The following is a 42,761-nucleotide window of genomic DNA, read 5'->3' as shown; positions in this document are numbered from 1 at the left end:
CCAAACACATCCACCCAGCCGGGCACCACCCACCAAAACCCGGGCTTTGCAGGAAACAGGCACGACCAAACACATCCACCCAGCCGGGCACCCCCGCAAAAAACCCGGGCAAGACCCCACCCCAAAAGACCTGACCGCTCGACCCGCCCACCCGAGCCCGCTTTGTCGAACCGTGACGAGGAACCCACCACACCGCGGTCGCACCGGCGCACAACCCCGAAGAACGCCGACACAAACAGGATTCCGGCTTGTGCCCCCCATGCGGACTTCGCGCGGCCCCCACTGTCCCGAGCTGACTGTCCCTTTGGGCGCCCCCGGCTTCCTTAAGCGCTTCCGCCGGACATGCGGACCGGCCGGCGGACATCCCCCCGGAGTCGCCGGCCGGCCTGCGGCGGCGTTCCCCCAATGCTCGCCGCCCAGGGGCGCCGTCGACAGCGAGGTCGGCGCCCGACGACAACACTGCCAGTGATCACCGCGTCACGGCTAACCGTTCGCTAAACGGCGGGGAGCGTGTCGAGTCTTTCTTGGACGGTGGCGACGAGCGGGGACTGGGCGACCCGGTAGAGGTCGGCCGCCTTCTCCAGCTCCACTCTGGTCCCGAGCAGGTCGCCCTCCTCGCACAGGACGCGGGCGAGGACTTCGCGGCCGAACGCCTCGGTGAGTTCCAGGCCGTTGGCGGCGGCGAGGGTGATGGCCTCGGTGGCGTGGGCCCTGGCCGGGGCGAGGTGGCCGAGTTCGTGCTCCAGCTCGGCGAGGTTGGCCAGGGCGAGGCCGACGAAGCCGAGGTCGCCGACCTCGCGGAACATGTCCACCGCCCGGGTCTGCGGGGCGACCGCCTCCGCCGGGTCGCCCAGGTCGCGGTGGACCTGGGCGATGTTGTTGTGGATGTTGGCCTCGCCGAGGCGGTAGTCCGCCCGGACCGCCAGGTCGAGGGCGCGGTGGTAGTGGGCGAGGGCGTCGTGGTGGCGCTTCTGGCCGTAGAGGGCGCTGGCGAGCGCGTTGTGGCCCATCACCATCAGCCTGGGGTCGCGCAGCTCGGTGGCGACGGCGACCGCCCGCTCGCCGTCGGCCAGGATCTCCGACTCGCCGCCGAAGCGGGTGAGCAGCACGCAGCGGCTCAGCCGGATCAGCACCTCGCCCCGGCGGTCCCCGGCGGCGCGGGCGGACTCCAGGCCCAGGTCGAGGACCCAGGCCCAGTCGTCGCGGCGGGGGCGGGTGCGGCGGAACTCCCCGGCCAGCCTGGCCAGGCGCCACACCTGGTCGTGCAGGCCCGCGGCGGCGCCCTCGGCGGCGGCGGCGAGGAGGTTGGGCCACTCGGTCTCGAACCAGTCCAGGGCGGCGTCGCGGTCCGGGATCGGCGGCAGCGGCAGGTCGGCGGACTCGTCGAGGTCGTCGGCGGCGGCGCGCAGGTGGCGGCGGCTGTGGTCGGCGACCGCCAGGTAGTAGCGCAGGACCTCGGGGAGGCGGGTCGCGCGGTCGGCGGCCAGGTCGCGGGCGTAGGCGCGGACCAGGGCGTGCGCGTCGAACACGTCGCGGGCGGTCTCGGTGACCAGGAACAGGGCGGCCAGGGCGCGCAGGCGGTCGCGGGCGGTCTCGACGTCGACCCCGGCGAGGGCGGCGAGCAGGTGCGGGCCGGTGGTGGCGCCGGGGACGGTGCCGACCAGGCGCAGCGCCTCGACGCGGTCCGGGGTGAGGGCGCCGACGGTGACGTCCAGGGCGGCGCGGACCCCGGTCTCGGTGTCCTCCACCCGCAGCGCCCCCAGCCGGGTGCGCTCGTCGGTGAGGCGCTCGACCAGCTCCCCCACCGACCACTGCGGACTGGAGGCGAGCCGGGCGCCGATGATCCGCAGGGCCAGCGGCAGGCACCCGCACAGCCGCGCCAGCCGGTCCAGGTCCGGGGCGGCGGCGGTGGTGCCCGCCGCGTGCGCGATGACCGCGGCGGCGGCGTCCGGGGCGAGGGGTTGCACGACCCGCAGCCGGGCGCCCAGGGCGACCAGGCCGTCGAGCCTGCGCCTGCTGGTGACCAGGGCGACCGAGGAGCTGCCCCCGGGCAGCAGCGGCAGGACCTGGTCGGAGTCGCGGGCGTCGTCCAGCACGACCAGCACCCGGCGCTCGGCGAGCAGGGTGCGGTAGAGCGCGACCCGGTCGGCCTGCTCGGTGGGCACGTCGTCCTGGGTGACGCCGAGGGAGATCAGGAAGCGGCCCAGCACGGCCGCCGGGTCGGCGGGCGGGTGCGCCGGGTCGAAGCCGGACAGGGCGGCGAACAGGGTGCCGTCGGGGAAGGCCGCGGCGGCGCCCGCGCCCCAGACCACGGCGAGCGCGGACTTGCCGATCCCGGCCGGTCCGGCCAGCACGCCGACGGCGGTCGCGGCGGGGTCGCCCCCGGCGCGCAGCCGGTCGAGCCAGGCCAGGTCGGCGTCGCGGCCGGTGAAGCCGGACGGGGTGGGGGGCAGCTCGGCCGGGACGAGGACGCCGAGCCTGGGGGTGATCACCCGGGTGGGCCGCGGCTCCAGCAGCGTGGTGTCGTCGCGCAGGACCCGGCTGTGCAGCTCGCGCAGGCCGGGTCCGGGGTCGAGGCCCAGCTCACCCGCGGCCCGGTGGGCGAAGCGCTGGTAGAACTCCAGCGCCGCCGCGCGCCTGCCGCTGCGGTAGAGGGCCAGGACCAGTTGCCCGACCAGGTGCTCGCGGAACGGGTGCGTGTCGACCAGGGCGACCAGCTCGCCGATGACCTCGTCGTGCCTGCCCAGCTCCAGGTCGGCGTCGAGCCGGGCCTCGATCACCGTCAACCGCAGCTCGGCCAGTTCCGGCGCGCGCACCCGGCCCGCGATGTCGGACAGCTCCGGTCCGCGCCACAGCGACTGCGCCCGGGAGAGCAGTTCGGCCCGGACGTCGGCGGGCTTGCCCCGGGATTCGGCCAGCAGCCGCCTGGCCAGCGCGACGTCGATCCGCGCCTCCTCGACCGCGAGCCGGTAGCCCGCGCCGCTGGTCTGAATCCTGGTGGTGCCCCCCGGGTCCACCGTGGACAGCCACTTGCGCAGCCGGGAGATGTAGCCCTGCACGATGGTGCGCGCGGTGGCGGGCGGTTCGTGGTCCCAGAGGACGTCGACGATGCGTTCAACCGGCACCACCTGGTTGGGTTCGAGCAGCAGCATCGCCAGCAGACCGCCGATGCCGGGCCCGCCCGGCACCGCGGCGCGGTCCCCCACGACCGCGCCGACCGGTCCCAGGACGCAGAACCTCGGTCCCTGCGCCTCTTCGCGCGTGAACCACTCGTGCGCCATCCGCCACCCCCGCGTTCGACTCGCACCTGCGCCAAACCTAGAGCCTGCCTCGTGTTCGGTCAGCGGAAGCGGCGCGAGTCAACCGGACGGCCTAACCCGGAACGGGTACGGCCCCGTGGCCGCCGATCCCGATATCGGCGGCCGCGGGGCCGGACTCCACGCGGTCGACCGGGACACGAGCAGGTCCCACCCCGAGCGGGAACACCGCGAGGCGTTCCGGTCCAGCGCCGGTGGAGCACGCGGGCACGCGTGGTGTCCGCGTTATCAAGATAACAGTGCGCACTCGTCGGGAAACAGACGGGTCACCTGGTCAGCGCAGTGGTTCCCCGCTGTTTTGTCGCGCCGCGATGAATTCCGGCCGGGGTGACGGGGCAGCGAACGGTTCCACCACCGCGTTCTCCACGCTGTTGAACACCACGAAGATGTTCGAACGCGGGAAGGGGGTGATGTTGTTGCCGGACCCGTGCATGAGGTTCGAGTCGAACAGCAGCGCGGACCCGGCCGGGCCGGTGAACTGGTCGATGCCGTGCGCGTCGGCCAGCGCGGTGATCGCGGTGTGACTCGGGACACCGATCTCCTGCTCGGTCAGCGACGCCCGGTAGTGCTCGTCGGGGGTCTCCCCCGCGCACGGCACGAAGGTGCGCTGCGAGCCGGGCATGACCATCAGGCCACCGTTGAACGGGTGGTTGTCGGTGAGCGCGATCGACATGCTGACCGCGCGCGGGGTGGGCATCCCGTCCTCGGCGTGCCAGGTCTCGAAGTCGGAGTGCCAGTAGAAGCCGCGGCCGGTGAACCCGGGCATGAAGTTCACCCGGCTCTGGTGCACGTACACCTCGGAGCCGAGGACCTGCCTGGCCCGGTCCAGGACCCGGGGGTCGCGCACCAGCTCGGCGATGAGCGGGCTGATCCGGTGCACCTCGAAGATCGACCGCACCTGGTCGGTCGAGCGCTCGACGACGGTGCGCTCGTCCGCGCGCAACTCCGGGTCGGCCACCAGCCTGCCCAGCTCCTGCCGGTAGGTATGCACCTCGGCAGGACTGAGCAGGTCAGGGTGGGTCGAGTACCCGTCCCGGTCGTGCGCGGCCATGGTGGGGTCGGCGATCGGGCCTTCGACGCCCGGCCAGACAGTGGGTTCCACGCGGTCGACCGGGTCGAGCGCGCGGGCGGTGCGGGTGCGGTAGCGGTCCTCGGTCCTGGTGCCCAGAGCGGTCACGGGTACTCCTCGGTGCTCTCGTTCAGCGGTCGGTGGTCGGCTCGACGAGCAGCGGGTAGACGCCGTCCTCGTCGTGGATCTCGCGGCCGGTCACCGGCGGGTTGAACACGCAGACGGTGCGCATCTCGGTCGTGGGCCGCAACTGGTGGTGCTCGTGGCCGTCGAGCAGGTACAGCGAACCCGGCGCGAGCCGGTGGGTCTCACCGGTCTCCTTGTCGAGCAATTCGCCCTCGCCCGCGGTGACGAACACGGCCTCGATGTGGTTGGCGTACCAGAAGTCGTTCACCGAGCCCGCTTCCAGCACGGTCTCGTGCACCGAGAAACCGACCCCGTCCCCGGCCAGCACGATGCGCTTGCTGCGCCAGTTCGGGGTGACCACGTCGCGGTCGGTGCCGGTGATCTCGTCCAGGGTGCGGACGATCATGCTTTCCTCCTCCTGCCGGGGTGACTGTCGGTGGGCGGGGCGGTCAGAGCACGGCGGCGACCGAGTCGACCAGGACGCCCAGGCCGCGCTCGAGCTCCTCGTCGGTGGTGGTCAGTGGCGGCATGACCTTGGCGACCTCGCCGTCCGGGCCCGCGGTCTCCATCAGCAGGCCGCGCTCGAAGGCCGCCGCGCACACCGCCGAAGCGGTGCCGCCGTCGGCGAACCGCAGCCCGCGCGCCAGCCCGCGCCCCCTGGGCAGCAGGTCGGCGGTGGGGTGCGCCTCGGCCAGCCCGGTCAGCACCCGGCCGACCTGCTCGCCCTTGGCCAGGGTGCCCTTCTCCAGGGTGTCGTCGGTCCAGTACTCGCGCAGGGCCGCGGTGGAGGCGACGAACGCGGGGTTGATGCCGCGGAAGGTCCCGTTGTGCTCGCCGGGCTCCCACACGTCGAGGTCGGGGCGCAGCAGGGTCAGCGCGAGCGGGAACCCGTAGCCGCCGATGGACTTCGACAGGCAGATGATGTCCGGGGTGATGCCCGCGGCCTCGAAGCTGAAGAACGGGCCGGTGCGCCCGCAGCCCATCTGCACGTCGTCGACGATGAGCAGCATGTCGTGGCGCCTGCACAGGTCTTGCAGCGCGCGCAGCCACTCGGCGCGGGCGACGTTGATGCCGCCCTCGCCCTGCACGGTCTCGACGATGACCGCGGCGGGGTCGTTGAGCCCGCTGCCGCTGTCGGCGAGCAGCCGCTCGAACCACAGGAAGTCGGGGACCTGCCCGTCGAGGTAGTTGTCGAACGGCATCGGAGTGGCGTGCACCAGGGGGATGCCCGCGCCGCCGCGCTTGAGGGAGTTCCCGGTGACACTGAGCGCGCCGAGGGTCATGCCGTGGAAGGCGTTGGTGAAGTTGATGATCGACTGGCGGCCGGTGACCTTGCGGGCCAGCTTCAGCGCGGCCTCCACCGCGTTGGCGCCCGCGGGGCCGGGGAACATGACCTTGTGGTCCAGCTCGCGCGGCTTGAGCACCACGTTCTCGAAGGTCTCCAGGAAGTCGCGCTTGGCCACGGTGTTCATGTCCAGCGAGTGCGTGACGCCGTCGCGCTCGATGTAGTCGAGGACGGCCCGTTTGAGCACCGGGTTGTTGTGGCCGTAGTTCAGCGCCCCGGCCCCGGCGAAGAAGTCGAGGTACGGGGTGCCGTCCTCGGCGTGCAGCACGCTGCCGACACCGCGGTCGAACACGACCGGCCAACCGCGGGAGTAGCTGCGGACCTCGGATTCGAGGTTGGTGAACACGCTCATGGCAGATCTCCGTTCCCAGGAGGACTTTCAGGCGGACGCGGGCACGCGGGTGTCCAGTGGACCGATGCGGTACAGGTCCTCGGCCTCGTGCTCGTCCGGGAAGTGGTCGGCGCCGAACAGCTCGGCGCGGTCGATGTCGGTGCGGTGGCGGCGGGCGAAGGCGGTGAACAGGGCGATCGAGGCGGCGTTGTCCGGGCTGATGGTGGTCTCGACGGTGCGCACCCCGCGCGGGGCGAGTGCGGCGGCCAACTCGTCGAGCAGCGCGGCGGCCAGCCCCTGCCCGCGCTGGTCGGCGTCGACCGCGATCTGCCACACCACAACGGTTCCCGGTTCGGTGGGGCGGGTGAAGCCGATGACGAACCCGACCACCCGGCCGTCCACCCTGGCCACCAGCGAGGTGCCCGCGAAGTCCCGGCACCACAGCAGGTAGGCGTAGGACGAGTTCAGGTCCAGCACCCGCGAGTCGCGGGCGATCCGCCACAGCTCACAGCCGTCCTTTGTGGACGGCTGCTCGATCACGCGGTCTTTCGACATGCCCGACATACCGGGGAAACGTAACAGGAAATTTTCGGGCGGTCAGGGGGCGCGGTCCGCGGAACCCGCCACCCACCTGCGGGAAAGCGAAAACCCCGGTGAGGAGGACAACAGTACGGTTGTCCTCCTCACCGGAGCCGTGTTAACCCCGACTCACCGGGTGAACGCCGTCATGCCCTACCCGGCGTTGCGGGACGACGCCCACAGGTCGATCCCGGAATCCACGGCGAACTCGTCGACGGCGGCCAGTTCGGCGTCGGTGAACGGCGGCGCGTCCAGCGCGGCCAGGCTGTCCTCCAACTGCGCCACCGAACTCGCGCCGATGAGCGCGGAGGTGACCCGCCGGTCGCGCAGCACCCACGAGATGGCGAGCTGCGCCAGGCTCTGCCCGCGCTCCCGCGCGATCCCGTTGAGCCCGCGCACCCGCGCCAGGTTCTCCGCCGACAGCAGGTCCGTGCTCAGCGACGAGTCCCGGCTCGCCCGCGACCCCTCCGGCACGCCGTCGAGGTACTTGTCGGTCAGCATCCCCTGGCCCAGCGGCGAGAACGCGATGCAGCCGGCGCCCAGCTCGCCCAGGGTGTCGAGCAGTTCGGCCTCGATCCACCGGTTGAGCAGCGAGTACGACGGCTGGTGGATCAGCAGCGGCACCCCGGCGCCGCGCAGGATCTCCGCGGCCTGCCGGGTGGTGCTCGGCGAGTACGAGGAGATGCCGACGTAGAGCGCCTTGCCCTGCTGCACGGCCGACACCAGCGCCCCGACGGTCTCCTCCAGCGGGGTCTCCGGGTCGAACCGGTGCGAGTAGAAGATGTCGACGTAGTCCAGGCCCATGCGGGTCAATGACTGGTCCAAAGAGGACAGCAGGTACTTGCGCGACCCGTGGTCCCCGTACGGGCCGGGCCACATGTCGTAGCCCGCCTTGGTGGAGATGACCAGCTCGTCGCGGTAGGGGCGCAGGTCGTCGCGCAGCGCCCGGCCGAAGTTGGCCTCCGCGGTGCCGTAGGGCGGGCCGTAGTTGTTGGCCAGGTCGAAGTGGGTGACGCCGAGGTCGAAGGCCCGGCGCAGGATCGCCCGGCCGGTCTCGTAGGGCCGGTCGTCGCCGAAGTTGTGCCACAGCCCCAGGCTGATGGCGGGCAGCTTCAACCCGCTGCGCCCGGTGCGCCGGTAGGGCATCCGGTCGTAGCGGCTGTCCTCGGCCAGGTACGGCATGGTTCTCCTCTGCTGGTGGAACGCGCGGCGCCCGTTCCTCGGGGCGGTCCGCCTGGGCCGATTGTCACACGGTGACAAGGTTCCGGCCGCAGGGCGGACCGCGCCCCCCGGCAGCGGCTACAGCCCGGCCATCAGGTCGGTCTCGGTGATGCCCGGGCCCTGGCCCTCGCGGATGAACCACTCGGTCCCGAAGGCGTGGGCGAAGCCCTCGTCCGGCATCGCCAGGAAGAACGAGTCCTCCGCGATCTGGCTGGCGTGCGCGCGCATGGCCTTGCGCTTGACGTCGAGGTAGGCGGTGACGTCCACCGCGGCGGTGATCACCGACGCGGGCTTGCCCATGTCGAAGTCCTCGTCGGGGACGTCGAAGGTCAGGTCCCCGGCGGCCTTGGCCGCGGCCATCCCGGCCCGCATGTGGTCGGCGTTCATGGTGGCCTGGAACACCCGGGCGGTCCCGGCCAGCTCGGCGGCGCGCTGCCCCACCCGGTGCACCTGGATGTGGTCGGGGTGCCCGTAGCCGCCGTTGTCGTCGTAGATCGTGAGGACGTCGGCGGACTCCTCGCGCAGGATCACCGCCAGCCGCTCGGCCGCTTCCTCCACCGACGCGGTCCAGAACGTGCCGGGGGCGTCGTTGGTCGGCTCCCCCATCATCCCGGAGTCCACGTAGCCCAGGAACTCCACCCGCGCGGCCCCCAGCACCTCGGCCGCGGCGTGCGTCTCCCGGACCCGGCGCTCCCACAGCTCCTCACCGGAGCCCAGGAACCCGTCGGGGACCTCGCCGACCTCGCCGCGGGTGGCCACGACCAGCACCACCCGGTGCCCCTCGTCCGCGGCCTTGCGCATCACCCCGCCGCAGGAGATGCACTCGTCGTCGGGATGCGCGTGGAACGTCACCAGGGTCGCCATGCGCCGAACGTTAGCGGCACCGCCCGACAAGAAGGGGAACAGGAGGCGTCAGGCGGACAGCAGCCGCGACCAGGCGCGCACGGTCGGGTTCTCCGCCAGGTCCGCGAACGGCGCCTCGACCCCCAGCGCCTGCCAGCGGACCGACAGCATCATCATCCGCATCGAGTCCAGCCCCAGCTCGAACAGCCCGGTGTCCGCGCCGACCTCCTCGACCGGCACCCCCAGCACCTCGGCCACCGAGGCCCGCAGGCCCTCCACCGAGAACGCGTCCGACGACACGCCCGCTCCCCTCTCCGGTGCCAGCGCCGCCTCGACGACGGCGGGCAGGTGGTCGTACAGGTAGAAGTGGCCGCCCGGGTGGACGTGCCGGGTGAACGGCCCGGTGGTGGCCGCGGCCCACGAGTCCACCGTCTCCGCCGCCATCGACGGGTCGGCGTCCCCGGTGATCGCCACGACCTCCAGGTCCAGCACCGCGCCGCCCGGCCGGTACCGCTCGATCAGCGCGAAGTCGTTGCGGATCACCGGCAGCAGCATCGCGGCGAGCTGCGGGTCGGCGAACGCCTCGGCCGCGGTGCCGCCGAGGGTGGTCAGCTCCGCGGTGACGCCCGCGTCGTCGCGCAGGTGCACGAACTCCTCGCGCGGCTTCTGGTCCGCGGGCCCCGGCCGACCGGACACCACGAGCCGCCGCACCAGGCCGGGCCGCCGCTCGGCCAGCCGCAGCACCACCTCGTGCGCCACGGAGGCGCCCATGCTGTGCCCGAACACGACCACCGGCCGGTCCAGGGCGGGTTCCACGGCCGCGATGACCGCGTCCACCAGGGCGTCCATGCCGTCGACCATGGGGTGCGCGATCCGGTCCTCGCGGCCCGGGTACTGCACCACCCACTGCTCGACGTCCGCGGGCAGGTGCGCGGTCCAGCCGCGGTAGGAGCTGGCCGCCCCGCCCGCGTGCGGGAAGCACAGCAGGGTGCGCGCGGCCCCCGGTCGCTGCGCGAAGCAGCGCACCCACGGCGTCGGAATCCGGTCGGCCATGTCCAGTCCCCTCCTCGGCGGAACGCCAACGGTAGCCGGGGTCACGGGGTCAGCTCCGCGGCCACCTCGTCGTCGCTGAGGGACATGACCTCCTGGTACAGCTCGGCGACGCGGCGGAGCCTGCCCGGTTCCGCCTCGGCGGCCAGCAGCGCCTCGGCCATGCCCGCGACGGTGCCGGTGCCGAACAGCGCCATCAGCGGCAGGTCCGGGGTGTCGAGGGCTTCGCGCAGTTCGGCGAGGACCCGGGTGGCCAGCAGCGAGTCGCCGCCGAGGGCGAAGAAGTCGGCGGTGGCGCTGACCCGGTCGAGGCCGAGGACGTCGGCCCAGGTGTCGGCGATCGTCGTGGCCAGGGCGCCCTCGGGTTCGACGTGCTCGGCGGCGGCCGGGACGGCGGCGGTGAGCGCCGCGCGGTCGACCTTGCCGTTGCCGGTCAGCGGCAGCTCGGGCAGCACGGCGACGGTCGCGGGCACCATGTGCTCGGGCAGCGCCGACCGCGCCGCGGCCCGCACCGCCTCGGGGTCGACGGCGCCGGTGACGTACCCGGCGAGGGCGCGGTGGCCGGGGCCGGACTCGTTCGGCACCCCGACGACGACCGCGGACCGCACCCCGGGCACGGCGGCGAGCACGGACTCGACCTCGCCGGGTTCGATCCGCATCCCGCGCACCTTCAACTGCGCGTCGGCCCGGCCCACGAACTCCAGCACCCCGTCGGCGCGCAGCCTGCCCAGGTCGCCGGTGCGGTACCACCGCTCGCCGTCGACCTCGACGAAGGAGCGGGCGGTCCGCTCCGGGTCGCCCCAGTACCCGTGGGCCACCCCGGGTCCTGCGCAGTGCAGCTCACCGGCGACGCCCACCGGCCGGTCGAACCCGCGCTCGTCGAGCACCCGGTACGCCGTGTTCGCGATCGGCCGCCCGTACGGGATGGTCGGGCAGGCGAGGTCGGCGGCGCTCACCCGGTGCCAGATGTTCCACAGCGTGGTCTCGGTGGGGCCGCCGACGGAGACCACGGTGGCCTCGCCCAGCCGGGCTACCACGCGCGGGGGGACCCAGTCGCCGCCGAGGAACACCAGCCGCAGCCGCGGGGTGGTGACCTCCAGCAGCATCTCCGCCATGGCCGGGACGGAGTTCCACACGGTCACGCCGTGCTCGCGCACCAGGCCCGCCCAGTGCTCGGCGTCGCGGTCGGCGGTCGGCACGACCAGGGTGCCGCCCGCGCCGAGCACGCCGAACAGGTCGAAGGTGGACATGTCGTGGTGCAGCGCGGTGACGGCCAGGGCCACGTCGTCCGGGCCGACGCCGAACTCCTCGACGGTGGCGCCCAAGGCGTTCACCATGCCGCGGTGGCCGATCATGGCGCCCTTGGGGGTGCCGGTGGAGCCGGAGGTGAACAGCACGTAGGCGAGGTCGTCGGGGGTCTGCCGGGAGGCGGGGAAGTCCACCACGTCCTCGGCGAACGCGACGGCCACGGCGGCCCGGTCGAGCACCACGGACACGCCCGCCTGCGCGGTGATCGCCGCGGTGCGGGCCTGGGGCGCGGCGGCGTCGATCGGCAGGTAGGGCGACCCGGCGAGCAGCACCCCGTACGCGGCGGCGACCTGCTCCCAGCCCTTGTCGAGCACGATCGCCACCGGCCCGTCGACGTCGCGCACCCGCAGCCAGGACGCGATCCGCCGCGCCTTCTCGTGCAGCTCGGCGTAGGTCAGCGCGGTCTCGCCGCAGCGGACGGCGACCTTGTCCGGGTGCTCGGCGACCCGGCGCAGGAACGCGTCCTGCACCAGCTCCTCCGGGATGTCGCGCACCGGCCCGTCGACCCGGCTCGGCCCGGCCAACCCGAAGTCCACGGTGGACCAGGCGGCGGGGTCGACCAGCCGGGCGAGCACCGCGCCGAAGGCGGCGAACAGCTCGCCGACCAGTCCGCCCGGGAACACCCCGTCGACGGAGTCGAAGTTGTAGACGAGCCCGGCGGGTGTTTCCTCGATCTGCACGTCCAGGTACACCTGCGGGGTCTGCGAGATGGCGAACACCCGTGGCAGCCGCTCACCGAGCAGCGGGTTCTCCCCCGCCGTGAACCCGATCGTCGAGGTCAGCACCACCGGCATCACCGCGCCGCGAGTCCCACCACCGGCCTTCACCAGCTCGCGCAACACCCGCACCCCGGAGAACTCCTGGTGCGACAGGTCCGCCCAGAACGACTTCTGCAACGCCTTCGCCCGCTCGACGAACGGCGCCGGTTCGCGGTTGTCCACCGCCAGCAGGGAGAACGAGGCGAACTCACCCAGCAGCCCGTTGACGTCGGGGTGCAGCGGGAACCGGTTCATCCTCGGCACGTTGACCGAGAACCGCGCGGACTCGCTCCACGCGGTCAACACCTCGGTGAACACGGCCAGGCACAGCACGGTCGGGGTCAGCCCGGCCTTCGCCGCGGTGAGCTTCACCGCCGCCCAGTCGTCGGCGGGCAGGGTGTCCAGGCGGCTGGACCAGCGCGGGTGCCGGACCGTCGCGGGGTCGACGGCGGTGGGCAGGCGGGGCGCGGGCGGCAGCTCGGGGATGCGCGCCCGCCAGTAGTCCGCCGCCCGGCGGTAGCGGTCGGTGCCCGCGAGTTCGGCCTCGGCCAGCACGTACTCGCGGAAGCCGATGCCCGGCGGCGGCACGTCGAGGTCGGGGTCGGCGTAGAAGCGGGTGAGGTCGGCGATGAGTAGCTGCCAGCTCAGGTAGTCCAGCACCAGGGCGTCGAAGCTGACGTGCACGCGGCAGAATTCCTCGCGCGCGCGTTCCATCCCCAGCCCCCACCCTCCCGAGGGGATTGCCGTCCCTGAGGCCATTCTACCTGCGGGAACGGGGTTCGTGGGCGGTGTGGATCTTGCCTGTGGACAACTCGGGGCGTCCGGGATCGCTGAGTCGGGTGAAGTCTGGGCGGTGGGGGCGTCGAGGAGGGAGATCTCCACCGCGTAGAGGGGCCACTGGTCGGCGGGGCGGACCTCGTGGGAGAGGCGGTCGCGGATCTCGGTGAGGGTGGGCTGCGGGTCGGTGCCGCGCAGGTCGCGCAGGACCGGGGTGAACTCGCCCGGGTCCGCGAGGACCTGTTGCTGGTTGGTGTCGGGGAGCATGACCGTGCGCAGGACGTCGTGGCGGGCGATGGCGCGGCGCCAGGCGGCGGTGAACCGCGCCGGGTCGAGGTGGCCCTCGTACTCGTAGTACGCGTGCGTGGAGACGTTGCCCAATTCGAACACGCCGGTGCGGCCGAGCAGGTACGCCTGCTGCTGGTCGTTGAGCGGGAACGGGCTGTGGCGGTTGGCCGGGTCGGGGGTGGCGGCCGGGTGGGGCGGGATCAACTCGGCTCCTCGGGCACGTCGTCCATGTCGTCGGCGACTCGGTCGCGCTGCCAGTAGCCGAAGGCGGTGACGTCGCCCCGGGCGAGGCCCAGTTCGCGGCGCAGCACCCGGCGCAGTCCCACGGCGACACCGCTCTCCGCCGCGACCCAGGCGCGGGTGCGGCCCGGCGGCAGCGCCACGGCGCGGACCGCGTCGGCCAGCGATTGACCGCCGCCGCGGTGCAGCCAGGTGACCGACAGCGAGCCCCGGGAGGTCAGGGCCAGTTCGTCGGCGGCGTCGTCGACCTCCAGCAGGAACACCGCGCGCCCGCCCTCGGGGAGCGCTTCGGCGATGCCCGCGGCGGCCGGGATGGCGGTCTCGTCGCCCACCACCAGCAGCAGCTCCGGGGCGGACTCGGCCAAGTCGTCGGGGAAGTCGCGGCGGGGGCCCAGGAAGGTGACCGGGTCGCCGACCGCCGCTGAGCGCGCCCAGCTCGTGCCGGGGCCGTGGCCGTGCAGCACGGCGTCGACGTCGAGCAGGCCCGCGGCGAACCGGCGCACGGTGTAGGTGCGCAGCTCGAACTCCGCCGCCGGGTCGGCCAGGGTGAGCCCGTCGGCACCCCAGGAGGCGACCGGTGGGGCGCCGACGCCGCCGGGCGGCAGCAGGAGCTTGATCGCGTCCGCCGGGTGGTCGCCCGCGAAGCCGTCGAGGCCCGGGCCGCCCAGGGTGATGCGGCGCATCCTCGGGGTCAGGTCGGCGACGGACACCACCTCCGCCGAGGTGATCGCCAGCGGCGGGCGCAGGATCGCGGTCACAGCGCGACCTCCACCAGGAGGGGTTCGGCGACCCGCTCCTCGGCCGGGCGCAGCAGCGACGCCAGGATCTCGCCCGCGCGGACCGCCGTGTTCGACAGCAGCGTCACCGTGATGCCGTGCGCGTGCTCGGAACCGCCCTGCACGTAGATGCCCGCGGTGACGCCGGGCGCGGTCTCCAGCCGGTAGTCGCGGCCCAGCACGGCCTTGCCCTCCGGGGTGCGGGTGCACACCGTCGAGGCGCGGCCGAGCAGGTCGAACACGTCACCGGGGAGGAAGCCGGTGGCGTAGACGACGGCGTCGCACTCCAGGACCTCGGTCTCGCCGGTGGGGAGGAATTCCACCGTGGCGTACACGGCGTCGTCGGTTTCGCGGGCGTAGGTGACGCGGGAGGCGTTGCGGATGTCGAGGCGCTTCTTGCCGCTGACCCGTTCGCGGTACTCCCGCCGGTACAGCTCCTCGATGAGGTCCATGTCGACGACGGAGTAGTTGGTGTTGCGCGAGTAGTCGAGCAGCATCCGCTTGACGTCGTCGGAGGCGGTGTAGAAGTGGTCGACCGCCTCCGGGTCGAAGATGCGGTTGGCGAAGGGGCTGTCGTCGGCGGGGGCGTAGCCGTAGCGGGCGAAGACGGCCGTGACGGTCGTGCCCGGCAGCGTGGAGTGCAGTTCCGCCACCGTTTCCGCCGCGCTCTGGCCCGCGCCGACGACCAGGACCCGCTTGGGCGCGGACTCGGCGAGCGCGGTGGCCCGGTGCATCAGCTCGATGTTGTGCCACACCCGCTCGGACGGGATGGCGTCCACGGGCAGCCGCGGGCGCAGCCCGGTGGCGACGACGATGTCGCGCGCCCGGTAGGTGACGGCGTTGTCGCCGTCGCGGGCCACCACGTCGAAGTACGCGACCTCGCCGTCGACCTCGACCGGGCGGACCGAGACGACCTCGCGGCCGTAGGCGACCTGGTCGGCGACGCGGGCGGCGCACCACTCGAAGTAGTCGTGGAACTCGGTGCGCAGCGGGAACATCGTCTTGTGGTTGATGAAGTCCACCAGCCGCCCGCGGTCGCGCAGGTAGCACAGGAAGCTGAAGTCGCTGGCCGGGTCGCGCATGGTGACCAGGTCCTTGAGGAACGACACCTGCATGGTGGCGTCGCCGATCAGCATCCCCCGGTGCCAGCCGAAGTCGGCCTGCTTCTCCAGGAACACCGTGCGCAGCGCCTCCCCCGGGTTGCACCGGTTGTGCTCGTCGACAGCGATCGCCAGGGCCAGGTTCGACGGCCCGAACCCGATTCCCACCAGGTCGTACACCTCGCTGCTCACAACCGTTCCCTTCTGGCCGACGCTGCCCAACGTAGGCGAGGCTAACCTAAACAGTTGCCCAGGGGGAGTCCCCCGCGATCACCGGTCTGTGGTCTGGCGCACCAGGCTCGCCGGGCGCAGGTCGGTCCAGTGCTCCTCCACGTAGGCCAGGCACCCGGCGCGGGTGTCGCTGTCGTGCGCGACGGTCCACCCGGCGGGCACGTCGGCGAACGCGGGCCACAGCGAGTGCTGGTTCTCCGCGTTGACCAGCACCAGGTACGTGCCGTCGTTGTCCTCGAACGGGTTCGTCATGGTCAGCTCCTCAGGGCCGGGGTGTCGTGCGTGGACGCGGCCGCGATGCGCTCGGCGAGCGCGGCCGGGGTCGGTGAGGTGAACAGGTCGGCGACGGCGACCCGGTGCCCGGTGGCGGCCTCGATCCGGTCGCGCAACCGGACCAGCAGCAGCGAGTGCCCGCCACCGGCGAAGAAGTCGGCGTCGGCGCCGACGCGGGGTTTGCCCAGCGCTTCGGCGAACACCGCGCAGAGGACTTCCTCCAGCGGGGTGGCCGGTTCGCGGGTGCCGGTCGGCGGGGCCGGGTCGGGGGCGGGCAGGGCTCGCCGGTCGAGCTTGCCGTGCGCGGTCAGCGGCAGGGCCGCCAGTTCCACGAAAGCCGAGGGCACCATGTAGTCCGGCAGGGCGGCGGACAGGTGCGCGCGCAACGCGGGCAGGTCGAGGGTCGTGCGCGGAACCACGTACCCGACGATCCGCTTGTCCCCCGGGGTGTCCTCGCGGACGTCGACCACGGCCTGGGCCACCGAGTCGTGCCGCGACAGGGCCGCCGCGATCTCGCCCGGTTCGATGCGGAAGCCGCGCACCTTGACCTGGTCGTCGGCCCGGCCGACGTAGTCCAACGACCCGTCCGGCAGGTACCGCACCAGGTCGCCGGTGCGGTACATCCGCGCCCCGGCGGGGCCGTACGGGTCGGCGGTGAACCGCTCGGCGGTCAGCCCGGCCCGGTCGAGGTAGCCGCGGGCGAGCCCGGCGCCCGCGACGTACAGCTCACCGAGCACGCCGGGCGGCACCGGCCGCAGCGCGCGGTCGAGCACGTAGGCCCGGGTGTTCGCGGTCGGGCGGCCGACGACCGGCCGCGGGTTCGCGCCGATCCGCGCCGCCAGCGCGTCCACAGTGGACTCGGTCGGGCCGTACAGGTTGTACCCCTCGGTGCCCTCCAGCTCGCGGATGTCGCGCCACAGCGTGGACGGCACCGCCTCACCGCCGACGCCGAGCACCAGCAGCGGGCAGCGGCCGTCGCGGAACAGGCCCGCGGCGGCGAGCTGCACCGCGTGCGAAGGGGTGACCTCGATGAAGTCGATCCGGTCCCGCTCGATCAACCCGACCAGCAGGTCCGGGTCGCGCTGGACGTCCTCGGTGACCACGTGCAGCGCGTGCCCGTCGAACATCCAGAGCTGCGGCTGCCAGGACGCGTCGAAGGCGAACGACCAACTGTGCGCGACCCGCAGCCGCCGCCCGCCCGCGCGGTCCACGGTGGGCCGGTAGAGCGTCTCGCGGTGCGAGGCGAACAGGTTGACCACGCTGCGGTGCTCGACCACGACGCCCTTGGGCACCCCGGTCGACCCGGAGGTGTAGATCACGTACGCCGGGTGCTCGGGCCGCAGACCGGTCTCCGGGGCGGTCGCCGGGTGCGCGCCCAGATCCGCCACCATGTCCTCAGGCCGCAGCACCAGCACCGGATCGGCGTCGGAGAGCAGGAACTCCAGTCGGTCGGCCGGGTACGCCGGGTCGATCGGCAGGTACGCGGCGCCGGACTTGAGCACCGCCAGGATCGCCACGACGGTCTCGGCCGTGCGCGGCAGCAACAGGGCAACGACCTTCTCCGGCCCGGCCCCGCGCGCGATCAGCTCGTGCGCCAACCGGTTCGCGGCGGCGTCCAGCTCGGCGAAGGTGTAGTGGGTGTCCTCGCAGACCAGCGCGGTCGCGTCCGGGGTGGCCGCGGCCTGGTGGGCGAACAGCTCCGGCAGCGTGCCCGGCCCGTCGTAGGGCAGGGCGGTGTCGTTCCAGTCGTGCAGGACGCGGTCGCGCTCGGCCGGGGTCAACATGTCGACCTGGCCGATGGGCCGCTTCGGGTCGGTGGCCACGGCGTCGAGGAAGCGGACGAACCGCTCGGCCACGTTGGCGGCGGTGGCCGCGTCGAACAGGTCGACCCGGTACTCCAGCACCCCGCTGAGCCCGTCGGCGCCCTCGACCTCCAGCAGGTCGAACGACAGGTCGAACTTCGCCCCGCCCGGCCCGGTGGACGCCGGTTCCACCGCCAGGTCGCCGAAGGTCAGCGCGTCGGCGGGCATCGTCTGGAAGGCCAGCATCACCTGGAACAGCGCGTGCCTGGCCAGCGACCGGGCCGGGTTGAGCACCTCGACCAGCCGCTCGAACGGGATGTCCTGGTGGGCGTAGGCGGCCAGGTCGAACTCCCGGACCCGGCCCAGCAGCTCGGTGAACGCCGGGTCGCCGGAGGTGTCGGTGCGCAGGACCAGGGTGTTGACGAAGAAGCCCACCAGGTCGTCGAGCGCGTCGTCGGTGCGGCCCGCGATCGGGGCGCCGATGGGGATGTCGGTGCCCGCGCCGAGCCGGGTCAGCAGGGCGGCGAGGCCCGCCTGCAACACCATGAACAGGCTGGTGTCGGTGGCCTTCGCCAGCTCGCGCAGCGCCCGGTGGGTCGCGGCGGGCAACTCGAACTCCACGTCACCGGCGACCCGGCCCGCCACCGCCGGGCGGGGCCGGTCGGTGGGCAGCGACAGCTCCTCGGGCAGCCCGGCAAGCGCTTGCGACCAGAACTCGACCTGCTGCGGCAGCACGTCGCCGTCGTCGGCGAGCAGTTCGCGCTGCCAGACCGCGTAGTCGGCGTACTGCACCGGCAGCTCACGCCAAGCAGGTGCTCGGCCGTGGGCGCGGGCGGCATAGGCGGTGTTGAGGTCGTCGAGCAGCGGGAGCGCGGAGGCGCCGTCGGCGGCGATGTGGTGCACCAGCAGGAGCAGCACGTGCTCGGTGTCGGACACGGCGAACGCCGTGGCCCGGAACGGGGTCTCCTCGTCGAGCCGGAACGCGTGCGCGGCGGCGTCGGCCAGCTTCGACGGCAGCGAGCCGTCGGCGGCGGGCACCACGTCCAGGGTCGGGGTGGCGGCGAGGACGTGCTGGTGCGGGATGCCGTCGACCTCGGGGTACACCGTGCGCAGGCTCTCGTGCCGTCCGACCACATCGGACAGTGCGGCGGCGAGCGCTCGCCGGTCCAGCGGGCCGGTCAGCTTGATGGCGAACGGGATGTTGTAGGTGGGCGTCGGACCGTCGAGCCGGTACAGGAACCACATCCGCTGCTGGGCGAACGACAGCGGCAGTGTGGCCCCACGGGCGACCTTGACCAGCGGCACCTGCCTGCGCGCCCCGTCGAGCCGGGCGGCGAGCGCGGCCACCGTGGGTGCTTCGAACACCGCACGCAGCGGCAGGTCCGCGCCCAGCACCGCCCGGATGCGCCCGGTCAGCCGGGGCACCAGCAGCGAGTGCCCGCCGAGGCCGAAGAAGTCGTCGTCGATCCCCACCGGTACGCCCAGCACCTCGGCGAACGCCGCGCACAGCAGTTCCTCGCGCGGGTCGCGCGGGCGCCGCCCGGCGGGCTGCGCGGCGGCGTCCGGGGCGGGCAGCGCCTTGCGGTCGAGCTTGCCGCTGGGCAGCACCGGCAACCGGTCCAGCACCACGAACGCCGACGGCACGAACGCCGACGGCAACTCCGCGGCGAGGGCTTTGCGCAGCTCAGCCGGGTCGGCGGTGCTCCCGGCGGTGGGCACGAGGTAGGCGACGAGCGAGCGCTGACCCGGCCCGTCCTGCCGGACCACGACCACCGCGGCCGACACCTCCGGCCGCCGCAGCAGCGCCGCCGCGATCTCCCCCGGCTCCACCCGGAACCCGCGGATCTTCACCTGGTCGTCGGCCCGGCCGACGAACTCCAGCGCCCCCTCGGCGTTCCACCGCACCAGGTCGCCCGTGCGGTACATCCGGGTGCCGGGCTCGCCGAACGGGTCGGCGACGAACCGCTCGGCGGTCAGGTCGAACCGGTTGAGGTACCCGCGGGCCAGGCCGTCACCCGCCAAGTACAGCTCCCCCACCACGCCCACCGGCACGGGCGAGAGCCCGGAGTCGAGCACGTGGGCGCGCGTCCCGGGGTCGGGCGGGCCGATCGGGACCGGCGCGGACATGCCGGGGCGGCACCGGCCCAGCGTGGAGTTGACGCTGACCTCGGTCGGCCCGTAGGCGTTGAACATCAACCGGTTCGGCGAGTACCGGTCCACCAGCTTCGGCGTCACCTCCTCGGTGCCCGCGAGCAGGGTGATGCCCTCGGGCAGCGCGGCCTCCTCCGGGAGCGCGGCCAGCAGCGCGGGCGGCAGGATCGCGTGCGTGACCCGCTGCTCGCGCAGGTAGTCGGTGAGCGCGGGCCCGGCGACGCGGCGCTCGGCGGGGACGACCACCAGGGTGCCGCCGGTGCACATGACCTGCACCAGGTCCCACCAGGCCACGTCGAACCCGGGCGAGGCGAACTGGGCGACCCGGCTGTCCGGGGTGACCAGCAGCTTCTCGGTGTGCGTGGCGATGAGCTTGCCGATGCCCGCGTGCGGGACCACCACGCCCTTGGGCCTGCCGGTGGAACCGGAGGTGTAGATGACGTAGGCGGGGTGTTCAGGCAGCAGGTCGGGGGCGGTGAAGCCGGGAGCGGCGGCGGTGGGGTCGACGACCGGAACGCCGGGGAGGCGGCCCGCGAGGTCGGGGGTGGCGATGGCGGCGGTGGGCCGCGCGTCGTCGACCATCAGGGCGAGGCGGTCGTCCGGGTAGTCAGGGTCCAGCGCCAGGTAGGCGCCGCCCGCCTTGAGCACGGCCAGCAGCGAGACGACCAGGTCCACCCCGCGCGGCACGGCGACGGCCACGACCTGCTCCGGTCCGACGCCGTGCCCCTGGAGCACAGCGGCGAGAGCATCGGTGCGCTCGTCCAGCTCCGCATACGTCAGGCTCTCGCCTTCGCAGACGAGCGCTTCGGCGTTCGGCTTCGCCCGGACGTTCTTGGCGAACTCGGCGGGCAGGGTCGTGCGCGGGTGGGTGCCGGTGGCGTTCCACTCCCCGGGCACCCCGGCGGTGAGGCCGAGGGTGCCCACCGGCCGGTCGGGGTTCGCCACGACCTGCGCGAACAGGTGCGCCACGGCGTCGGCGAGGCGTTCGACGTGCGCGCGGTCGAACACGTCCGGGCGGAAGTCCAGGTGCAGCGCCAGTTCCCGGCCGGGCAGGGCGGTCAGGCCGAGCGGGTAGTGCGCGGCGTCGCTGTCGGAGACCGGCGACAGGGTCAGCCCGGCGACGGGTTCCCGCGCCTTCTCCTGGTCGAACGGGTAGTTCTCGAACACGGCCATGGTGTCGAACAGGTCGCCGCCGCCGACGAGCCGCTGGATGTCCGACAGGCCCAGGTGCTGGTGGGCCAGCAGCGCCGCCTGCTCGTCGCGCACGCGGGTGAGCGCTTCCGCGACCGTCTCCTGTGGACGCAGGGTGATCCGGACCGGCACGGTGTTGATGAACAGCCCCACCATGTCCTCGACGCCGGGCAGCTCCGCCGGGCGCCCGGAGACGGTGGTGCCGAAGGCGACGTCGTGCCTGCCCAGGACGCGGGCCAGCAGCGTGCCCCACACCAGTTGCACGACCGTCGCCACGGTGACCCCGCGCGCCCGGGCCAGCGCGTCCAGGCCGCTGCTCAGCGCCGGGTCGAGGGTGCGCTCCACCCGCTCCGGGGCCAGCGGCGCCCGGGTGCCCTCGCTCGGGGCGACCATGCTCGGCTCGGCGAACCCGGCCAGCGCCCGCGTCCACGCCGACTCGGCGGCCGGGCGGTCCTGCCTGGCCAGCCAGGACAGGTAGTCCTTGTACGGCGGCGCGGGCTTGAGCGACGCCGGGTCGTCGTAGAGGGCGAACAGGTCGGCCACGAGCAGCGGCGTCGACCAGCCGTCGAGCAGCACGTGGTGGTTGGTGATCACCAGCCGGTGCCGGGTGTCGTGCTCGCGGACGAGCGCGAACCGGATCAGCGGTGGCTTGGCGGGCACGAACCGGCGTTCCCGCTCGGCCAGGGCCACGTCGTGCTCCGGCCGGTCCAGGTACTGCCAGGGCAGCTCGACGCGGCTGGGGATGAGCGCGACGGCGGTGCCGTTCTTGCGGCGGCGGAACCCCGCCCGCAGGTTCGGGTGCCGCACCAGCAGCGCCTCGGCGGCCCGGCGCAGCCGCTCGGGGTCGAGCGGGCCGTCGACGCCGAGCACGAGCTGCACCGTGTAGACGTCCGGGCCGGTGCTGTCCAGTTCGGACCGGAACAGCAGCCCCTCGGCCAGCGGCGAGAGCGGCAGGATGTCGTCGAGCCCCTTGGGCCTACTCACTGGTGCTCCATTCGGCTTCGAACTCGTCGATCTCGTCCTGGCTCAGGTCGACCAGGTCCAGGTCGGAGGGGGTGTGCCCGCCCGCCTCGGCGCGGGTGATGGCGATCAGCCCGGCGAACCACCCGTCGGCCAGCGCGGTCACCGCCGCCTCGTCCAGCACCCCGTCGGGCCAGGACCAGGTGACGGTCAGCTCGGGCCCGGTCGGCAGGTCCCAGGTGGCGGCGGTGATGTCCAGGGCGTGCGGGACCGGCATGTCCGCGTCGGCACCCAGCGGCACGGCGGTGGACTCGTCGGCCACCGACCACAGCGCGTCGCAGCCGCCGCTGAACCGGCCCAGGTAGTTGAAGCTCACCAGCGGCTTGACGTGCGCCAACTCCGCCCGGGTCGACGGGTTGAGGTGGCGCAGCAGGCCGAAGCCGATGCCGTCGCGCGGCAGGGCGCGCAACTGCTCCTTCACCGTCTTGACCGCCTTCTCCGCGTCGGAGGCGGGGGCGAGGTGCACCGGGTAGGCGGAGGTGAACCAGCCGACGGTTGTCGACAGGTCGGCCCGCAACCCGGCCGCCTCCGCGACCTCGGTCTCCCGTCCGTGGCCCTCCAGCTCCACCAGCAGCCCGTCCTTCGCCGCGAGCGCCAGCCCGGCCAGGAGCACGTCGTCGACCCCGCCGTGGAAGCGGGCCGGGACCGTGCTCAGCAGCGGCTCGGTGTGCTCGGCGGGCAGCGTGCGGGTGAGCGAGCGCAGGGTGGCGGTGGTGTCGGTGGCCGGGTCGAGGGCGCGGCGCAGCGCCAGGCCGGGTTCGTGCGACCCGACCTCCCGCCACACGGCCAACTCGGCCAGCGCGGCGGGCCGGGTCGCCTGCTCACCCAGCAGCCGCGCCCACCCGCGCAGCGACGTGCCGGGGACCGTGGTCGCGGCCCCGGTCTCCCACGCCGCCCGCAGGTCGTCGGTGATCACCCGCCACGACACCCCGTCGACCACCAGGTGGTGCACCACGAGCAGCAGCAACCCCGGTTCGGCGCCCGCGTCGAACCACACCGCCCGCACCATGCGCCCGGCGTCGGGGTCGAGCCCGGCCTGCGCCTGCTCGGCCTCGGCGGCCACCTCGGCGCCGTCCAGCGGGACCCGCCGCAAGCAGGTCACCGCCGCCACCGACCCGACCGGCCCGACCTCCAACGACCAGGTGTCCCCCCGGTGCAACCGGGCGCGCAGCGCGTCGTGCCGGTCGAGGACGGTTTGCAGCGCCTGCGCGTACCGCTGCGCACTGCCCGGCGGAACGCGCAGCACCATCGACTGGCTGAACCGCCCGATCGGCCCACCCACCTCCCGAAGCCACGCCACGATCGGCGTCTCCGGCACCAATCCGAGCGCGGCGCCCTCCGGTTCGCTGACCCCCTCCTCGGTCCCCACCGGCACCGCGACGGCGGCGAGCGCGGCCGGGGTGTGGTGGCGGAACACGTCCTTGGCGGTCACCAGCAACCCGGCCGCCCGGGCCCGGCTGACGAGCTGGATCGACACGATGCTGTCGCCACCCAGCTCGAAGAACCCCTCCTCGGGCCCCACCCGGTCCAGGCCGAGGACGTCGGCGAACACGGCGCAGAGGACGTCCTCGGTCGCGGTCCGCGGCCGGTCCTCGCGCTGCCCGCGCTCGGGCGCCGGGAGGGCCGCCTTGTCGACCTTCCCGTTGCCGGTCAACGGGATGCCGTCGACCGGCACGAAGTGCGCGGGCACCATGTAGTCCGGCAACCGCTCGGCGAGCCGGGACCGCAACCCCTCCACCGCCCCGACGACGTAGGCGACGAGCGCGTTGTCCCGCGCCACCACCACGGCCTCGGTCACCCCGGGCAGGTCCAGCAGCGCGGCCGCGACCTCCCCCGGCTCGATCCGGTACCCCCGGATCTTCACCTGCTCATCCGCCCGGCCGACGAACTCCAACACCCCGTCCGGGCGCCGCCGCACCAGGTCACCGGTCCGGTAGAGCCTGCTGCCCGCCGCCCCGAACGGGTTCGCCACGAACCGCTCGGCGGTCCTCCCCGGCTGCCGCACGTACCCCCGCGCCACCTGCGCCCCGCCGAGGTACAACTCCCCGACCACCCCGGCGGGCACCAGCCGCAAAGCAGCGTCGAGCACGTACGCCCCGGTGTTCGCCACCGGCACACCCACGTTCGGCGTGCCGTCGACAGCCGCCCGCAAGGCGTCCACAGTGCACTCGGTCGGCCCGTACAGGTTGTACCCGCGCGTCCCGCTGCGCGCCACGGCCTCCCACAGCACCGGGTCGACCGCCTCCCCACCCAGGACGAGAACCCCCGGCCACCCACCCATCCGCCCGGCGAACGACGGCGTCACGTCCAGCACGTCGACCTGCTCCAGCCGCGCGTAGTACTCGACCGCCCGCGGATCAGCCCGGGTCGCGTCGTCGAGCACGTGCACCTCGTGCCCGGCCACCAGCCACAGCAACGCGTCCCACGCCGCGTCGAAGGAGAACGAAGCGGTCAGCGCCACCCGCGCCTTCCGCCCGAGGCGCGCCTCCTCCGGCCCGAACAGGTTCACCCGGTGCTCGGCGAACAGGTTCCCCAGCGCCCGGTGCTCGACCACCACCCCCTTGGCCCGCCCGGTGGACCCGGACGTGTAGACGACGTACGCCGCGTCCCCACCCCGAACCCCGGCCCCCCAACCACCGCTCACCCCACCGGCGGCTTCCCCTCCGCCGCTGGCAGCTCCCCGGGCACCATCGGCGACTTCCCCAGGCCAGCGACCATTTTCGCCAGCCTCGACAACGCTTTCCCCAGCCCCGATCCGAGCCGAATCCATGATCAACTCGCCAAGGGGACCCCTGATTTCAACGCTACCCGAGGGCACCGACAGTTCGAGGTCGGCGAGGTCCGCCCCTGTGGACAACCTCAGCACCGGCCGGACCTCCGCGAGGATCTGCCCGACCCGCTCCGCCGGGTGCTCCGGGTCGACCGGGACGTACACCCCGCCCGCCGCCAGCACGCCGAACAGCGCCACCACCGCGTCCGCCGAGCGCGGCAGCGACACCGCCACCGGCGCCTCGGCCACCACACCCCGCGCCCGCAGCCCGGCCGCGACCCGCGACACCCGCGCCGCCAGTTCGCCGAAGGTCACCCGCCGCTCCCCGGAGACCAGCGCGACCGCGTCCGGCGTGGCCCCGGCCTGCGCGGCCAGCAGCGGGACGACCGACTCGAGCGCCTCCAGCGCGACAGCCCCACCCGACCGCAGCGACCGCCGCTCCTCGGCCGACAGCACCGACACGGCCGACACCGGGGCGTCCACATCGGACACGAACCCGGCGAGCACCCGCACCAGCCGCTCGGCCACGCCCGCGGCGGTCGCCGCGTCGAACAGGTCGGCGCTGTACTCGACGAACCCGGTCATCGCCGCGCCCGGCTCGTCGACCACGGTGAAGGTCAGGTCGAACGAGGAGACCCCGGTGTCGACGACCTGGTCGGACACCTCCAGCCCCGGCAGCTCCAGCCGCACCGGCGCGTTGTTCTGGTAGGCGAGCATCACCTGGAACAGCGGGTGCCTGGCCGCCGACCGCACCGGGTTCAGGAGCTCCACCAGCCGCTCGAACGGCAGGTCCTGGTGCTCGAAGGCGCCCAGCGCGACCTGCCGCACCCGCCCCAGCAGCTCCCGCACGGTCGGGTCGCCGGACATGTCCGTCCGCAGCACCAGCGTGTTCACGAACGACCCGACGACGTCGTCCAGCGCCGAGTCCAGCCGCCCGGCGACCGGGGTGCCCAGCGGGATGTCGGTGCCCGCGCCGAGCCGTTGCAGCACCACGGCCAGCGCCGCCTGGAACACCATGAACGGGCTGACCCCGACCGCCCCCGCGACCGCGCGCACCTGCCGCGCCAGCCCGTCCGGGATCGCGAACTCCACCAGCCCGCCGCGGTAGGACGACTCGGCGGGTCGCGGCCGGTCGGTCGGCAGGACCAGCTCGTCCGGGATGCCCGCCAGCGCCGCGCGCCAGTACTGCGCCTGCCGCTCGGCCTCGGCACCGTCAAGCAGCTCCCGCTGCCACGCGGAGAAGTCCGAGTACTGAACCGGCAACGGAGTCCACTCAGGACTTTCACCCGCGATCCTCGCCCGGTAGGCGGTGGCGAGGTCCCTGGTCAGCGGGGTGAACGACCACCCGTCACCGGCGATGTGGTGCAGCGTGAACAGCAGCACGTGCTCGTCCGGCGCGGCGCGGAACAGCGTCACCCGCAGCGGCGTCTGCACCGCGAGCGCGAACTCGTACTGGGCTGCCGAGGTGAGGTCCACGCCGTCGACGACCACGAGCCCGGTGTCCGCCCGGTCCCGCACGACCTGCCGGGCGACCCCGTCGACCACGGGGAACACCGTCCGCAGCGCCTCGTGCCGCGCCACCACGTCGTCCACCGCCGCCGTCAGCGCCGCCACGTCCAGCGCGCCGCGCAGCCGCAGCGCCGCCGCGATGTTGTAGGTCGGGCTCGGCCCCTCCAGTTGGTGCAGGAACCACAGCCGCTGCTGCGCGAACGACAGCGGCGCCACCTCCGGCCGCTCCCGGGCGACCAGCGGCGGACGCGCCGCACCACCGTCGCGCACCGCCAGCGCCACCCCGGCCGGGGTCGGCGAGTCGAACAGCGCCCGCACCGGCAGCTCCACCGACAGCACCGACCGGATGCGGCTCACCAGCCGACTGGCCAGCAGCGAATGTCCGCCGAGCTGGAAGAAGTCGTCGTCGACACCGACCGCCGGAACCCCGAGCACGTCGGCGAACAGCCCGCACACGATCTGCTCGCGCGGGTCGCGCGGCGCCCGGTAAGCCGTCCCCGCGGCGGGCGCGGGCAGCGCCACCCGGTCCAGCTTCCCGTTGGGCGTCAGCGGCAGCTCGGCCAGCGCCACGAACGCGGCGGGCACCAGGTGCGCGGGCAGCACGTCGGACAGGTGCGCCCGCAACTCCTCGGCCACCCCGCCCACGACGTAGGCGACCAACCGCTCGTCGCGCACCACCACGGCCGCCGCCGACACCGACGGGTGCCGCAGCAGCGCGGCCTCTACCTCACCCGGTTCCACCCGGAACCCGCGGATCTTCACCTGGTCGTCGGCCCGACCCACGTAGACGAGCACCCCGTGGTCGTCGAACCGCGCCAGATCACCCGTCCGGTACAACCGCGACCCGTTCGGGCCCGCGACGAACCGCTCCGCCGTCAACCCCGGCCGGTTGAGGTAACCGCGCGCGACACCGGGGCCGCCGACGTACAGCTCCCCCACCGCACCCGGCAGCACCGGCCGCAGGAAACCGTCCAGGATGGACAGCCGGGCGCCCGCGACGGCGGCGCCGCCGGTGCGGTCCCACCGGTAGGCGTCGACCGTGGTCTCAGTCGGGCCGTAGAGGTTGTGCGGGGTGCTGCCCGGCACGTCGAGCAGCCGCTCCCACAGGCTCGCGGGCACCGCTTCCCCGCCGACGACCAGCAGCTCCGGCCGGTGCCCGCCGTCGTCGAGCAGCCCGTGCTCCACGACGGCCGCGAGGTGCGCGGGGGTCAGGTCCAGGTAGTCGATCCGCCGGTCGGCGACGTAGGCGGCCAGCGCCTCCGCGTCGCGCAGGGTGGTGTCGTCGACGACGTCGAGGAGGTGACCGGCGACCAGCCACAACACCGGGTCCCAGGCGGAGTCGAAGGAGAAGGAGGCGGTGTGCGCGACCCGCAGCGTGCGCCCGCCCGCCTGGCGGAAGAGGGTGTCGCGGTGGCCGGTGAACAGGGTGGCGAGGTTGCCGTGGTCGACCACGACGCCCTTGGGCAGCCCGGTCGAGCCGGAGGTGTAGATGGTGTAGGCCGCGTTCGCGGTGGTCGCCGCCACCGGCTCGACCTCGGCCTCCGGGAGGTCGTCGAGCCGGATGACGCACGGGTGGTCCATGTCCTGTGTGGACAGGACAACCCGGGGCGCGGCGTCGTCGAGCATGTGCCGAATCCGGTCGGCCGGGTACGCCAGGTCGATCGGCACGGCCACCCCGCCCGCCTTCAACGCGGCCAGCAACCCGACCACCATCTCCCCGCGCGGCAGGGCGAGCCCGACGGCCACCTCCGGCCCGACCCCGTGCGCGGCGAGCACCCGCGCCACCCGATCGGTGTGGGCGTCCAGCTCCGCGAAGGTCCGGTCCCGCGCCGCCCCGGTCAGCGCGGGGGCGTCCGGCGTGCTCCTGACCTGCTCCCGGAAGAACTCCGGCAGGGTCCGGGTCGCCTGTGGATGGATCGACGCGGCTTTGTCGGTGGTCAGGTCTAATGTCCCCACACGGACATCGGAATCCAGTTCCAGCAGGGAAAGGAGGTGATCCAACATCCGCTGAGCCGCCGTCTTGGAAACGGCAGGCCCCCGGTGGTCAATGGCGAGCGTGAGCCGGTCGCCCACCGGGAGCACCGTCAACCCGAGCGGGTAGTGCGTGGCGTCGTGCCCGCGCACCCCGACGACCGCCACCCCGGGCCCGGGGTCCGGCAGGTCAGCCGGGCTGAGCGGGTAGTTCTCGAACACCACCAGGCTGTCGAACAGCCGGTCGCGCCCGGCGGCCCGCTGGATGTCGGCCAACCCCAGGTGCTGGTGGTCGAGCAGGGCGGCCTGCTCGCGCTGCACCCTGCCCAACAGCTCACCCACGGTTTCCCGCGGATCGAGGGTGACCCGGACCGGCACGGTGTTGACGAACAACCCCACCATCCGCTCGACGTCAACCAGTTCCCCGGGCCGCCCCGCCACGGCGGTCCCGAACACCACATCAGTGCGCCCCGTGCTCGCACTGAGCAACAACGCCCAAGCCCCCTGCACAACGGTGTTGACCGTGACACCCAACCGCCGCGCCCGCTCAGCGATCCCCGCGGCGGCGATGTCCCGACTCAACTGCCGAGGCGCCCCCGTGGCCACCGCAGGAGGCGGGGTGTCGACACCGGCCAGCGCGCGCCGCCACGCGTGCACGGCAGCATCGGTGTCCCGACCAGCAAGCCAGGCAAGGTAATCCCGATAAGGAGGCGCAGGCTTGAGCGGCGCGTGGTCACCCCCCGTGCCGTACAACTCGAACAACTCCCGCAGCACGACCGCGAGAGACCACCCGTCCATCAGGAGGTGATGACAGGTCAGCACGAGCTGCCCGCCACGCGCATACGAAAACCGAACAAGCGGCCCGTTGACGACGTCGAACGGCTTCTCCCGCTCGGCCCGCTCATCGACCACCTCGGCAACGGTGAACTCAGCCACGGCGTCCTTGGCGATCACGGCGAACGCCCGCCCATCGGGCGCGGTCCGAAACCGCGACCGCAACACAGGATGCCGCCGCACGACCGAGTTCGCGGCACGCCGGAGCACAGTCGGGTCAACGTCCCCACGCAACTCGACACTGAGCTGCACGGTGTAGGGGTCCGCTCCCACACCACCGCCGCCCGGTTCCGCGCCGCCGAGGTCCGGCCCCGCACCGCTGGGGCCCACCCCCTCGGCACCGCCGTGGCCGTCCCGCACGCGCTGGTCCGCAGCAGGCCGGTCGGCGCTCGCACCGGACGGGGAACCGTCCGCGCCCGGCGGAAGGCCGTTCGCACCCCGCGCGCGGTGGTCCGCGTCCAGCAGGCGGTCGCTGCCGCCCAGGGCGTGGTAGAGCAGGCCCTCTGCCAGTGGCGTGAGCGGGAGGATGTCGACCGCGTCGACGCCGGCGGTCAGGGCGGTGATGGCGGGCTGGTCCAGGCCGGTCAAAGCGACGTCGGCGGGGGTCAGGGTGGTTCGGGTGGTCTTCGCGTGGGCGGCGAGGCCCGCGAGTGCCCGGAACCAGGCGTGGGCCAGGTCGTTGACCGCGTGTTCGGACAGCACTCCGGCGGCCCACTCCCAGGTCACCGAGAGCCGGGGGCCGTCCGGGTGGTCGCGCACGTCCGCGGTGACCTCGATGGCGTGGGCCACCGCGAGTTCGGGGTCCACCCCGGCCCGCATGGCCCGGCCGTCGCCGGTCAGGCCCCAGTCGGTGCCGGAGGCGTCGAAGCGGCCCAGGTAGTTGAAGCCGATCATCGGGGCGGGACCGGGTTCGACGGCCCCGCCGAGGTAGCGGGCGATGCCGTACAGGGTGGACGCGTCCCGGATGGCCGCCAGTTGTTCCTTGGCCCGGCGCAGGGCCTCGCCCGCGGCGGAGCCGCCCGCCATGGCGTCGTCCGGGTCGACCGGGCCGGGGTCGAGGCGGACCGGGTACAGGCTGGTGAACCAGCCGACGGTGCGGGAGAGGTCGCCGCCGAGGTCTCGGCCGTGGCCTTCGAGGTCGACCGTCAGGGCGGTGCCGTGGCCGCCGTGGCGGCGGCGCCAGTCGGTGGTGGCGATGACCAGGGCGGCGAGGAGGACGTCGTGGGTGGTGGCGTGGAAGGCGGCGGGGACGTCTTCGAGGAGGGGGACCGTGGCGGTGGCGTCGAGGGTGCGGCGGAGGTGGGCCGCGGTGGCGGCGGTGTCTCTGGTGGGGTCCAGCGGGCGGGACATGGGAAGGTGCTCCTGGTCGGAGGCGGGCCACGGTCGCCGGGTCGCGGCGGGGACGTGGCTGGGGAGGCTGCGGGACCACGCCCGCAGGGAGGTGCGGACGGCGGGCAGCGCCGGCTCGGCACCCGCCGCGGCGGGTGCGTGGGCGTCGGCGAGGTCGGTCATCAGGACTCGCCACGAGACGCCGTCCACGACCAGGTGGTGCGCGGTCCAGACCAGGCGGCCCGGTTCGTCGGCGCCCGCGTCGAGCCAGGTCAGCCAGGTCATGGCGCCCGCGTCGGGGTCGAGGCGGTCGCGGTGGGCGGTGGTTTCGGCGTCCACCAGGGCGTCGACGGCGTGTGCGGGGAGGCCCGTGGTGTCGATGCGGCGCAGGATCGCCGCGGCGTCGAGGACGCCGGGGGCGGGGATGTCGAGCTGCCACGGGGTGTCGGCCCAGCGGAGCAGGCGGGCGCGGAGGGCGTCGTGGTGGTCGAGGACGGCTTGCAGGGCGGCGGTGAGCGGGGCGAGGTCGGTGCCCGGGGGGACCTGGAGCTGGATGGTCTGGCTGAACCGGGCGATGGCGTCGCCGCGGGCGCGGAGCCATTCCATGATGGGGGTGGCGGGGACCTCGCCGGTGCCGTCGACGGCGTGCACGTCTGCTTCGGCCTCGACGGCGACCGCGGCGAGGCCCGCCGGGGTCTGCTGGTCGAACACGTCGCGCGGGGTGAACTCCAGGCCCGCCGCGCGGGCGCGGCCGACCAGGGTGATGGCCTGGATGCTGTCGCCGCCGATGGTGAAGAAGCGGTCGTCGGGGGCGACGGTCGGCCGGTTCAGGACCTCCGCCACCAGGGCGCACAGCACCCGTTCGCGGTCGGTGCGCGGCTCCCGGGCGACCGCCGTCGTGCGGGGGGCGTACTCCTCGGCGATGGTCAAGCGCTTGCGGTCGAGCTTGCCGCTCGGGCTCAGCGGCAGCGACGGCACGGGCACGCACGCCGTGGGCACCATGTACTCCGGCAGCACCGCCGCCGCCTCGGCGCGGACCGATTCCCAGTCGGCGTCGCCGACCAGGAACGCCACCAGTTGACCGGATCGCACCGCGACCGCCGCGCCCCGGACCCCGGGCCGGCCTGCCAGCACCGCCTCGATCTCGCCCAGTTCGATCCGCAGTCCGCGCAGCTTCACCTGGTCGTCGGCCCGCCCGAGGTATTCCAGCACCCCGTCGCGGGAGAACCGGGCCACGTCGCCGGTCCGGTACATCCGCGATCCGGGCTTCCCGTGCGGGTCGGCCACGAACCGCGACGCCGTCAGGTCCGGCCGCCCCAGGTACGCCCGTGCGAGCTGCACGCCCGCGATGTACAGCTCCCCGGCCACCCCGGCGGGCACCGGCCGCAGGTCCCGGTCCAGCACGTACAGCGACGTGTTCCACACCGGTCGCCCGATCGGGACCGTTGCCGTGGTCAGCCCGGGCACACTCGGCTGCGAGCTGACGTCGACCGACGCTTCCGTGGGCCCGTACAGGTTGTGCAGCTCCACCGAGGGCAGCACGGACGCGAACGCCGAAGCCAGGTCGGCGGGCAGCGCCTCACCGCTGCACAGCACCCGCCGCAGCCCCGTGCACCGCGCCGCCGTCGGGTCGGCGAGGAACGCCCGCAACATCGAGGGTACGAAGTGGACAGTCGTCACACCCTCGACCCGGATCAGCTCGGACAGGTACGACGGGTCGCGGTGCCCCTCCGGCCGCGCCACCACCAGCGTCGCGCCGACGATGAGCGGCCAGCAGAACTCCCACACCGACACGTCGAAGCTCGACGGCGTCTTCTGCAGGACCGGCTCCCCCGGCACAAGCCGGTACTCGTCCTGCATCCACAGCAACCGGTTGACGATCCCCGCGTGCGGGACCACCACCCCCTTGGGGCGCCCGGTCGACCCGGAAGTGTAGATCACGTAGGCCGGGTGTTCCGGCCGAAGCTCCACAGTAGACGCAACACCGGTCGGAAGCGGCGCATCGAGCAGGATGTGCGGGGTGCCCGGTGGCAACCGGTCGAGCATCGCCCGCGTGGTCAGGACGGTGACCGGCCGCGCGTCGCCGAGCATGTACGCGATGCGGTCGGCCGGGTAGTCCGGGTCCACCGGCAGGTACGCCCCGCCCGCGCGCAGCACCCCCCAGATGCCCACCACCAGTTCGACCGAGCGCGGCAGCAGCAGCGCCACCACGCTCTCCGGCCCCACCCCGGGCAGCGCGGCGGCCACCCGGGCGGTCTCGGCGTCGAACTCGGCGTAGGTCAGCCGCCGCCCCTCGAACACCAGCGCCGGGGCCGACGGGGTCGCCGCGACCTGGGCGGCCAGCAGTTCCGGCAGGGTCGTCGCGGGCACCTCGGCGGTCGTGGCGTTCCAGTCGCGCAGGACGCGGTCGCGCTCGGGGCCGAGCAGGTCGACGTCGGCGACGCGCACGTCCGGGTCGGCCAGGACGGCGCGCAGCAGCCGGTCGGTGTGCCGCAGCAGCGCGTCGGCGGTCTCGCTGTCGAAGAGTTCGGTGCGGTAGGTCGCTTCGAGGTCGAGGGAGTCGTCGGTGAGGACGGCGGCGAAGGCCAGGTCGAACTGCGCGGTGCCGTTGTGCACCGGGATGTCGGCGGCGGTCACCCCGGGGATGTCGAGCCCGCGCAGGACCTCGGTGCGCAGGGAGAACAGCACGTCGAACAGCACCGAGGTCGACCCGCGCTCGGGGGCGAGGTCGGCGACGAGCCGGTCGAACGGCAGGGTCGCGTTCGCGTATGCCCCGGCGCACACCTCGCGGACGTGCGCGAGGAGTTCCCGGAAGCTGCCGTGACCATCCACTGTGGAGCGCAGCACGACGGTGTTGCCGAAGTTCCCGACCACCCCGGCGACCTCGTCGCGCGAGCGGTCGACCGTCGGCGTGCCGAGCGTGATGTCGGGGTTGCCGGTGTAGCGGTGCAGGACCGCCGACACGACCGCCGACAGCACCATGAACGGGGTGACACCCTCGGCCCGCGCGAACTCCTTGACCTGTCGGGCGACGGGCACGGCCCGGTGCCGCCGCCCGCCGTCCTCGCCCACTTTCTGCGGTCGCGGCCGGTCCAGCGGCAACGCCAGGGGCTCCGGCAGCGGCGTCAGCTTCGAGCGCCAGTACTCCATCTGCGCCGAGCGGTCCTGCCCCTGCTCCCAGGCGGCGTAGTCGGCGTAGTCCACCGCAGGCGCCACCAGGTCCCGGCCGCGGTAGGCGGCGGAGATGTCGCCCAGCAGGATCTCCCAGCAACTGTCGTCCCAGGCGATGTGGTGCGCGACGAGCACGAGGACGTGCTGATCAGGCGCCGCCTTGACCACCCGCACCCGCAGCGGCGACTCCTCGGCGAGGTCGAACGGCGTCCGCCCCAGCTCCGCGACGACCTCCCGGACAGCGCGCTCGTCCCCCTCGACCAGCACCGGAACCGGGCTCACCCCGGCCAGCACGACCTGCCCCCCGGCATCCGGGTACACGGTGCTCAGCACCTCGTGCCGACGACAGGCGGCGGCGATCGCGGCGAGCAACGCGTCGGTGTCGAGCGCCCCCGACAACCGGATGGCCGCGCACAGGACATAACCGGTCGACTCCGGGTCCAGCCGCTGGAGCAGCCACATCCGCCGCTGCGCGTCGGAGAGCGGTGCCGGTGACCCGGGCGCGCGGCGGGTGATCGGCGCGACCTCGGCGGCGGCGAGTCCGGACTTGGCGAGCCGCTGCCGCAGCAGGGCACGCTTGCGAGCGCGGGCGTCGTCGGTCACCGGGGTCGACCCTCCTCGTTCGGCAGGCGGAACACCATCGGTCCAGCGCCCGACTCCGGATGCTAATTTAGGACAGCCTTACCTCTCAAGGGGCAAGGCTCACCCGTAGCGAGTCGGAGGACCCGTGCGCCTGGGACAGCTCGTACTCGACCCCGCCCCGGTGCGCGGAAACCGCGACTTCCGGTTGGTGCTGACCAGCAGAACGCTCTGGTTGCTCGGCATCGGCCTGACCTCGGTCGCGGTCGCCGTCCAGGTGTTCGACATCACCGGTTCCAGCGCCCCGGTGGCCCTGGTCAGCCTCACCCTCGGCACCACCCTGCTGATCGGCTTCCTGCTCGGCGGCGTCCTCGCCGACCGCGTGGACCGCAAGAAACTGGTGGTGCTGACCAGTTTCGGAGCGAGCCTCGGTTTTGTCGGCCTGGCCGTGAACGCCCTGTTGCCGACCCCGCAACTGTGGGTGGTCTTCGTCTTCGCCGCCGCCCACGGCCTGATCGACGGGATCGGCGAGTCGGCGCTGACGGCGGTCGTCCCGTCCATGGTCGGCGAGAACCAGCTCACCTCGGCGGGCGCGCTGCTCGCGGTCACGACCCAACTGGGCGGCATCGTCGGCCCCGCCCTGTCGGGCCTGTTGATCGGCGGCCCCGGCCTGGCGGCCTGCTACGGCGCCGCAGCCGTCATGGCCCTGGGTACGACAGGGCTGTTGGTGCTGGTCAGCCCGATGCCGGTCCCGCCTGCGGAGAAGTCGGAGGACCCGGAGAGCCCCGACGGCTCGGAGGGTTCACTGCGCGAGGCGTTCCGCTTCATCAAGGGCAACCGCCTGATCTCGTCCCTGCTGCTGGTCGACCTCGGCGCGATGCTGTTCGCCATGCCCTCGGCGCTGTACCCGCAACTGGCGTCCGAGCGCCTGGGCGGCGGCCCGGAGTTGGTCGGCCTGCTCTACACCGCCCCGGCGGTGGGCGCGTTCATCGGCTCGATCGTCTCCGGCTGGACGGCCACCGCCCGCCGCTCGGGCTTGATCCTCATCGGCGTGGCCGCCCTCTGGGGCGTGGCGGCGACGGGGGTCGGGGTGAGCACGGAGCTGTCGCTGGTGCTGTTCCTGCTGGGTGTGGGCGGTCTGGCGGACGTGTTCTCGGAAATCCTGCGGCGGGCGTTGCTCCAGGGCAACACCCCGGACCGGTTGCAGGGCCGGGTGGGCAGTGTGTGGCTGGCCCAGGCGATCACCGGCCCGTCGCTGGGCGGGGTGCTGACGGGTTTCGCGGCCGGGTTGCTGGGGCCCGGGCCTGCCATTGCGATCGGTGGTGGGGTGTGCGTGTTCGTGGTGCTGCTGGTCGCCGCGCTCTACCCGGAACTGCGGCGGGCCAGCGTGGTCACCGAGCCTGCCGACGCCTGATTCAGGCGGGCACCGGTAGGTCCGCTTCCGCGCGGCGGAGCAGGTCGGCGATGAGCCGGAGCGAGCCCTGCTCGCTCAACGCCGCACGCATGACGCCGTCGACGGCCGCGCGGTAGACGGCCACGTCCTCGGCGCTGTGCAGCCAGACGGCGGTCCGGCGCAGCTCCAGGAACACCCCCGGCGGCAGCGAATCCGACTCCATCAGGCAGAAGGGCCCTTCGAGCGCGGGGTGCCACCCCTGCCCGAACGGCACGACCCGCAGTTCCACGTTCGGCAGGCGGGCCACGTCGACGAGGTGGCGCAGCTGGGCGAGCGTGGTGGCCCGGCCACCCACTTCCTGGTGCAGTGCGGCCTGGCCGATCAGCGCGACCAGCCGCGCCGGTTCGGGGCCGCTGAGCACCGCCCGCCGCGCCACCCGGCGGGCGACGTTGGCCGCCGCCTGCTCAGGCGGGAGCCCACCTTCGGACATGATCGCGGCGATGTAGTCGGTCACCTGGAGGATGCCGGGGATCAGCAACGGGGAAACCGTGTGGATCGTCTTGGCGCTGCGCTCGTATTCGCCGAAGGCCGCCACCTGCTGCCGGTGTTCCGGCGACGACAGGGCGAGCCAGTGCGATTCCCCGGCACCGTGGATCAGTGTCATCACCTCGGCGTAGCGCTGCCCGCCGATACCGAGCACGGTGAGTATCCTCGCCACGTCCTCCGGTTTGGGGGTGCGCTCTCCCGTTTCCCACCGGGAGAGCACGGCCGGATCGCGGTCGATCCGGCCCGCGAATTCCCGGAGGCCGATTCCCCGCTCTTCTCGCTCCCGGCGCAGGACACGCCCCAGCACCACCGTTTTCGGCGCCTTGGCCATCGATTCCTCCTGTTGTTGTCGGCCGGTGACACCTTTGCGTGACCGACATTCCGATCCGTTTCACCTGTTGCGACCGCGTCACGGCGTTGTCCCGCGGTGAAACGTCAGGGAATCTGGATACAGCAGAGGAGGAAGCGCATGCAAATGGAAGTACAGGGCGGGTCTTGGGCCACGGTGGCGGACGACTGCCCGATCACCTACGTCGTCCGCTCGGACATGGTGGAGTTGTGCTTCGGCAGCCATTCCACCATCGAATTGTCCATGTCCACCAACAGTCTCCGCAGGCTGGTGGCCACCGCCACCGCCGCCTGCCAGGAGGCCGAGCGGCGGCGACCGGATGACGACGACGACTGAGCCCGGCACGCGGGGAGCGTGCCGGGCGGTGGGCCGACTGCTACGGGCGGGACGTGAGGTATCCGCCCATGTGCGTGAAGTACTTCTCCGCGCTCTGCACTTCACCATCGGCCGTGCGCACGGTCTTCACCAGCAGGCCCTTGCTCTTGCCGCGCCGGGCCTCCGCGCCCGCGACGATCGCCACCCCGTCGCCCTCGCGGTAGAAGATGCGGCCGGGGGTTCCGCCGTAGACCTCGCGGGAGACCTCGGCGGTGATGATTTCCAGGCGCTTGCCCCGGTGGTAGCAGAAGGCGCTGGGGTACGGGGTCGACTGGGCGCGCACCAACCGGTCCAGTTCCTCCGCGCTCCAGGTCCAGTCGATGCGGAGGTCTTCGTTGGCGCGCTTGTGGAAGAAGCTGGCCTTGGTGCGGTCCTGCTTCTGGAAGTCCCCGCGGCCGGAGGCGATCAGGGCGAGGCCGTCGACGGTGATGGGGCCGAAGATGTCCATCGACTTGGCGACCAGGTCGCCCGCGGTGTCGCGGGGGCCGACGGGGAAGGCGCGTTGCAGGACGATGTCGCCCGCGTCGAGGGTGGCGTCCATCAGGTGGGCGGTGACGCCGACTTCCCGTTCGTCGTTGATCAGGGCCCAGATCATCGCCGAGAAGCCCGCGTACGCCGGGAGCAGGGAGTCGTGGATGTTGAGGGTGCCGAGCCTGGGCAGCTCGAAGACCTCCGGGGAGATCCAGGTGCGCCAGTTGGCGGCGACGAACACGTCCGCGTCGAGCGCGCGCAGCTCGTCGAGCAGTTCCTGGTCGTCGGGGCGTTCGCGGAGGATGACGGGGATGCCGTTCTCCTTCGCCAGCTCCTCCACGGAGTCGCTCCAGACCTGCTCGTAGACCCCGCCGCCCTGTGGGTGGGTGACAACCGTGACCACTTCGTGTTCGGATTCGATGAGCGCTTGCAGGGTGCGGTGTCCCCAGGTCTGGAAGCCGAACATGACGACCCGCATGGGTCCTCCTCCACCGTTGTCCACATTGAAGTAAGCCTGCCCTTCGTTAGGCTATCCTCACTCCGTGCTCGCCCCAAGCCCGCCTGTCCAGGCGCCCCGCCGCGCGGCCCACCGGGTCCGCTGGCTGCTGGTCGCCGTTGCCGGGCTGCTCGCGGTCTCGGTGCTGTCGATCATGGTCGGCAGCAAGTACATCCCGCTGCCGGAGGTGTTGCGGCTGCTGGGCGATGACCCGGCCGCAGGCGAGGACGCGGCGATCGTCAACGGCATGCGGTTGTCCCGGACGTTGTTCGGGGTGGCGGTGGGGGTGTCGCTGGGGATCGCGGGGGCGCTCATGCAGGGGCTGACCCGCAACCCGCTCGCCGACCCGGGCCTGCTCGGTGTCGGTGCGGGGGCGGCGCTGGGCGTGGTGCTGACGACCAGCGTGTTCGGGGTGACCGCCCTGTTCGGCTACATCTGGTTCGCCTTCGCCGGGGCGCTGGCCGCGACCGTCGTGGTGTACCTGCTGGGCGGGCCGCACCCGGCCCGGTTGGCGCTGGCGGGGGCGGCGGTGTCGGCGCTGTTGCAGTCGATCATCAGCTCGTTGCTGCTGCTGGACTCCTCCACGCTGGACCAGTACCGGTTCTGGGCGGTCGGGTCGCTGAACGTGCCCGACTCCTCCGTGCTGCTCCAGGTCCTGCCGTTCCTGGTGCTCGGGTTGGTGCTGGCGCTGCTGACGGCGCCGGGGTTGAACATGCTGGCGCTGGGGGACGACGTGGCGAAGTCGCTCGGGCAGAACGTGACCGGGGTGCGCATCCGGGGGGCGGTGGCGATCACGCTGCTGGCCGGTGGGGCGACGGCGGTGTGCGGGCCGATCGCGTTCATCGGGCTGGTGGTGCCGCACATCGCGCGGGCGATCACCGGACCGGACCAGCGGTGGGTGCTCGCCTACTCCGCCGTGCTGGCGCCGGTGCTGCTGCTGGGGGCGGACATCCTCGGCCGGGTCGTCGCCGAGCAGCGGGAGATCCACGTCGGGATCGTGGTGGCGTTCCTCGGGGCACCGTTCTTCATCGCCCTGGTCCGCAGGCGCAAGTTGCCGGAGCTGTGATGATCACCCTTGCGCGCGTGGACGGGCAGACCACCTTCCGGGTCGGCGACCGGGGGCCCTCCGGGGTGCTGCGGGCCCGGCCGTTCTGGGTGGCGGTGGTGCTGGCGGTGCTGGTCTTCCTGTGCTTCTGCCTCGGGTTGACCTTCGGCGACTACCCGGTGACCGCGGTCGACGCGATGCGGGCGCTGTTCTGGTACGGCGACCCGACGACCGTCGACATCGTCTACGACCTGCGGCTGCCCCGGGTGCTCGTCGGGCTGCTGGTGGGGTCGGCGTTCGGGTTGGCCGGGGCGGTGTTCCAGACGCTGGCGCGCAACGCGCTGGCGAGCCCGGACGTGATCGGGGTGGCGGAGGGCGCCAACACCGCCGCCGTCGCCGGGATCGTGTTCGGGTTCGGGGCGTCGCTGGGGACCTCGACCACCGCGCTGCTCGGGGCGCTGGCCAGTGCCACGGCGATCTACCTGCTGGCCTGGCGGCGCGGGACGACCGGCTACCGGATCGTGCTGGTGGGCATCGGGGTGTCTGCGCTGTTCACCAGCCTCACCTCGTACCTGCTGCAACGGGCGGACGTGTTCCAGGCGCAGCGCGCGGTGCTGTGGCTGACCGGGTCGCTGAACCTGCGGGAGTGGAAGCACGTCGGGCCGCTGGCGGGAGCTGTGCTGGTGCTGGTGCCGGTCGTGCTGCTGATGTCGCGGTGGCTGTCCGGGCTGATGCTGGGCGACGACACGGCGCGCGGGCTGGGGGTGCCGGTGCAGAAGGCGCGGCTGGCGCTGATGCTCGCCGGGGTCGGGCTGGTCGCGTTCGCCACGGCGGCGGCCGGGCCGGTGGCGTTCGTGTCGCTGGTGTCGCCGCAGATCGGGCTGCGGTTGGCGCGCAGACCGACGCCGCCGCTGGTGGTGTCGGCGCTGACCGGGGCGCTGGTGGTGCTGGCGGGCGACCTGCTGGCGCGGCCGTTCGGGCTGCCGGTGGGTGTGGTCACCGGGGCGATCGGGGCGCCGTACCTGCTCTGGCTGCTGAGCCGGGCGAAGCGACTGGGGAGTGGGGCATGACGGACAACACCGGGTCGGGCAACACGGCGCTGGGCAACACGGCGCTGGACAACACCGCGCTGGGCAACGGGGCGCCGGTCGGGGCTGGGCTGCGCGCCGAGGGGCTGCGGTTGGCCTACGAGAAGCGGACCGTGATCGACGGGGTCGACCTGGTGATCCCGCCGGGCAAGGTGACCGTGGTCGTCGGCGCGAACGCGTGCGGCAAGTCGACGCTGCTGCGCGGGATGTCGCGGCTGCTGACCCCCGACGGCGGCGCGGTGCACCTCGACGGCGAGTCCATCCACCGGATGCGCACCCGCGACCTGGCTCGCAAGCTGGGCATCCTCCCGCAGTCGCCGACCGCGCCGGAGGGCATGACCGTGCGCGAACTGGTGACCCGTGGTCGCAGCCCGCACCAGACCTGGTGGCGGCAGTGGTCCCCGGAGGACGGCGACGCGGTGAACCTGGCGCTGGCCGCCACCGACCTGGCCGACCTGGCCGAGCGGCCGGTGGACGAGCTGTCCGGCGGGCAGCGGCAGCGCGCCTGGATCGCCATGGCCCTGGCCCAGGACACCCCGTACCTGCTGCTCGACGAGCCGACCACCTACCTCGACCTGGCGCACCAGATCGACGTGCTGGACCTGATCGCCGACCTCAACCACGCGGGCGACCGGACCGTGGTCATGGTCCTGCACGACCTCAACCAGGCCTGCCGGTACGCCGACCACGTGGTGGCGATGAAGTCCGGCCGGGTGGTGGCCGAGGGCGACCCGCTCCGGGTGGTCACCGCCGAGCTGGTCGAGGACGTGTTCGGCCTGCGCTGCGAGGTCATCCCCGACCCGCTGTCGGGCACCCCGCTCATCGTCCCCTTCGGCAGGCACCGCTGCGCCGATCCGGCGGATCGCGCTGTTCCCACGGACCGCACCACCCCCGCGAACCTCCCGCACTGATCCCGAGAGCCACCACTCCCCGAAGAATCCCCGAGAGAGCAGAACAATGACGACCTTCACCTCCGGCCGCTCGCGCGTGCCGACCCGCCGCCGGTTCCTCGGCCTGACCGCGGGCGCGCTCGCCCTCGGCCTGCTCGCGGCCTGCGGCGACTCCGGGCCGGGCGCCTCGGCGGACGGCAGCAGCACCGCCGCCGCCCCCTCGGGTCCGTGGACGTTCACCGACGACCGGGGCAAGACGGTGTCGCTGCCGCAGCGGCCGACCAGGATCGTCATGCAGGTCAACGCCGCCGCGACCCTGGTGGACTTCGGCATCAAGCCGACCGCCGTCTTCGGCCCGCAGAAGCTGGAGGACGGCAAGGCCGACCCGCAGGCCGGGGACGTGGACCCGGGCGTGGTCAGCGTCGGCACCGAGTTCGGCGAGTTCAACCTGGAGAAGTACACCGAGCAGCGCCCCGAGCTGCTGGTGACGATCATGTACGGCGAGTCGCTCTGGTACATCCCGGAGGAGTCGCAGGCCGCCATCGAGGAGAAGGCGCCGATGGTCGCCATCCAGCTCGGCGGGGTGTCCGCGGCCGAGGGCATCGCCAAGTTCGCCAAGCTCGCCGAGTCCCTGGGCGCCGACCTCAACTCCGCCGAGCTGGCCAAGGCGAAGAAGGACTTCGAGGACGCGGGGGCCGCGCTCAAGGCCGCCGCCGCGGCGAAGCCGGGCCTCAAGGTGGAGGTCGTGCAGGGCACCCAGGACGCGCTGCTGGTGGGCAAGCCGAGCTTCTTCAGCGACCTCAAGTACTTCACCGAGCAGGGCGTCGACATCGTCGCCCCCACCGCGGGCGAGCAGCCCACCTGGGACGAGCTGAGCTGGGAGCGCGCCTCCACCTACCCGGCCGACCTGATCCTCACCGACGCCCGCCAGTTCACCCTGTCGCAGGACGAGCTGGCGAAGATCCCGACCTGGGCGCAGCTCCCGGCGGTGCAGGCCAAGCAGTTGGGCCTGTGGCACGCGGAGACGCCCATGTCGTACCAGAAGCTGGCGCCGGTGATCCGCGAGCTGACCGGGGTCATCGAGAAGGCACGCGCGGATGTCGTTTCCTGACGCGTTCGCGGCCCGCTACCGGGAACGCGGCCACTGGACGGGCGCCCGCCTGGGCACGCTGCTCGGCGGTGCGCCGTCCGACGTCGCCCTGGTGTCGGGGTCCGAGCGGGTGACCTACGGCGAGCTGGACGCGCGCGCGTCGCGGCTCGCCGCCGGGTTGGCCGCGCTGGGGATCTCGGCCGGGGACAACGTGGTCGTGCACCTGCCGAACAGCGTGGACTTCGTGGTGCTGTCGTTCGCGCTGTTCCGGTTGGGCGCGCGGCCGGTGTACGCGCTGCCCGCGCACCGGCGCAGCGAGATCGAGTACCTGCTGGCGCACAGCTCGGCGGTCGCCTACGTGATCCCCGACCGGCACGCGGGGTTCGACTACCGGGAGCTGGCCGCGTCCATGCCCGGGGTGCCCCGGGTGCTGGTGTCGGGCGATCCTGGCAACCACACCGCTTTGTCCTCTGTGGACGCCGAGCCGGTCGAACTCCCGGTGCCGGAACCGTCCTCGGTGGCGCTGTTCCTGCTCTCTGGCGGGACCACCGGGCTGCCGAAGCTGATCCCGCGCACGCACGACGACTACGCCTACAACCTGCGGGCCAGCGCCGAGGTCGCCGGGCTGGACTCCTCGACGGTGTACCTGGCGGCGCTGCCGGTGGCGCACAACTTCGCGCTGGCCTGCCCCGGGGTGCTCGGGGTGCTGTCGGTCGGCGGGACGGTCGTGCTGGCCCCGTCGCCGTCGCCGCCGGACGCGTTCCCGCTGATCGAGCGGGAGCGGGTGACGGTGACCGCGCTGGTTCCGTCGCTGGCGCTGCTGTGGATGGAGGCCGTGAAGTTCGCCGGGCGCGACCTGTCCAGCCTGGCGCTGTTGCAGGTCGGCGGGGCGAAGCTCAAGGAGGAGGCGGCCCGGCGGGTCACCCCGGCGCTGGGGTGCGCGTTGCAGCAGGTGTTCGGCATGGCGGAGGGGCTGCTCTGCTTCACCCGCCTCGACGACCCGCTGGAGCTGGTGGTCACCTCCCAGGGCAGGCCGCTGTCGGCCGACGACGAGATCCG

23 protein-coding genes (1 of these 23 cut by a window edge) are annotated in these 42,761 nt (G+C 73.2%); 7 read left to right on the top strand and 16 right to left on the bottom strand.

The annotated features are described in order from the left end of the window. Positions 1-494 precede the first annotated feature (494 nt). The 14 genes from UO65_RS12500 to UO65_RS12435 form a co-directional block, all read right to left on the bottom strand. Positions 495-3,281 (bottom strand): AfsR/SARP family transcriptional regulator, encoded by a 2,787-nt coding sequence (locus tag UO65_RS12500; RefSeq protein ID WP_052021099.1) that lies wholly within the window; start codon positions 3,279-3,281, stop codon positions 495-497. A gap of 310 nt (positions 3,282-3,591) precedes the next feature. Beyond that, positions 3,592-4,494, bottom strand: coding sequence for an ectoine hydroxylase (gene thpD, locus UO65_RS12495; RefSeq protein ID WP_035281945.1), 903 nt, complete (start codon positions 4,492-4,494; stop codon positions 3,592-3,594). A gap of 22 nt (positions 4,495-4,516) precedes the next feature. Continuing rightward, the gene (locus UO65_RS12490; protein ID WP_035281943.1) at positions 4,517-4,918 is read right to left on the bottom strand and encodes an ectoine synthase; all 402 of its coding nucleotides are present in this window, start codon (positions 4,916-4,918) and stop codon (positions 4,517-4,519) included. Between the two features lie 43 nt (positions 4,919-4,961). Beyond that, on the bottom strand, positions 4,962-6,209 hold the full coding sequence (gene ectB, locus UO65_RS12485; RefSeq protein ID WP_035281941.1) for a diaminobutyrate--2-oxoglutarate transaminase: 1,248 nt from the start codon (positions 6,207-6,209) through the stop codon (positions 4,962-4,964). A gap of 27 nt (positions 6,210-6,236) precedes the next feature. Further along, entirely contained in the window at positions 6,237-6,752 is a 516-nt protein-coding gene (gene ectA, locus UO65_RS12480; protein WP_035281939.1) for a diaminobutyrate acetyltransferase, read from the bottom strand. A 168-nt stretch (positions 6,753-6,920) separates the two neighbouring features. Continuing rightward, positions 6,921-7,949, bottom strand: a complete 1,029-nt coding sequence (mgrA, locus tag UO65_RS12475; protein WP_035281937.1) for an L-glyceraldehyde 3-phosphate reductase — start codon at positions 7,947-7,949, stop codon at positions 6,921-6,923. A 117-nt stretch (positions 7,950-8,066) separates the two neighbouring features. Then, positions 8,067-8,852 (bottom strand): PIG-L family deacetylase, encoded by a 786-nt coding sequence (locus UO65_RS12470; protein WP_035281935.1) that lies wholly within the window; start codon positions 8,850-8,852, stop codon positions 8,067-8,069. A gap of 48 nt (positions 8,853-8,900) precedes the next feature. Then, the gene (locus UO65_RS12465; protein ID WP_052021097.1) at positions 8,901-9,884 is read right to left on the bottom strand and encodes an alpha/beta fold hydrolase; all 984 of its coding nucleotides are present in this window, start codon (positions 9,882-9,884) and stop codon (positions 8,901-8,903) included. 41 nt (positions 9,885-9,925) lie between these two features. Continuing rightward, on the bottom strand, positions 9,926-13,216 hold the full coding sequence (locus UO65_RS12460) for a non-ribosomal peptide synthetase (RefSeq protein WP_052021096.1): 3,291 nt from the start codon (positions 13,214-13,216) through the stop codon (positions 9,926-9,928). Further along, positions 13,213-14,010, bottom strand: a complete 798-nt coding sequence (locus UO65_RS12455; protein WP_052021095.1) for a siderophore-interacting protein — start codon at positions 14,008-14,010, stop codon at positions 13,213-13,215. Before UO65_RS12455 ends, UO65_RS12460 begins: the two co-directional genes overlap by 4 nt. Next, the gene (locus UO65_RS12450) at positions 14,007-15,320 is read right to left on the bottom strand and encodes a lysine N(6)-hydroxylase/L-ornithine N(5)-oxygenase family protein (RefSeq protein ID WP_035281933.1); all 1,314 of its coding nucleotides are present in this window, start codon (positions 15,318-15,320) and stop codon (positions 14,007-14,009) included. The genes UO65_RS12455 and UO65_RS12450 overlap by 4 nt, the downstream gene beginning before the upstream one ends. Positions 15,321-15,398: 78 nt before the next feature. After that, entirely contained in the window at positions 15,399-15,611 is a 213-nt protein-coding gene (locus UO65_RS12445) for an MbtH family protein (RefSeq protein ID WP_035281931.1), read from the bottom strand. Positions 15,612-15,613: 2 nt separating this feature from the next. Continuing rightward, entirely contained in the window at positions 15,614-21,760 is a 6,147-nt protein-coding gene (locus UO65_RS12440; RefSeq protein WP_052021094.1) for a non-ribosomal peptide synthetase, read from the bottom strand. Next, positions 21,753-33,983 (bottom strand): non-ribosomal peptide synthetase, encoded by a 12,231-nt coding sequence (locus UO65_RS12435; RefSeq protein WP_035281929.1) that lies wholly within the window; start codon positions 33,981-33,983, stop codon positions 21,753-21,755. The genes UO65_RS12440 and UO65_RS12435 overlap by 8 nt, the downstream gene beginning before the upstream one ends. Before the next feature lie 124 nt (positions 33,984-34,107). On the opposite strand from UO65_RS12435, the gene entS reads away from it, so the two are divergent. After that, positions 34,108-35,373 carry an enterobactin transporter EntS gene (gene entS / locus UO65_RS12430; protein ID WP_052021093.1) on the top strand — a complete coding sequence of 422 codons (1,266 nt, stop codon included), beginning with the start codon at positions 34,108-34,110 and terminating at the stop codon, positions 35,371-35,373. Between the two features lies 1 nt (position 35,374). On the opposite strand, the gene UO65_RS12425 is transcribed toward entS, so the two are convergent. Then, entirely contained in the window at positions 35,375-36,229 is an 855-nt protein-coding gene (locus UO65_RS12425; RefSeq protein ID WP_035281927.1) for a helix-turn-helix domain-containing protein, read from the bottom strand. 138 nt (positions 36,230-36,367) lie between these two features. On the opposite strand from UO65_RS12425, the gene UO65_RS12420 reads away from it, so the two are divergent. Further along, positions 36,368-36,583, top strand: coding sequence for a hypothetical protein (locus UO65_RS12420; RefSeq protein WP_035281925.1), 216 nt, complete (start codon positions 36,368-36,370; stop codon positions 36,581-36,583). A 40-nt stretch (positions 36,584-36,623) separates the two neighbouring features. Here UO65_RS12420 and UO65_RS12415 read toward each other — a convergent pair whose 3' ends face one another. Further along, entirely contained in the window at positions 36,624-37,571 is a 948-nt protein-coding gene (locus UO65_RS12415; protein ID WP_035281923.1) for a methionyl-tRNA formyltransferase, read from the bottom strand. A 64-nt stretch (positions 37,572-37,635) separates the two neighbouring features. Between UO65_RS12415 and UO65_RS12410 the strand changes: the two genes are divergently transcribed. The 5 genes in view from UO65_RS12410 to UO65_RS12390 are tightly spaced (at most 46 nt apart) and all read left to right on the top strand, a layout consistent with a single transcriptional unit that may run on beyond the window. Beyond that, positions 37,636-38,655: a FecCD family ABC transporter permease gene (locus tag UO65_RS12410; protein WP_052021092.1), complete on the top strand. Its 1,020-nt coding sequence runs from the start codon at positions 37,636-37,638 to the stop codon at positions 38,653-38,655. Further along, positions 38,655-39,704: a FecCD family ABC transporter permease gene (locus UO65_RS12405; protein WP_035281921.1), complete on the top strand. Its 1,050-nt coding sequence runs from the start codon at positions 38,655-38,657 to the stop codon at positions 39,702-39,704. The genes UO65_RS12410 and UO65_RS12405 overlap by 1 nt, the downstream gene beginning before the upstream one ends. Further along, positions 39,701-40,633, top strand: a complete 933-nt coding sequence (locus UO65_RS12400) for an ABC transporter ATP-binding protein (protein WP_084175504.1) — start codon at positions 39,701-39,703, stop codon at positions 40,631-40,633. The genes UO65_RS12405 and UO65_RS12400 overlap by 4 nt, the downstream gene beginning before the upstream one ends. Before the next feature lie 46 nt (positions 40,634-40,679). Then, positions 40,680-41,723, top strand: a complete 1,044-nt coding sequence (locus UO65_RS12395; RefSeq protein WP_035281919.1) for an ABC transporter substrate-binding protein — start codon at positions 40,680-40,682, stop codon at positions 41,721-41,723. Further along, positions 41,710-42,761, top strand: partial view of a (2,3-dihydroxybenzoyl)adenylate synthase gene (locus UO65_RS12390; protein ID WP_035281917.1) — the 5' portion only. 499 nt of this gene lie beyond the right edge of the window; the window shows 1,052 of its 1,551 coding nt (coding positions 1-1,052); it begins with the start codon at positions 41,710-41,712; its stop codon lies off the right edge, out of view. The genes UO65_RS12395 and UO65_RS12390 overlap by 14 nt, the downstream gene beginning before the upstream one ends.

The organism is Actinokineospora spheciospongiae, assembly GCF_000564855.1.
Classification (GTDB): Bacteria; Actinomycetota; Actinomycetes; order Mycobacteriales; family Pseudonocardiaceae; genus Actinokineospora; species Actinokineospora spheciospongiae.
Note: the sequence above shows the minus strand (reverse complement) of the source record. Positions and strands in the feature narration are given on the sequence as shown.

Excerpts from the sequence above, each read along its gene's own strand:
- ectA (WP_035281939.1), bottom strand. The coding sequence starts at position 6,752 with ATGTCGGGCATGTCGAAAGACCGCGTGATCGAGCAGCCGTCCACAAAG.
- mgrA (WP_035281937.1), bottom strand. The coding sequence starts at position 7,949 with ATGCCGTACCTGGCCGAGGACAGCCGCTACGACCGGATGCCCTACCGG.
- UO65_RS12425 (WP_035281927.1), bottom strand. The coding sequence starts at position 36,229 with ATGGCCAAGGCGCCGAAAACGGTGGTGCTGGGGCGTGTCCTGCGCCGG.
- UO65_RS12490 (WP_035281943.1), bottom strand. The coding sequence starts at position 4,918 with ATGATCGTCCGCACCCTGGACGAGATCACCGGCACCGACCGCGACGTG.
- UO65_RS12500 (WP_052021099.1), bottom strand. The coding sequence starts at position 3,281 with ATGGCGCACGAGTGGTTCACGCGCGAAGAGGCGCAGGGACCGAGGTTC.
- UO65_RS12395 (WP_035281919.1), top strand. The coding sequence starts at position 40,680 with ATGACGACCTTCACCTCCGGCCGCTCGCGCGTGCCGACCCGCCGCCGG.
- UO65_RS12405 (WP_035281921.1), top strand. The coding sequence starts at position 38,655 with ATGATCACCCTTGCGCGCGTGGACGGGCAGACCACCTTCCGGGTCGGC.
- ectB (WP_035281941.1), bottom strand. The coding sequence starts at position 6,209 with ATGAGCGTGTTCACCAACCTCGAATCCGAGGTCCGCAGCTACTCCCGC.
- UO65_RS12415 (WP_035281923.1), bottom strand. The coding sequence starts at position 37,571 with ATGCGGGTCGTCATGTTCGGCTTCCAGACCTGGGGACACCGCACCCTG.
- UO65_RS12470 (WP_035281935.1), bottom strand. The coding sequence starts at position 8,852 with ATGGCGACCCTGGTGACGTTCCACGCGCATCCCGACGACGAGTGCATC.
- UO65_RS12465 (WP_052021097.1), bottom strand. The coding sequence starts at position 9,884 with ATGGCCGACCGGATTCCGACGCCGTGGGTGCGCTGCTTCGCGCAGCGA.
- UO65_RS12445 (WP_035281931.1), bottom strand. The coding sequence starts at position 15,611 with ATGACGAACCCGTTCGAGGACAACGACGGCACGTACCTGGTGCTGGTC.
- UO65_RS12400 (WP_084175504.1), top strand. The coding sequence starts at position 39,701 with ATGACGGACAACACCGGGTCGGGCAACACGGCGCTGGGCAACACGGCG.
- UO65_RS12420 (WP_035281925.1), top strand. The coding sequence starts at position 36,368 with ATGCAAATGGAAGTACAGGGCGGGTCTTGGGCCACGGTGGCGGACGAC.